This window comes from Serratia sp. OLAL2 (assembly GCF_002752475.1).
Lineage (GTDB): Bacteria > Pseudomonadota > Gammaproteobacteria > Enterobacterales > Enterobacteriaceae > Serratia > Serratia bockelmannii.
The window spans coordinates 169,776-227,446 of record NZ_MSTL01000002.1 but is presented as its reverse complement, the minus strand read 5'-3'; the positions used below and the strand labels follow the sequence as shown (position 1 = coordinate 227,446).

The following is a 57,671-nucleotide window of genomic DNA, read 5'->3' as shown; positions in this document are numbered from 1 at the left end:
GATTCGCTCGCCTTGGCGCGCGCTTTCGGCGCTTCCGCCGCTGCGGCCGCCGGTTTGGCGGCAGGCGGCACGGCGCTGGCGACCGGCGCTGGCGCAGGTTCCGGCACGGCAACCGCTTCCGGTAAGCTCGCTTCCACGGCGGCCGGTTCGCTTTGCGTCGGCGTCGAGAAGCTGATTTGTTCCGGTTCCAACACGAAGCACAGCACGGCGCTGATGTCGTCTTCGCTGGCGGAGGTGAGCAACGTCACGTCCAGACTGTGTTCCGTCTGATGCGGATCTTTAACCTCGCCGAGGTTGCCCAGCTCTTCCAACATCAAGGGGATTTCACTGGCTTTTAGCCCGTTCAGGCTGATGCGCATGCCGCCTTCGATCGCCGCCGGCGCGGCTGCGTGCTGAACAACGGGCTGCTGAACGGCCGGTTGAACCGCGGGCGCCTCCTGCTGCTGTTGCGCTTCCAACGCCAGCTGGCGCAGCGCCTGGCAAATGTATTCAAAGCTTTCGGCGTCAGGCTGTTGCGAGGTTTTATAGGCGTCCAGTTGCTCCTGCATAATGTCTTTGGTTTCCAGAAACAGGTTGATAATCTCGGTGCTCAGGCTCATTTCCTGGCGTCTTGCACCGTCCAGCAGGTTCTCCAGCAGGTGGGTAGTTTCCTGCAGCACCGAAAAGCCAAAGGTCGCCGCACCGCCCTTGATCGAGTGTGCCGCGCGGAAGATGGCGTTCAACGGCTCGATATCGGGGGCCAGCGGATCCAGCTCCAGCAGGTGTTGCTCCATGTCGGCCAGCAACTCGTCCGCCTCATCAAAGAAGGTCTGATAAAAATCGCTAATGTCCATGCTCACGGGGTCACCTCTGGCTGTGAGTCGCGGTTAGTCGGTGCGGGCGCAGCCGCCGATTGTTCCGGCGTTTGGCCGGCCGGGGCTATCGCCGGGGATGTCTGCGATTGGGCGGCAGGGTCCATCGCCGGCGGCGTCGCTTGATCGGTCGGCGTTACCGCCTGGGGTTCCGGCGTTTGGCTGGCCGGCGCAGTCGCCGACGGCGCCAGCTGCTTCAGGCTATCCGGCTGGGCGATATCCATCGCGTTGCTTTCGGCATTTTCGTGTTCGATGCCCTCTTGCGTTTGCTTGTTCAGCACCAGCACGGTGATACGACGGTTGATCGCATCATCGGCGCCGTGCTGTTTAAGGCTCATGGTGGCCGCCATGCCCACCACCCGCAGCACCTTGCCTTCCGCCAGGCCGCCGGCAATCAGCTCGCGTCGGGAGGCGTTGGCGCGATCGGCCGACAGTTCCCAGTTGCTGTAGCCGCGCTCGCCGGTGGCGTAAGGGATATCATCGGTGTGGCCGGACAGGCTGATCTTGTTCGGCAGGTCGTTGAGGATCGGCGCTATCGCCCGCAGAATATCGCGCATATAACTCTCGACCTGCGCGCTGCCGGTTTTGAACATCGGCCGGTTCTGGCTATCGATAATCTGAATGCGCAGCCCCTCATCCATCATGTTGATCAACAGATGTGGACGCAGCGCCTTCAGGCGCGGATCGGACTCAATCAACTCATCCAGCTTTTCGCGCAGCTTGTTCAGGCGCAGCTCTTCGGCGCGCGAGTCCGGCGAGTCGACCTGCTTTCTCACCAGGCCATGCTGTTGCGTCGGATCGTCGCCGCCGCCCGGGATTGGGCTGCTTTCGGAACTGCTCTTGTCGCCGCTGGTCAGGGCAACCTTGAGCGGCGTGCGGAAATATTCGGCGATTTGCGTCAGCTCCTGCGGGCTGGCGATCGCCAGCAGCCACATCACCAGGAAGAACGCCATCATCGCCGTCATAAAGTCGGCATAAGCGATCTTCCAGGAGCCGCCGTGATGGGCGGCATGATGCGACTTGCGCTTTCTGACCAGAACGACCGGATGATTCTGTTTCATGCTTCTTCTTCTTCCGTCGCCTGCTGCGCCGGCGCTTTCACGCGGCGCACGTGTTCTTCCAGCTCAACGAAAGAAGGACGTTCGGTGGTATACAGCGTTTTGCGGCCAAACTCGACCGCGATCTGCGGTGCGTATCCGTTCAGGCTCGACAGCAGCGTGACCTTGATGCACTGCATCATCTTGACGTTTTCGGCGCTCTTCTGGCGCAGCAACGTGGCCAGCGGCGAGATGAAGCCGTAGGCCAACAGAATACCGAGGAAAGTGCCGACCATGGCGTTAGCGATGAGCGCGCCCAGTTCCGCGGCCGGCCGATCGGCCGAAGCCAGGGCGTGTACCACCCCCATCACCGCCGCGACGATACCGAACGCAGGCAAGGAGTCACCCACCATCGCCAAACTGCCGGCGGGCACTTCGCTTTCCTGCTCGTAGGTTTCGATCTCTTCGTCCATCAGCGCTTCGATCTCGAACGCATTCATATTGCCGCTCACCATCAGCCGTAAATAGTCGGTAATGAACTCCACCAGGGTGTTATCGGCAAGGATGCGCGGATAATTAGAGAAAATTTCACTTTCTTGCGGATTATCGATATCGAACTCGAGCGACAGCATGCCTTGCTGACGAGATTTGGCCAGCAGGCGGAACAACAGCGCCATCAGATCCATGTACAGATCTTTGTTGTATTTGGAACGGCGCATCAGCCGCGGCAGCGCGCGCAGCGTGGCTTTGATTGCCTTGCCGTTGTTGCCGACGATGAAAGCGCCGACACCCGCCCCGCCGATAATCAGAAACTCCGCCGGTTGGTATAACGCACCGAGATGACCGCCCACGATCAGGTAGCCGCCAAACACCGCACCCAATACCACGAGATAACCCAAAATAACTAGCACACGCATTCCTTAAATTAACAATGTGGATGGAAGGTGGGGCAAACGCGCCCTGGCGCGACAGACCAGGCTGCGTGTCTGGGGGCGGCATGCCGCCCCTGCGTATCACACGTCGGTATTCATTGCCGAGAGCCGGCAACGTGGCGGCTCAAATGGCGCGTTTGACCTGCTCGTCCAGCAGTTGAGGAATAATATCGGCCAGTTGCGGCGAAAGTTTACGTCTTTTTACGGCGCGGGATGGAGGTTGGCATAAACTGCAGATGAAACCATTCAGCGGCTGATGCGCATGAGTGATAAATGCGCCGCCGCAGCAGCTGCAGGCGGAGAGCTGCAACATGCCGCTATCGACGAAACGCACCAGCGTCCAGGCACGGGTCAGCGCCAGCAGCGGCGCCTCGCCGGCCTGCTGCGGGCACTGTTCCAGGTAGAGGCGATAGGCTTTGATCACCGCCTCCACTCCGCTGCACTGCCCGCTTTTCATCAGAAACAGGTAGGCGTTGTAAAACATCGACGAGTGAATATTTTGTTCCCAGGTCATAAACCAGTCGGTTGAGAACGGTAACATTCCTTTTGGCGGCGGGCTGCCGCGTAACTCCTTGTAAAGTTTAATCAAGCGCCCACGGCTGAGCTGAGTTTCACTCTCCAGCATCTGCAGTCGGGCTCCCAGCGAAATCAGCTCCATAGCGAGCTGAATGTCCTTGGCTTCTTGAACGATACTTTTCTCAACCATCATCAGGCTCTTTTCTTCGTCGGGCTAGCGTCTTTACTCGATAGCTCTTGCAGTAAATGGCTTGATAGCAAAATGCCGGTATGGATTTGTTGCAGATCGTCGACGCGCGACTCTTTGGTCAGGCGTTCGATGGTCTGGCTTTCGTTAAAGCGGAAGTGGCAAACCAGCTGGTTGGTCTCGGCCAGTTTGACCATTTGCGGCAAAGTCAGCTGCGCCAGCGCATCGGCCATGGTTTCATCAATACCCAGGCGGAACATCGCAGACGCTTTTTCATCGTTGATCAAACGCTGTGCTAAAAGTAAATATGACAAATTGATGTCATAAATATGCTTAAGTAATTCAGACGTACCCATATTCCCCATCCCGACAGACTATGTTTAAAAACATACGCTGGGTGATAAATTTTATCGCCCGTGACTTGGGTTGTTTCCCAAAGTTGGCAAATTAATCTCTCAAAAACGACTGCTATAATTTTCTACAATCGCTAAATTCGACCACTGTTCAGTATTTGCTACGAGCGTAAACCTACGTGTATGGATGTACAGCATTCTGCTTCGATAGTGTTTAGTCACCATGAAACTATTTTTACAAATTTAATAAGATTATTCCTAAAGCAGCGCAACTCTACCCCCGAACCATTAGCACACACAATGTAAGTGAGAGGCAATTTTAAATACAATGTGACATAGATCACAAAAATAAAAAATAATTAAGCCAAATACCCCCAAATACGCTCACTTATTGACCGCCATTTTGTACACAAAACAACCATAGGTAAAAAAACGTCTTAAAAACAATGTTTATCCGCCAAAAAATTATCTTTTTTAGATCAATTCGAACAAAAGCATTACCAAACCAAAATAACAGAACAAAAATCTGTATATAGGCAACAAACTCAGTATAAATAACCATTTGAGTTACTAAAAAATATCCAAGCTGAAAAATAACCAGTGTAAACTATAAGGTTATTAGCTATCGGATTTGACTTAAGCCCCCAGCCTGAGGCTGTTTTAATTTTCAACATCAGGTGATTATGGCTTATCAATGATTCGCGGGCGTAGTGAACAAGCTCACAGACGTAACGATATGTTTCCGTATTAGCACGATGCAAGAATACTTTTTTTGCGTTAAATTCCGCCAAAACGATATATCGGCAGCACGCCATAAAACTTTAATGCTTTTTATTTCTTTTTTGTCGTCGTGATAATTTCCCCTCATCCCCAGATGATTATTTACATGGCTTACGATTTCATCCCCTGATGGTCATAAAATAAAACGCAGTTTTGTTTTACTCTTCATATTTCTCCATCGAGAAAAACGGCGTTTTAACGTCAGCGGCGGCGAAAAACACCACCCAATGCCGCGGCCGGGTGAAAAAATCACTGCAGAATGAGGCCTGGCACGGCAGCGCGTGCTTGTGCACAGCAGCGACGACGACGCGTCTGCCGTCAGCCGCCCTGAGACTTTCCCTATTTCTCCATTTATCAGCAGGATGAGATTGCTGACGGCGCACGGGCATATTATGATTTATCAAAGCGCCGCTACGGGCGGCGTGACATCATTACCCAGTGCAATTTATCTACTTGAAATGATTTTTGTCAGGTCGTACATCGCTACCTCGACGGCGTCGCCGTGAGCCGCCGATGTGTTATTCACCCGGCTTTAACTATTAACAGGCTATATTTTAATCATGACCGATACGCTCGAATATCTGCTGACATTCCGTAAATGCTCCTCTTTGGACAGCCTGGAGAAGGTGTACGACAAACTGAACTACTCCATTGAAAATGATACAGAAATGAGCAATATGTACCGCGCTGCCGACCACCGTCGCGCTGAGCTGGTTGCCGGTAAACTGTTCGATCTGGGCAAGGTGCCGAAAACGCTGTGGACGCAGGTGCTTTAATTCAGTGAAATTACGTGCGGCAACGGTTTTATCTTTTATTGCTATATAACCGGTGCAAATTCAGCTTTTATTGCCGCGCGTGATGCGAAACACATTTATTCCACCCACCAGGTTCTACCCTTTATCCGACGCAAGACTTCCACCAAGGCCACCGATGCGGCAGCCTGAAACACGATGGATACAACAAGGAGTAGGATATGGGGTATCAAAACGTTCTGGTCACCGTTGCCGTTGCCCCTGACAGCCACCGTCTGGTGGAAAAGGCCGTCTCCATCGTCCGCCCTTACAGCGGCAGCATCACCTTGCTGAGCACGCTCGCCAACCCGGAAATGTACAATAATTTCGCCGGGCCAATGCTGGGCGATTTACGCACGTTGATGGAGGAGGAAACCCGGCTGTTTATGGAGGAACTGCGTCAACGCGCCGGTTACCCGATCGCCGATACGTTGATCGTGCACGGCGAGCTGGGTGATAGCCTGGAATACGCCAGCCGCCGTCAGCCGTTCGACCTGCTGCTCTGCGGCAACCATCGCGACGGCATGATGAATAAGGTCTCCTGTTCCGCCGCCCGCTTTATCAATATCAGCCATATCGACGTGCTGATCGTTCCGCTCTAAGGCTAAGCACATTCGGTAACGTTGCCTTGCCGCCCCTGGACTAGGCTTAACGAATCTTGTTTGTCGCAACGCAAAGGAGCTTTCGATGTCCCCTTCTCAACAGAACCGCCGCTTCCTGCTGGCTTCGCGTCCTCATGGTGAACCGACGGCGGCCAACTTCCGTCTCGATACCGTCCCCGCACCGCAGCCCGCCGCTGGGCAGTTGGTGCTGCGCACCGTTTATCTGTCGCTGGATCCTTATATGCGCGGGCGCATGAGCGATGCCCCCTCCTACGCGCCGCCGGTGGAGATCGGTCAGGTCATGGTGGGCGGGACGGTATCGCGCGTGGCGGCTTCACAGCATCCCGATTTCAACGTCGGCGATTGGGTGTTGGGTTATGACGGCTGGCAGGATTACGCCCTGTCTGACGGCAGCGGCTTGCGCAACCTAGGCCCGCACCTGCCGCATCCTTCCCGCCTGCTGGGCGTGCTGGGCATGCCGGGATTTACCGCTTACATGGGGTTGCTCGACATCGGCCAACCGCAGGCAGGTGAAACGCTGGTGGTCGCCGCCGCCAGCGGTGCGGTCGGTTCGGTGGTCGGCCAAATCGGGAAGCTGAAAGGCTGCCGCGTCGTCGGCGTCGCCGGCGGTGCGGAAAAATGCCGCTATGTGGTGGAAGAGTTGGGTTTCGACGCCTGTCTCGATCACCGCGCCCCTGACTTTGCCGAACAGCTGGCGGCCGCCTGCCCAAAAGGCATCGACATCTATTACGAAAACGTCGGTGGGGCGGTGTTCGACGCCGTGCTGCCGCTGTTGAACACCAAAGCACGCATTCCGGTGTGCGGCATCATCGCCCATTACAATGCCACCGGATTACCTGCGGGGCCGGACCGCTTGCCCCTGCTGGAAGGGCTGATCCTGCGCAAACGCATCCGCATGCAGGGCTTTATCATCTTCGACGACTACGGCTCACGCTTTGACGAATTCTTGCAACAAATGAGCAGTTGGGTAGAACAGGGGAAAATCAAGTTCCGCGAGGACATCGTTGATGGGCTGGAGCAGGCGCCGCAGGCGTTTATCGGCCTGCTGCAGGGCAAAAACTTCGGCAAACTGGTGATCCGCGTCGCCGACGAATAACCCGTAGCAGGGCGTGGTACACCACGCCCTGCTTTTAATGTACGGCGCCGTCGCCGAATCGCACATCTTCCTCTACCGTCAGCGTCACCTGTACGACCGTGCGCACCGCTTCCACCATCGTCGCCAGCGCCATGCTCGGCTTGCCCGGATGGGACGCCGCCAGTTCATGACTGTACGGAATATGTACGAATCCCCCCCTGACACTCACGTGCTGCGTCTCCAGATAGTGCCGCAGACCGTAAAAAATATGGTTGCAGTTATAGGTACCTGCCGTATAAGAGACCGCCGCCGGGATCCCCTGTCGGCGCAGCTGCTGCACTGCGGCCTTCACCGGCAACGTGCTAAAATACCCTACCGGCCCGCCCGCCACCACCGGTACGTCGATCGGCTGTTTACCGGCATTGTCGGGAATGCGGGCATCGATCAGATTGATGGCCACCCGTTCCAGCGAAATCTCGGCCCGGCCGCCGGCCAGGCCCAGACAAATCACCGCCAGCGGCTGCAGCGCCTCAATCGCCGCGATCAATTGCTGATTGGCCACGCCCAATACGCAGGGCAGCTCGAGCACCGCGATCTCCGCGCCGGCAATATGTTCACCGGCCAGCGCCTGCGCAATTTGCCAGGAAGGATTCACCGCATCGCCATCGAACGGCTCAATGCCGGTGACCAAGACTTTGTTCATCATTTCCCCTGATTGAAGGCTAAATTTGTGTGCTTTCAGCCTAAAGAACACAGTATGATTCTGGAAATGGATTATCTGTATATAGAGTATTCATAAAATGAATTTAGCCAGCGTCGATCTCAACTTGCTGGTGGTGTTTGAGGCGTTGTATCAGACGCGCAACGTCACCGCCGCAGGCCGGCGTCTTAACCGCGCTCAGCCCTCCGTCAGCAATGCATTGGCGCGGCTGCGCATTCTTCTCAACGATCCCCTGTTTGTGCGCAGCGGCGGCGGCATGTCACCCACGCCGCGCGCCCACCAATTGATGCCGCAAATACAGCAGGTGCTTGAACAGATCCATCTGGCGTTGGCCCCCCCTGCCCGTTTCGATCCGGCCACCGCCGGGCAGCGGCGTTTTACGCTGGCGGCCGGCGACTATGCCGATATCTTGCTGCTGCCCACCCTCATCAGCCGGTTGCGTCAGACCGCCCCCGGCATCGATATTCGCGTTTCGCGTCTGGATCGCCACAATATTTATCGGCAACTGGATCGCGGCGAGGTGGATATCGCGCTGGGAGGACATCTTTCCGGTGCGGAAAGCCACTATGTGCGCACGTTGTTTGAAGAGCACCTGGTGTGTATCGCCAGCCGTTCACACCCCCAGCTGGCGGATGGCCGCTGGGATCTGGCACGCTACCTCAGCCTGCCGCATGGGCTGTACGCACCGGCAGACGATGGCTCTGCCAGAGGGCTGGTCGACCGGCGTCTGGCGGAAATCGGCGGTCAGCGGCGAGTCGCCGTGACCTTTTCACATATTGCCGCTCTGCCGGCCGTGGTCGCCGACAGCGATCTGATCGCCACGCTGGCCGCCAGCGCGGCCCGGCATTTTTCCGATCCGCAACGCGTACGCATTCTCCCGCTGCCTGACGAGTTGGCCATCGCGCCTTTCCCCATTGAGCTGATCGCCGGCCGGCAGGCGCAACGCGACCCGGCTTTAATCTGGCTCTGCGAGCTGGTAGGTCAACTCTCCTTCGACTCCTCTCCACGTTAACGACGGCATTCGCTGCATTTTCAACCGTTCAAACGCATGTTCCCAGGCCCGTCGGTGGGCCCTGGGACGCCCACCAAATAGGAATCATCCGAATTAACATTCGCCAAATTTATATATTTGATCATCTTTAACTGGCAAATGGTAAGGATAAAAAACAGTCAGTGACTTTTTTTACGTAAAAAAAGAGTTGTTTTATAAGCACGTTGACTTATGTGTTACACATTTATTCTTTGGTATTACCAATTTCCCAATAATTTGAGATAAAAAATGATCTGCTCGCATCTATATGTTTTAGATAATAAAAAACAAGATCGTGAGCAAGTTAACGAATTGAGCATTGATCCACAAGGCTATTTTGCAAATGCAGAGCTCTATTGTAGACTGCACAAATCGTGCCTTTGTGTAAACTTTGTTAAATCTTTCGTCAGTTCCTGTCTCTATTCGTGACAGATACGCCATCGGGATCGCGCGTCAATTCTCGTGCGGTAGCTATGCCTAAAGCGGGGAATAGTATGGATCGTCTTATCATTGCGCACACGCCCTTGCCCTCCCATCAGCTGTTGTTCAGAAGCCTTTCCGGCGAGGAAAAACTGGCCGGATTGTTCGAGTTCGACGTCGAGTTGCTCAGCCCCGACAATCGGCTCGATCTGAAAGCGCTGCTGGGACAAAAAATCACGCTGGAGCTGCGGGGCAATCCGTTGGCACCGCGTTATCTCAACGGCAATATCACGCGCATGACCCTCTCCGGCCGAGAAGCTGGCGGCAACCGTTACTATATCTACCGCGCCGTGCTGCGCCCCACGCTGTGGTATCTGACGCAAAACCGCGATTTTCGCATCCACCAGGAAAAAACCGTTCCCGACATCCTGACTCAGGTGCTGGGGCAGTATCAGGTGAAAATCGATAACCGCCTGAGTTACGACTACCGCATCTGGGGATACTGCGTGCAGTATCAGGAGAGCGATTTCGATTTCATCAGCCGTCTGATGGAACACGAAGGCATCTATTATTATTTCACGCACCAGCAAGACGGCCATACGCTGGTGCTGGCTGACGCGCCGGCGGCCCATCAGGAACTCGCCGGCTACGCCAGCATTCCCTACCAGCTCGCGGAAGGCGGCCTGGTGGAAAACAAGGACAGCATCAATAGCTGGAGCGTTTCTGACGCCATCACGCCCAGCCTCTATAGCCTGGATGACTACGATTTTCGTAAGCCGCGCGCGCGGTTGCTGGAGGCCCGGCAGAATCCCGCCTCGTTCGCGCAGGACAAAGCCGAGGTGTTCGACTGGCCCGGTCGCTATACCGATCACGCCCACGGCCAGTTTTACGTCAAGGTTCGCCAACAGGAGTTCGAAGCGCAGCACGAGCAGATGAGCGGCGAAGGCAATTCGCAGGGCATTGCGCCCGGCTACCGTTTTCAACTGACCCAGGCGCCGCGTATGGAAGACAACCGCGCCTACCTGGTGGTCAGCGCGCAGTACTTCATGCAGGAAAACAGCTACGCCAGCAACGATAATGATGTTGGCGAGCAGCGAACCGAATTTCAGGTCGTTCCGGCGGACATCAATTGGCGCCCGGCGCGCACCACGCCTTGGCCGAAAACCCACGGCCCGCAAACTGCCGAAGTAGTGGGCCCGGAAGGCGAAAGCATCTGGACCGATAAATATGGCCGGGTGAAACTCAAATTCCGTTGGGATCGCCACGGCAGCGGCAATGAAACCAGTTCCTGTTGGGTGCGCGTCTCGAGCGCCTGGGCCGGCTGGAAATACGGTGGGATCCAGATCCCGCGCGTGGGTGAGGAAGTGGTGGTCGACTTTATCAACGGCGATCCGGATCGCCCTATCATCACCGGCCGCGTTTACAACGAAGACAGCATGCCGCCGTGGGATCTGCCCGGCGACGCCACTAAAATGGGCTTTATGAGCCGCAGTAAAGGCGGCGGCGCCGACAACGCCAGCTTCCTGTTCCTGGAAGACTCGCCCGGCAACGAATCGTTCGACATGCATGCCGAACGCAACATGAACATGACGGTGGAAAACGACAAGAACGTCAATATTGACGGCAGTCGCACCACCACCATCGGGCGCCAGCAGGACGACACCGTCACCGGCGACGCCACGTTCCTGTACAAAGCGAAACGCACGACGACCGTCAATGGGCTGGACACCGCCAACCTGAACGCTCACCAGACGGTGAACATCAAAGGCGGCCGCGACCTGACGATTATCGACGGCGGCGATAAAATCGACATCACCGGCAATCAGTCTTTCAAGCTTGACGGCGCGCAGACGCAAAACATTACGCAAACCCAGCATGTCACGGTGAAAGGCAACCAGACCCTCGACATTACCGAAGGGCAACAGACCAGCACCATCAAGCAGGGGCAGACCGTCAACATCACCGCCGGCGGTCAGCACACCACCATTACTGCCGGCGGGCAAGTCCTGACGATTGAAGCGGGCGGCCAGACCGCTACCGTGACCGGGGATGTCACCGAAACCTATAATAATAACCAGAACACGACGATCACCGGCACGCTGACCATCAAGGCGAAAACCATTGATATCACCAGTGCGGACGGCGTCTCGGTACAAACGCCGAACTGGAAAGATAACTGCCACGGCTGGAAATGGGTGGCGACCGGGGCCAATTTTGCCTTCTACGGCTCCAATCTTTCGTTGACGGCGACCAGCCTTAAACACACGATGCTGGATATCTCGCATAACCCGCTGTCGATCAGCAAAACCAATTTCAAGCTCAGTAATGATCCCATGACGTTCACTCAGCTTGGCGCGCTGGTCACCAACGGCGCCTTACGGCTGAGCACCAAGGCGCTGGCGATCTTCTTGTAAAGGGACTCCCATGTCGAAGGCCAAAAATGTTTTCACCGTTATCGGGTTGATTTTATTGGCTCCCATCCTCAGTCTGGTGGGCTTTTTCAAATTCATCACGGTCGATATCTGGGGTTATTTCAAACATATCGGTTCTTCCCTCAGCGTGATGGAGAACGGTATTTCCGCCTCTGGGCAAATCGTCAGCATTCGCCAGACCAACCTGTGGGACGGAAATCGGCCGGTCTGCGAAGTCGAAGTCAAGTACATCGCCCAAGACGGGAAAAACCATACGGCCGTGGCGAAAGGCCCGATCAGCGTCGTAGATCTGCCTCGTTATCAGCCGGGCCATTTCACCGCGATAAAGTACGACCCGAAGAACCCCAAAAAAGCGGTGATCGAAGAGCTTTCCCGGCTTTAAGCGAAAAGGATCCCTCAATCACGCGATCCGATTTCAACGTTCTGCAAACGGCTTATCGTTCATCAGTTCGCTAAATCACCTTGCATAAGGAAGTGTCACGATGGGCGCGTTCATTGCCTTTTCGACGCAGGACAGCCTCTGGGGACAGATCCTGTTTACCGTCTTTGGCATCCTGGTCGGCTGCGTATTGCTCGCTGCGATCGGCAAAACCTTTTTGTCGGCAAGCCGAGCGGCCGCCTTACCCATGCGGTTGCTGATCTTTGTCGCGCTGATGCTGGCGCTCCTGAAATACAATCAGCAGGTGATGTCTGCAGTGAATGCTCCCGCAGAGCTGATCGGGTTCCTGATTTTGCCCGGTTTTTTGATGCGTTACCTCGGTGCGGCGACACCCGGCAGACTGACGCTGGCGATAGAGCTGCCCTGTTTTGCGGCGCTCGTCGCGCTGCTGGTTCTGAGCACCGCCGGCGTCGGATTTTTTGCGCCCTATCACCTGGAGAGCACCGGCCAATTTACCGCCAAGGCGATCGCCGCGTCATTGTCCGTCGCCGCCGTGCTGCTGGCTCGCGGAATAAACGGGAAGGACAACGCACTGTCCTCTTGATCATCCATTTCGAAGTGGGACTCTCCCCGCATTAGCGATCGGCGCTGAACGCCGCATCGTTTTCTTCATCTGTTGTGACATAGCCTGATATCTATTAAACCGAAAAACGGATTGTTTTTGAGCAAGCAGCCTGGCTGCCAGCTGATATCCACAGGAAGCTTTACACACACAATGAAAGTCGTAAAACCTCTGCGCCTCAGCGCGCTTCATCGCCCCTTCTCTTGGCAAGGGCAAAATCATCTGGGCGTTTCCGTTTTGGCCTTGGCCGACATGGGGGCCTCCCCGCGTCTGCGCCCCGAACCGGAACTGTGGCAGTTGGCCGCCGACGAACTTACGTTAAGTGGCGGCGTGCTCGATCTGGCTATCCCAAAAGCCTGTGCGGAGTTTCTCGCCACTGGCAACGCCTACACCCACCATCAACAAGACAAAACCGCCTGCGCCGTGAAGATCCAGTTTGATTCGCTGGAGAAAACGCTGGTGGTTTTCGGCGATCGCCATTGGATCAACGATCGTCCCTCCACGCCTCTTCCCTTTGCAGAAATGCGTCTGGACTGGCGCCGGGCTTACGGCGGCACCCAGTTCGCCGATAATCCGCACGGCATCGGCGCCACTCCCGAAACATTTCCGCAGGGCCGCATCCATCGCCTACCCAATGTTGAACCGCTGCAGGGACGCCTTGCGTCTCCTCGGCAAAGCGCCCTGCCGGCAAGCTTTGACGCGCTGGATATCACCTGGCCGCGTCGCTTCTCCCGCATCGGTAAAAACTACGACGCCGACTGGTTGAAACACGGCTTTCCCGGCTTCGCCAACGATATCGACTGGCGCCTGTTCAACATGGCAGAAAGCGATCAGCAGTTTCCTCAACGTGATAGCTTGCCGCCGCGGGCTGCCTATCGGATTTGGAATATGCACCCTTCAGAACCGGTGCAGCAAGGGCATTTACCGCCGTGGCGCGCGCGCTGCTTCATCAACCGACTGCGCGGCGGTGAAACGCATTTCGAAGAGATCGCGATGCGCCATACCACCGTCTGGTTCTTCCCGCATCGGGAACAGATGCTGTTGATCTATCAGGGTAGCGCGCGCATCAATGAGGACGATGCCGCCGACGTGATGCAACTTATGCCGGCCCTGGAAACCGAAGGGGAGCCCCGTTCCACCGCGCATTATCGGCAGGTGTTGGCCCAGCGGCTGGATAAAGAACAGGGTGCTTTGCACGCTTTTCGCGAACAAGAATTGCTGCCGGAGGCGTGCATCGGTGCCTGGCTGGATACGGAAACGCCGACGCAGCAAAGCCCAATGGCGGAAAATATCGCCGCCTACGAGCACCAGCAGCGCGAAGAGCATCGCCAGCGCCTGCTGCGTGAAGGCCAGGACATCGATGAACTGTTCCCGCTACCGTCGCAAGAAGCGCCGCCGAAGCTGGACCAACTCGCCGAATTCGTCGAGCGTCTGGAAAGCCAGGCCGAGGTGCAGTATCAGGACATGCTCAAGCTGGCGCACGCCGAGGGTATCGACCCGCTTAACCCCGGAGGGGATCACGTGTCGCCCTCCGGTGCGGAAAGCTACCAGCAGCAGCGCGATCTGCTGTTCCAGGAGGCGCGCCAGCATCCCGACGCGTTCAGCGAGAAGCAGCTGGGGGAAAGCGAGCGCGCGCTGCACCAAATGTATTTAATGTCAGCGCAGGCGCAAAGCCCTGCACTGCGCTTAAGTGGCGATCTGGCGCAAATCATTCGCCAACGCGTCGCCGCCGCCATGCTGCGCGATAAAGATCTCAGCGGCCTTGATCTCACCGGCGCCGATCTGTCCGGCATGGATCTCTGCCAGGCTAACTTACGCGGCGCTTTATTGGAAAACGCCAATCTACGCCAAACCCGACTGGTGGGTTGCGATCTTCGCGAGGCGATGTTGGCGCGCGCCGATCTCAGCGGCGCCGTCTTGCAGCAGGCCGATCTGAGCCACGCCTCTTTGGCCCTGGCGAAATGCGAAGCGACAGATTTCGGCGGCGCGCAGCTGCATGAGACCAATATTCAGCAAACGTTGTTTCAACGCTGCGATTTCACGATGGCGTCATTACGCGATTTGCTGGGATACGAAACCTTGCTCGGACAATGTGATTTCAGCCGCGCCACGCTGGCCAACATTACCCTGATGGAACTGCAGCTGGAGCAGCTGACATTCAGCCACGCCCGGCTCGACAAAGTCAGCTTCGTCAAATGCCGGTTGCTGGCGGTGAACTTCAGTCAGGCGCGGCTGGAAAGTTGCGCCTGGGTTGACACCGAGACGCAAAGCCTCAGCTTCCACGCCGCACGTCTCACAGCCTGCGCCTTTGCAGCGAAGACACTGTTGCCGCAGGCGGATTTCAGCGACGCGACGCTAAACCAGTGCAATTTACGCCAGATGCCGTTGCAGCGGGCCAATTTTAGCCGTGCGCGTCTCAATAATTGCGATCTGTCGGAAACCCGATTGAACGAGGCCGATTTCCGCCAGGCCAACGGCAGTGGCAGCCTGTTCATCCGCAGCGATTTGTCTCGCGCCAGCCTGCGCGATGCCAATTTCATTGCAGCTATCCTGCAAAAATGCGTGCTGTCAGGCGCCGACCTGCAGGGCGCCAATCTGTTCCGGGCTGACCTGTCGCAGTCGCAAGTGGATCAGGCAACCCGGCTAGAGAGAGCCTATACCGCCAGGGTGAAAACATTGCCTCGCCACAACGGGAAGGAAGTATGACCTCAAAACCAGAGCAGATACGCCAGCGCGTAAAACGCGGCGAGCCGATCGCCGGAGAGGACTTGCACGGCCTGTCATTCGCCGGTCTGGATTTGGCCGGCGGCATGTTCAACGAACTGAACCTGAACGGCGTGAACTTCTCTGACTGCGATCTGCGCGACAGCGTTTTCAGCGATTGCCAGCTCGAACACGCACAATTTACGCGGGCGGATCTGAAGCAAACGGCCTTCAATCAGTGCGCCATGTCGGCCAGCCGCTTCAGCGAGAGCCATATCGAACTGACGATGTTCAACGATTGCCGGCTTGAACAGAGCGACTTCAGCCGGCTGTCGCTCAACCAAAGTCACTGGATGTCGTGCCAATTGGCCGGCGCGAATTTTTCCGCCACTCAGCACGATCGCACTACCTTTTACGAAAGCCCGCTCGACGGCGCCATGTTGAATCAGGCGCGCTTATGCCTTGTCACGTTCTTTCGATTAAATCTCTGTAAAACGCAGTTTGAAGGCGTGAACTTCGACCGCGTCACGTTTTTCGAATGTGACCACCGCGGCAAAAGTTACGCCGGGCAGAGCCTGATCGCCTGCCAGTTTACCGATAACCAATTGGACGACGTCGACTTCAGCCAGGCGACGCTGCGCCAGAGCAATTTCAAGGGCGCTTCGCTGCGGCGCGCCAACCTGACCAGCGTACAGGCGCAGCAGTCGCTGTGGCTGGAGGCCAATCTGACTCAGGCGCAGTGTCGCGGCGGGCAGTTCGATCAGGCGATCTTCAGCGAAGCGACGTTGGATGCCGCCAACTTCAGCCAGGCGCGCCTGTATCAATGCGTATTTCAGCACAGCCGATCGGCGCGTTGTGATTTCAGCGACAGCGACCTGACCTACGCCGACTTCTGTTATGCCGACATTGGCGCCGCCGATTTCCGGCGCGCGCGCTTTATGCGCACCCGTATGCATCGCGCCCACCAGCAGCAAACGCGCTGGAGCGATCGCAGCGGGATCCTCGAGAGCGACGAAGAGCTGTACGCCGCCGAAACCTGGAGCGCACAGCGCCAGAGCCGAATCTGAATGCATTGACCACTTCACGAGGGGATCACCATGAGCGTTGCCAACACAACTCGCGCCGTCAACATCGCACCGCCCCAACAGGCCGCTGGCCAGGTCGTCAACCTGTTGCCGGACGGCAGTCTGGTAGTGGAATGTGAAGGTCGTGGCTGGCATTGTCGCCGGGCGGCGAGCTGCCTGCTGACGCCGGCCCTCGGCGATAACGTGCTGGTCGCCGGCTGCGGCCACCAGCTGTGGGCGATCGCCGTCCTCGAGCGGGCAGAGCCGCAAAGCACGGCGCGGCTCTGCGTCGCAGGCGATCTGCAGATTGAAACGCCGAACGGCTCGCTGTCGTTGCACAGCGCGCAGGCGCTGAAACTGAGCGGCGACGCCATGACGCTGCAGGCGAACAGCGGCGACTGCCACGTCGACAAGATGAAATACAGCGGCGAAGAGCTGTCGGCCTTCGTCAGCATCAGCCGTTTGGTCGGTAAACGCTGCGAGTCGCTGTGGCATTCGGTCAGCCAGATCAGCCATTCGCTGTTCCGCAAAGTGCGCCAAACCGAGCACGTGCGCGCCGGGCAGCTGGATTATCAGGCGGAAGATTACGCCCGCATTCATGCCCGCAACACGCTCATTACCTCAAAAGACATCACCAAGCTGGATTCGGAACAAATCCACGTCGGATAACCTGCGGAGGCCTTTTATGTTTGCCAACAGCCAAATGATCGGCGTGGACCTGGCGTTTCCCGACGTCTGTCTGACGCCAAGCCCGGCGCCGGTGCCCGTACCCTACCCGGATATCGCCCTCGCGCCGACCGCCATCCCGAACGCGTTCAACATTCTGTTCGTCGGTACCCCGGCGCACAACATGGCGACGGTAACGCCCCTGACCAACGGCGACAACCCCGGCGTAGCCACCGGTGTCGCTTCCGGGACGGTGATGGGGCCATCCCGCCACCTGACCGGCGCCTTTACCGTGTTGCTCAAAGGCACTCCGGCCACCCGGCTGACCAGCCTCAGCCTGCAGAATTCCACCAACGCGCTCGGCATGCGCATCGTGCCGAGCCAATTAAAAGTGTTGCTGCTTGCGCCCTGATGACGGCGCCTTATTACACAGCCATTCAATCAAGAAAAAGAGGACATTGTGAAAACACGGATTACCCTGACGCTGCTGACCGCCCTGACGCTTGCCGGTTGTTCCACCCCGCCGCCACCGCCGCCGGCGCTCAATAACGACGCCCTCATCAGCAGTGAAGTCAACGGCGTCACCCTGCAGCACCGCGCCGCGGTAAGCGCGCCGAAACAGTTCAAGCCGATCGGTGAGGAGTACCGCAGCCTGTATGCCGCCAGCATCATGAGTAGCCCGAATTATACCGGCACCGCCGTCGGCAGCCTGGACAACGCCGCCGCGTTCTACGCGCTGGGCGAAGTGGAAAACAACTGGCTGGCGATCTCCGCCATCCGCGGGGGCGATCTGATGGGATATATCCAGGCCAACGCCGGCGTGCCGGAAGCGCGCTACAAATCAACGCTGCGCAAAGATCTGCCGCGTCGCGCGCGCGCCGCCAAACAGGACTGCGTCAAAGTCGGCGGCGACAGCAAGGCGTGTAAAAACGCCGGCTCAGCCACCTGGATCCTCCAGTAGTCAGCACGCCTGCGGGCGACGAGATTCCTATGATGACGACCCCTATCGCTTCCCGCTGGTGCGGGATGCTGTTTCTGCTGCTGGGCGCGCTGGCGCTCGGCGGCTGCATGTCTTCCGCCAAAAGCGTGCCGTCGCGTTACAGTCTGGTGTTTGACGCTGACCGCCAGGTCAACGCCGCCGCCGGCGCTCAACCGGCGCCGATCAAAATTCGCGTGCTGCTGCTGCGCTCGGATGCGGAATTCATGGATGCCGACTTCTTCAGTCTGCAAAACGACGCCAAAAGCGTGCTCGGCAACAGCCTGCTGGACAGCGATCAGTTCTTCCTGACGCCGGGCCAGACCGGCAAGACGCTCGGCGGGCAAAGCGCGTTGGACGCACGTTACATCGGCGTGATCGCCGAATATCAAAATCTGGACGGCAAGACCTGGCGCATTTCACTGCCGCTGCCGGAACCTACCGAAACCAATTTCTACAAGGTATGGCAATTCTCGCCGGATGAGCTGGAAGCGCATATCGTCGCGGGCGTGAGTGGCCTGCGCCCCGTAAAAAAGGTCGACTGACCTACCGCTGCGCTGAAGCGAAGTAACTATAGGTGTGATGATGAAAGATGCTCATAAGGTTGTCTGGACTGAGGGGATGTTTTTGCGCCCTCACCATTTCCAGCAGGCGGAAAACTATCTCGAAGGCTATATGCGCAACTGGGGCCAGGCCCACAGCGGCTGTTTCTGGGGGTTCCTCACCCTGGATCTGGACCAAACGCTGCTGCGCCAGGGCAAGATTGCGCTCAACGCCGCCAGCGGCATCATGCCGGACGGCACGCCGTTTCGCTTCTCCGGCGCCCAGCAGGCGCCCGCGCCGCTGACCATCGCTGAAAACAAGACCGGTGAAAACGTGGTGCTGGCTCTGCCGACCTACCGCGCGGGGCGTGAAGACGTGATCTTTCAGGAAAGCCCGGAGGCGCTGGCGCGCTATCTGGCTTATGAGAACGAAGTCGACGATCTCAACGCCGTCTCGGTGGGCAGCGCGGCCTTGCAGTTCGGTCGCCTGCGCCTGCGGCTGATGCTGGAGAGTGAGCTCAACGCCGAATGGACGGCGCTCGGCGTTACCCGCGTGCTGGAAAAGCGCGGCGACAACAGCCTGCGTCTCGATACCACGCAGATCCCGCCGATGCTGAACTGCCAGGGCAACCCGGTACTGAAAACCTTCATCAACGATCTGCAGGGCCTGCTGCAACAGCGCAGCCAGCAGATGAGCCAGCGCCTGCTGCAGCCGGGCCGCGGCGGCAGTTCCGAAATGGTCGATTTCATGCTGCTGCAGCTGATCAACCGCCATCTCGGCCAGGTGAGCCACGCCTACCACCTCGATCATCTGCACCCAGAACGCCTGTTCGCCGATTGGCTGCAGTTCGCCACCGAACTCGCCAGCTTCTCGGCGCAGCGCACCCCGGAAGGCCGCCTGCCGGTGTATGACCACGACAACCTGGCGCTGTGCTTCGGCAAGCTGATGCTGTTGCTGCGTCAAGGGCTGTCGGTGGTGCTGGAAGACAACGCCATTCAGCTGACGCTGGTCGAACGTTCCCACGGGCTGAACGTCGCCACCGTGCAGGACGCCAAAATGATGCGCGATTTCGGCTTCGTGCTGGCGGTGCGCGCCGACGTGGCCGCCGAGGTGTTGCTGACCCATTTCCCGGCACAGATGAAGATCGCCCCGGTCACGCGCATCCGCGATTTGGTGCAGCTGCAGCTACCGGGTATCGGTTTACGCACCATGCCCGCCGCGCCGCGCCAGATCCCCTATCACGCCGGCTACACCTACTTCGAGCTGGAAAAAGGCGGCGACCTGTGGAAACAGATGGAAAAATCCAGCGCCTTCGCCCTGCACCTGGCCGGCGAATTCCCGGGGCTGGACATGGAATTTTGGGCGATTCGCAGCCATACGGACCGGTAACCTATGACTCAGGAAAATAGCATGGCGCCGGCGGCCAATCCGCTGGTGGACGCCGCCAACCCGCTGCTGAACGCCATTTCGCAGATCCGCCAGTCGGCCACGCACGCCAACCCGGCGCAGCTGCGCCAACAGCTCATTGACGAAATGCGCCGCTTCGAGATCCGCGGCCAACGCGCCAACCTGCCTTACGAGGTGATCATCGGCGCGCGTTATTGTCTGTGCACCGCGCTGGATGAAGCGGCGGCGCTGACCCCGTGGGGCAGCAACAGCGTGTGGTCCGGCAGCGGGCTGCTGGTGACTTTCCATAACGAAACCTGGGGCGGCGAGAAGTTTTTCCAGCTGCTGGCCAAGCTGTCGCAAAGCCCGCGCGAGCACATCAACCTGCTGGAACTGATCAATTATTGCCTGCTGTTGGGCTTTGAAGGCCGCTACCGGGTGATGGAAAACGGCCGCTCACAGCTGGAAACCATGAAGCAGCGCCTGCTGCAGCTGATCCGATCGGTGCGTGGTGGCTATGCCCCGCCGCTGTCGCCTCATGCGCTGGACCTGCCGGTACAGCAGAAACTGTGGCGCCCGCTGGTGCCGCTGTGGGCCTGCGTGGCGTTGACCGGCTTCCTGGCTTCGCTGCTGTTCATCGCCCTCAACTGGCGACTGGGCGACAACACCAGCCCGGTGCTGGCGGCGATTTACCAAACCAATCTGCCGCAGGTGGCGATCGGTAACCCGGCGCCGGCCGCGCCGCCGACGCTGAGCCTGAAAAGTTTCCTGCGTAAAGAGATCGCCGAGGGGTTGGTGGTGGTGCGCGACGAAGCGCAGCAAAGCGTGGTGATCCTCAAAGGTGACGGGCTGTTCGACTCCGCGGCCACCACGGTACGCGCCAACTATATCCCGGTCATCGACCGCATCGCCGCCGCCATGAACGGCGTCAGCGGCAAGATCCTGGTCACCGGCTACAGCGACAACGTGCCGATCCGCAGCGCCCGTTTCGCCTCCAACTGGGAGCTGTCGCTGGCGCGCGCCGAAGCGGTCAGCGCCCGCTTGCAAAAACACCTCGCCAACCCGCAGCGGGTCAAGGCCGAGGGCCGCGGCGAGAGCAACCCCGTCGCGCCGAACGATAACAAAGTGAACCGCGCGTTGAACCGCCGGGTAGAAATTACGCTGTTGGTCGCCCCTGAAAATACCCAGGCGGAAATCAACGGCTTGCCGCAAGGAACCGGAAAGTAATGCTCAGTACGTTATTCTCCATCATCACCAGCCGCCTGCTGTGGGGCTTTGTCGGCATCACCGCGCTGGCGTTCATCATCTGGACGATCGGCCCGCTGGTGGCCATCGGCGACTATCGCCCGCTGGAGCCGGAACTCAACCGCCAGATCGCCATCGGCGTGATTTACCTGATCTGGTTCCTGTGCCGCCTGATCCCGCGCCTCTACAGTGCCTGGTTCAACAGCCGCCTGCTGAGCAATCTGCGCGCCGCCGAAGCGGTGCCGGCGGAAGACGGCAAGCCCGAGGTCAAACAAGACGATCAGTTGGCGCAGCGTTTCGACGAAGCGGCGCAGCTGCTGAAAAAGGCGCGCTTCGCACCGGGCCAGGGCGACGGTAAACATCGCTGGATGACCCGCTTCAGCCGTCAATATCTGTACCAGTTGCCGTGGTATGTGATCATCGGCGCACCCGGCGCCGGCAAAACCACCGCGCTGGTCAACTCCGGCCTGCACTTCCCACTGGCGGATCGCTTCGGCAAAGCCGCGCTGCGCGGCGTGGGCGGCACCCGCAACTGCGACTGGTGGTTTACCAACGACGCCGTGCTGCTCGACACCGCCGGCCGCTACACCACCCAGGAAAGCCAGCGCGAAGAAGACGCCGGTGAATGGCAAAGCTTCGTCGCGCTGCTGAAAAAATACCGCACCCGCCAGCCGATCAACGGCGTGATGGTGACCATCAGCGTCGCCGATCTGCTGAGCGACAGCGCCGAAGCACGCGCCGCCCAGGCCAGCGCGTTGCGCAAACGCCTGATTGAACTGCACGAACAGTTGGGCATTCACTTCCCGGTCTATGTGCTGGTGACCAAAACCGACCTGCTCAACGGCTTTATGGCCTACTTCGGCAGTTTCGATAAAGCACAGCGCGACCAGATCTGGGGATTCACCTTCCCTTACGAGCGCTCACGGCAGCCGGACTTCAACCTGAACGCCGCCTTCGAACAACAATACGCCCTGCTGCAACAACGGCTGGATGCGGCGCTGCCGGATACGCTGCTGATGGAGCACGACGCGCGCCAACGCGCCGAAAGCTACCTGTTCCCGCAGGAGTTCGCCGCGCTGCGCCAGTTGCTCGGCCAATATCTGGAACAGGTGTTCGCCACCTCCAGTTTTGAAACCCGCTTTACCCCGCGCGGCATCTATTTCACCAGCGGCACGCAGGAAGGTCTGCCGTTTGACCGGGTGATGGGCGAACTGAACCGCTACCTGCAGCTGCCGACGGCCAACTCAGGGGTGCAGGCCAACGCGGCCTGGGACAGCGTGGGGCAGGAAACGCCGATCCCGGCAGCCAAAGGCCAGAGCTTCTTCCTGAAAGAGACGCTGGAATCGGTGGTCTTCCAGGAGTCCGGGCTGGCGGGCAGCAACCGCTGGTGGGAATACCGCAACCGCGCCCTGCACTGGGCAGGGTACATCGCGCTGGCGGTGATCCTGGCGGTGCTGGCGATGTTGTGGTTCACCAGCTACGGCAACAACAAGGCCTATCTGGCGGAAGTGGCCGCCAAGGTGCCCGGCGTCGAGCGACAGGGGCAAAGCCTGACCCAGTTGGGCAACGGCGACATGTTCTCGCTGCTGCCGTTCCTCAACAGCCTGCTGCATCTGCCGGACAGCCAGAACTTTTCGCTGGACGATCCGCCGTTCACCTACCGCATGGGGCTGTTCCGCGGCGATCAGGTGAGCGACGCCGGCAATGCGTTGTACCAAAAAGCGCTGAAAGAGCTGCTGCTGCCGCAGGTGGCGCAACAGATCGCCACCACGCTGCGCAACGACAACCACGGCGACGCGGACTTCAGCTACGAAGCGCTGAAGGCCTATCAGATGCTGTATCTGCCAAAGCAGTACGACGGTAAATTCCTGCGCGCCTGGGTGATGCTCAACCTGCAACGCAACCTGCCGCAGGGCAGCACGCAGAAACAGCTGCAGCAGATCGAATGGCACCTCAGCCAACTGCTGGATGCGCAGATCCAGGCCTCGCCTTACGCCAAAGACGAACAGCTGGTGGCGCAGGCGCAGGCCGCACTCAATCGGGCGCCGCTGTCGCAGCGCGTCTATGGCCGCCTCAAGCGCCTGCTGCTGAAACAGACCGACATCAAGCCGGTCAGCCTGGTCGATTTGGCCGGCCCGCAGACCGAACTGGCGTTCAGCCGCAAAAGCGGCAAACCGGTCACCGACGGCGTACCGGGCCTGTTCACCTCGCAAGGGTACTGGAAAGCGTTCAACGACAACATCGACCCGGTGACCGACACCTTGCGCAAGGAAGACGTCTGGGTGTTGAACAGCCAGACGCCGGAGCAGAAAAGCGCCGATCTGACCAAGACCATCCGCCAGCTGTACATGCAAGATTTCATCAGCGCCTGGGATGAGCTGCTGGGGGATATCCAACTGGCCAACATCGGCAACCTGACCCAGCGCATCAGCAGCGCGCGCCTGCTGTCCGGCAACCCGTCGCCAATGCGCAATCTGCTGGTCAACGTCAGCAAAAACGTCACCCTGCGCGACGAAAAAAACGACGCCGATTCGCGCTCGCTGCTGGCAAAAACCGAAGATAAGCTGAACCAAAATGCCAACCGCACGCTGGAAGCGCTGTTCACCAACCGACCGGCCAACGCCGACGGGGACGTGTCGGCCCAGCCGGAACAGCTGGTGATGGCGCACTTCGCGCCGCTGCTGGAGCTGGCGCAAAGCCAGGGCGAAGGCAATAAGGCGATCCCTTTCGACAGCGTGCTGAAACAGGTCGATGAACTGTACAGTTACCTGACGGCGGTGCAGGGCGCGGCCAACAGCGGCATGTCGGCGCCGCCGAGCGACATTATCCCGCGTCTGCAGGCCGAATCCGGCCGCTTGCCGGTGCCGTTCAAACAGATGCTGCTGTCGCTGGCGATCGGCGCCAGCAGCGATACCCAGCGCAAAGAGATGGAGAACGTGAAAAAGCGCATCAGCTTCGAGGTCGGTAGCTTCTGCCGCCAGGCGATCGCCGGCCGTTATCCGCTGGTGGCCCGGGCGCGGCAGGAAGTGACGCCGGACGATCTGGCGCGCATGTTCGCGCCGAACAGCGGGCTGATGGACAGCTTCTTCCGCGACAATCTGCAGGGCAAGGTCGATACCACCCGCGCCAACTGGCGTTTCACGCCCGGCGTGGACGGCAAGACGCTGCCCGGCGGCGAAGGCATCCTGCGGTCGTTCCAGCAGGCGCAGCGCATCCGCGACGCCTTTTTCGCCAACGGCACGGCGACGCCCTCCTACCGCGTGACCGTGCGGCCGGTGCGGATGGATAACGACATCCTCAACCTGACGCTGGATATCGACGGGCAGCTGTTCAAATACAGCCACGGCCCACAGGTACCGCTGGTGGTCAGTTGGCCGGGCACCCGCAATACCAACCAGGTGCATCTGCAGCTGGCGCTGGCCAACGGCACCACCGCCAGCCTGGTGACCAGCGGACCATGGGCGCTGAATCGCCTGGTCGACATGGCGCAATCGTCGGGCACCGGCGGCCTCGGCCGCCAGGCGACGTTTAATCTCGACGGCCACCGCGTCACGCTGGAGTTCACGCCCAACAGCATCCGCAATCCGTTCCAACTGCCGGCCTTCTCGTGCCCGTAGCCCCGAAAGGACATGACCATGAGCACTGATTCAAGCGCCCCGACGAGCATCGGCTGGTACGGCAAACTTCCTTCCGCCGGTGACTTCCTGCAACGCCGTTTGCCTGACCCGGTGGTCAACAACTGGGCCCACTGGTTCCATAACGGGCTGGTGAATTTACAGCGCGATGCACAGGGGCCGAACGGCCACCCGTTCAGCAACGCACCGGTGTGGAACTTCGTGATCCCCGCCACGCTCGGCAGCCCGTACGTGCAGATGGGTTGCCTGTTGCCGGCGCGCGATCGCGTCGGGCGGCGCTACCCCATCTGCGCACTGCGCCTGTTCAGCCTGCAAGAATGGCGCCCGCAACAGCTGAACATGGCGGCGAGCTGGTATCAACAGCTCGGCCATACCCTGCTGAACGGCGTGCGCAACGGTTTCTCCGCCGAGCAGATCGACCGCACGTTGCAGGCGATCCCGGTGCTGCCCAGCCCACCGGCGGAAGCGGATTCCGAGATATTGTCGATTATCGGTTTCCAGCATCCGGACGTACCGGGCCTCGGCTGGCAACAGGCCGCCGACTGCTTCGATCCGGCGCAGTACACCAGCTTCTGGTGGACCAATCAGGCCGACGGACATCCGCTCTACACCCACGTGCACAGCGGCAACCTCACCGTGCAGCTGTTTTCACTGCTGTTCGAACCCAACGGCTGGGCGCGCCCCGGCCGCGGCGGCCAGTACCCGCAAATGTTTGATTAACATCGTTCGTTGAAGGAAATTCTATGGCTATCGATACCGATACCCTGCTGGCCCCGGTTGACGCGGACAATCCCTGCGGCGACAACCTGGAATACGACGCCGACTTTCTGGCGATGGAACAAGCCGCCACCGGCAAGGCCGAACAACAGTTCGGCAGCACCATCATTCCGGAAGAAGCGCCGGATTGGGTGCAGGTCGAGCGCCTCGCGACCTCGCTGCTAACGCGCACCAAAGACCTGCGCGTCATGCTGTATCTCACCCGCGCCTGGACCCAGCTGCGCGGGTTGCCGGGCTACGCCGACGGGCTGACGCTGGTCCACCAGTCGATGACCCGTTACTGGAACACCCTGCAGCCGCCGCTGGAGTTCGATGGGGAAGCCGACCCGCTGTTTCGCATCAACGCGCTGGCCGACCTTGGCGACAAAGCGGCGCTGGCCGCCAGCGTACGCGCCGCGCCGCTGCTGAAAAGCGCCGCCGGAGAAATCTCGCTGCGCGATGCCGGTGCCCTGCTCGACGGCAGCAAACAGGAGTGCCCCAACTTTCCCGGCGGCCGTGCGCGGCTGCAGGATGAACTGGCGCAGCAGGATCGCCCCGAAGGCGCCCTGGTGACGCGCATCGCCAACACCCTGAGCGCCATTCGCAGCGAAGTGACCCGCCATCTGGGGGAAAGCGCGCTGCCGGAAATGAGCGCGCTGACCAAGGTGTTTTCTCTGGTGGCGCTCGCCGGCCAGAGCGATGCCCCGGCCGCCGACGAACCAGACGCGACGCCTGAAGCGGCTGCCATGCAGCAACCGGCCGCCGTACAGAGCGCCACCGCTCCACTCAACTGGCGCAGCGCGCAGATCCAGTCGCGCGACGACGCCCAACTGATGCTGGACAAGGTGAAAAACTATTTTCGTCTTCATGAACCGAGCCACCCGGCGCCGCTGATGATCGATCGGGTCCAGCGACTGATTACGCTGGACTTTATGCAAATCGTCCGCGATTTGGCGCCCGATGGGCTTAACCAACTGGAGACCATTCTCGGTCGCCCCGACAACGAGGAGAACAGCTAGCCGCCGACCTTTGTTCTCTTGACGCATCCGATACCGTCTGCCCTGCGCAGACCCGAATCAGAACCTGACTCTCCCAGCCGGACGAGGCGCGTTCCCAATCGCCATTAGATGGAGTAAATCATGTCAAACTCGAAATCCCGCAGCGGGCAGAAATTCATCGCCCGCAACCGCGCGCCGCGCGTACAGATTGAATACGATGTCGAAATTTATGGCGCAGAGCGCAAAATCCAGCTGCCGTTCGTGATGGGCGTGATGGCGGATCTGGTGGGGAAAGCGGTCGATCCGCAAGCCAGCGTGGAAGAGCGCAAATTCATGGAAATCGACGTCGACAACTTCGACGAGCGTATGAAATCGCTGAAGCCGCGCGTCGCTTACCAGGTCGACAACACCCTGACCGGCGAAGGCAAGCTGAACATCGATCTGACCTTCGAAAGCATGGAAGACTTCTCCCCCGCCGCTATCGCCCGCAAGGTCGACGCGCTGGACAATCTGCTGGACGCCCGCACCCAGCTTTCCAACCTGCTGTCCTACATGGACGGCAAGAACGGCGCCGAAGAGCTGATCTCCAAGATCCTGCAAAACCCGGCGCTGCTGCAATCCCTGACCGACGCGCCGAAGCCGGCGGTTAACGACGACAACAACGAGCGTGAGGATTAATCGATGAGCAACTCGCCTCAGCAACAGAATGCGTTGCAAACCACCGAGACTTTTTCCAGCGATGAGTTCAGCGCGCTGCTGAACAAAGAGTTCCGGCCGAAGACCGATCAGGCCAAAGAAGCGGTCGAGAACGCGGTGAAAACCCTGGCGCAGCAGGCGCTGGAAAACACCGTCACCGTTTCTTCCGACGCCTATCGCACCATCCAGGCGCTGATCGCGGAAATCGACGAAAAGCTGTCGCAGCAGATCAACCAGATCATTCACCACGACGACTTCCAGAAGCTGGAAGGCGCCTGGCACGGCCTGCATTATCTGGTCAACAACTCCGAAACCGACGAGATGCTGAAGATCCGCTTCATGAGCATTTCCAAGCAGGAGCTGGGCCGCACGCTGAAGCGCTATAAAGGCGTGGGTTGGGACCAGAGCCCGATCTTCAAGAAAGTCTACGAAGAAGAGTATGGCCAGTTCGGCGGCGAACCGTTCGGCTGCCTGGTGGGCGACTACTACTTCGATCACAGCCCGCAGGACGTGGAGCTGCTGGGCGAAATGGCCAAGATCGGCGCCGCCTCGCACTGCCCGTTCATCGCCGGTACCGCGCCGAGCGTGATGCAGATGGAGTCCTGGCAAGAGCTCTCCAACCCGCGCGATCTGACCAAGATTTTCCAGAACACCGAGTACGCCGCCTGGCGCAGCCTGCGCGAATCGGAAGACGCGCGCTACCTGGGGCTGGTGATGCCGCGCTTCCTGGCGCGCCTGCCGTATGGCATCCGCACCAACCCGGTAGACGAGTTTGACTTCGAAGAAGACACCGACGGCGCGACCCACGGCAATTACACCTGGACCAACGCCGCCTACGCCATGGCCGCCAACATCAACCGTTCGTTCAAAGAGTTCGGCTGGTGCACCGCCATTCGCGGGGTGGAATCCGGCGGTGCGGTGGAAAACCTGCCGTGCCACACCTTCCCGAGCGACGACGGCGGCGTGGACATGAAGTGCCCGACCGAGATCGCCATCAGCGACCGCCGTGAAGCCGAGCTGGCCAAAAACGGCTTTATGCCGCTGGTGCACCGCAAAAACTCCGACTTCGCCGCCTTTATCGGCGCGCAGTCGCTGCAGAAGCCGGCGGAATACTACGACGCCGACGCCTCCGCCAACGCCCAGCTTTCCGCGCGCCTGCCGTACCTGTTCGCCTGCTGCCGCTTCGCGCACTATCTGAAGTGCATCGTGCGCGACAAAATTGGTTCCTTCCGCGAGCGCGACGACATGGAGCGCTGGCTGAACGACTGGATCATGAACTACGTGGACGGCGATCCGGCCAACTCCTCGCAGGAAACCAAGTCGCGCAAACCGCTGGCCGCGGCGGAAGTGCAGGTGGAAGAGATCGAAGACAACCCGGGCTATTACAGCGCCAAGTTCTTCCTGCGCCCGCACTACCAGTTGGAAGGCCTGACCGTCTCCCTGCGCCTGGTGTCGAAGCTGCCTTCGCTGAAACAAAACGACGCGTCCTGATGGGCTGAAGTCAGGCCGCGGTAGTGCGGCCTGGCTGATGTATCAACCTCATCGTCAGCCTATCGCAGAAAACCCAGATCGCACGTGGAATCAAGATAACGCGAAATAATTAAGCATTGAGCCATTAGCACTTAATAGTGGCTCGGTAACCCGTACCGATAGTTTTCGGTATTTAAGAAGGTGCATGGCACAAGGATATAAATTGGTAATGCATTACCACACTTGCAATTCCTGCTGCTATTACCTGAGTTTTTCAACGTAACGTTAATACTACTGTTAACCCTTAATAAAGAGTGAAGAAACTATGGCTATTGATATGTTCCTGAAAGTTGAAGGTGCCAGCGGCGAATCCAAAGATTCGAATCACAAAGGCTGGACCGACATTACTTCTTTCTCCTGGGGCGCTTCTCAACCGGGCAATATGGGCGTTGGCGGCGGCGGTGGCGCCGGCAAAGTGTGCTTCAACGATCTGCACGTTAACGCGCTGGTCGACAAGTCAACCCCGGCGCTGCTGAAGCACTGCTCCAGCGGTAAGCACCTGACCAAGGTTGAGTTGTCTGTCTGCAAGGCGGGCGGTACTCAGGTTGAGTACGTTAAAATCACCCTGGACGACGTGCTGGTCACCGCCGTGCAGTACACCGGCGCAGGCGGCGAAGACACCGTGGGCGTCACCTACTCCTTCCAGGCGGCGAAAGTGAAACAGCAATACTGGGAGCAGAGCGACAAAGGCGGCAAAGGCGCCGAAAGCAGCGCAGGTTGGAACATCAAGGAAAACCGCGAAGCTTAATCTTCCCACACAGATGCCCCGACTTAGGGGCATCTATCAACAGAGGACGTTATAATGAGTCGCCCTTCATTCCAACAAGCGTGGCAACGATTTAGCGAAATCAACGTAGATATTACTGACGTTGGCAAAAAGATAGGTGGAAATGTAGGTCTTAACATTGAGCTTGGCGTCAATGACCCATTGCAAGGATTCACCAATGCCTGCGCAATACGCATGAGTTACACGCTCAATTATTCTGGTTTTAAAGTTGAACGAGGAGCATGGAAGACCGTTTCAGGCAAAGATAAAAATTGGTACATTTATCGCGTCAGAGATATTATTAACTTTTTGAATTATAAGTTCGGCAAACCTGATAAAACGATTAAAAACCCTACCCCTAGTGATTTTTCAAAAGACAAAGGGATATTGGTTTTCACTGTTCCAGGATGGAATGATGCCAGCGGACACGCAACATTATGGAACGGTACAACCTGCTCAGATCATTGTTACTTTCCAAAATCCAGCGAGGCATCTATATGGTTACTAAAATAAAATCCCTGTGTGTTGCAAGCATGATATTTTTGGGATGTATTCAATCGGCTCAAGCCAAAGAAACCTATACCCCCGAAGAGTACCTCAAAAACTACGCGCTTAGCGTTTGCATCGCCGAGGGATATTCAGCAAAAGAAGTCAAAAACGATGCCGCCGCCGCCGCTCGGGGTTACACGGAATTCGGCGATTATTCTCTGGAAGCGCATACCGCCGTCAGGGCGCTGGCAAAAGAATTTCTGGCAAAGCCCTATGACAGTATGTCAGGGGAGCCGATGACGATGGCCAAGTGCATCGATCTTGTACACAGCCAAGAGCTGCAAGCCATCATCAAGAAATACCAAGGAAAAGACGACAACTGATATCAGAGTTGCTCAAACGACGGCTCATATCAAAGGTTATCTCGGATGAGAAGATACACGTACTTTTTAATGTCTCTGCTGCTCGGAAGCCATGTAGTCCTTGCTGAAAACTCGCTCAATGCTTTATCGCAAGAGGCACTATATAAAAATTGGTTAACCAGCCGCTGCATTGGGAAGTCCACTGACTCAGAAAGAACCAAGCAAGACGCCTTCCGTTCCGCTTCCGCCTATTTAGAATTGAGTAAACTGCCGATGGATGCATTTGAACAAGGTGAAAAACTGGCTGAACAGTACGCAAATAAAAATAGCCAAGGCTCAGTTCAAGGGACTTACCATACTTTAGATTGTCTTTCACTGCAGAACGCCAGTGAAGCTGAAACCATTTTTGAACGTTACTCTAAGTAATAGTCAGGATTGTGAATCCAATTTCATAAAGTTATCAACTCAAGAGAATTAAAACTTATTGATTATTAACATGACTCCAGACGTCACGCTATCAACTTACTCATATGGATTCTTACCTTCCTATTTTTCATTGTCACTCATAACTTTAGTGGCATTATATTACTTAAAAAAATTATCGGCTCGCAAACACAATTATCCATTTTTTGTTTTCAACTGTCTCATTGTAGTTGTCATGGGCGTCATACAGCTCTCAATTTTTGCATACGGGAATGATTTTCTTAATCTCTTCTACCCACTAGGCAACTATGACTCTATACACTATGGCAGTTTGATATTCACCTTTATCTACTTAACTCAACTACCAAAAAACACCTATTACAAAAAAGAACAGAATAGAAGTTAGCCATCAGATTAGATGACTAAATCAACATACGCCCAAAGCAGTCTAAAATCCCCATCAGCAGGAATGCCTTATGCGATTTTCCATTGTAAAAAATAAAAGCGGCCAGGTTCCGCCGCAGAGCAGTTGCGATTTTCTGCCGCCGGGCGGCACCATCGGCCGCAGCGTGGACAACAACCTGGTGCTGCCGGACGAAGAGCGCGCCATTTCCCGCCTGCAGGCGATCGTGCACATTTCCGCTGACGGCGAATGCCGCATCACCAATCGCGGCAACGTTACCCGCGTGCTGCTGAACGACATTCCGCTGGAACGTGGCCGCCAGGTTGAACTGCAGGACGGCGACGTGCTCGGCATCGACGATTACCAGATTGAAGTCAGCGCGCTGCAACAGCACGCCGCGCCGCAGGCTCAACCGGTGGCCAAGGCCGTTGCCGCGGCTGCGGCCCCCGCAGCCGCCGCCAAAGAAAAATCCGCCGCGCCGATCCCCAACGAAATCTGGGACAGCCTGGTGGAAGAATTTACGCCGAACGCGCCGGCCGCCGTCATACCGCCGCCGATCACCAATCCGGACAATCATCCGCTGCTGGAGACCCCCGCTCGCGAGCTGAACCCGGCCGATCCGCTGGCGCAGCTGGCGGGCGAGGTCGATCTGCGCCAGCTGCAGCAGCAACAAACCGATCCGGCGGCGCTGTTCAACACCGACACCACCTTTGAGCGCGAACACATTCTGGCCGACACCACCCCCAGCGCGCTGCTGGCGGAGCAGGCTGCGCCGACGCGCCCGGCTCCCCCCGTCCAGAATGCGCAGCAACCGGAGCAAGAGCTGGATCCGCTGGCGCTGTTCGGCGGTTCATCCGCGCCCGCTTCGCCAGAGACGTTAAACAGCAACGATCCGCTGGGGCTGCTGATGGGCGGCGCCGTGCCGCTGGCTCAGCCGGAGGAAACGGTACAGCCGCCGTCCCCGCCGCCAGCACCGGCGCCGATCGCCGCACAACCGGCGGCGCCGCGCCCACAGCCGACGCCGCCGCCCGTGCAGACGCCTGAGCCACAGCCCCAACCTGCGCCGCAGTTCAGCCAGCAGGAACCGCCTGCACAGCCGCCGCGCCCGCGCCAGGGCAACCGCCTGGGCATCGATCCAGTTGCCTACCAGTCCGCTCAGCGGCAGCACGCCGCCGCGCCGAGTGGCGACGCATTGGAAGGGCCGTTGCTGGCGGCGCTGCTGCAAGGCATCGGTCTCGACGATCTGCAACCGCAGCCGCACTTTGACGAACAACAGATCCGCCAGGCCGGTCGCCTGCTGAGCCTGTTCTCGCAAGGCACCGTCGCCCTGCTCTCATCCCGCTCGATCCTCAAGCGCGGCGTGAAGGCCGAGATGACCATGATCCTCGACGAAGCCAACAACCCGTTCAAGCTGCTGCCTTCGGGAAAAACGGTGCTGATGCAGATGTTCGGCAGCCAGATGCCAGGTTTTATGCCGCCGGAACAGGCGGTGCGCGATGCGTTGATCGACCTGCAGGCGCACCAGTTGGGGATGATCGCCGGTATTCGCGCCATCATCGCCGCCATGCTGCAGTCGTTCAACCCGGAGCGCCTCGAAGAGGAAGCGCGCAAGGAAGGCGTGGCGCCGCGCCTGTCGCTGCCCGCCAACCGCAAGGCCGCGCTGTGGGACTACTTCGTGAAGAACTATCAGCAAACCTCCGGCGAGATCGAGGACGATTTCCACACCCTGTTCGGCGAAGCCTTCCTGCACGCCTATGACGTTGAAGTGAATCAATACAAAGACTCACAGACCAAACCGGACGCGTAATGAATATCACCATAGCCTCTACCTCCAACCAGGGCGGCCGCGCCTCCAACCAGGATCAGACCGGCGAGGTGCTCGGCAACCGCGCCGCCTGCTTCGTGGTGTGCGACGGCATCGCCGGTTTTCCGGGCGGCGATATCGCCGCCAAACTGGCACGCGACACCATTTTGCAAAACTTCGACGGCGAAAAGCACCTGAACGCCCAGAGCATTCGTCAGCACATCACCAGCGCCAACGCCGCCATCCACCAGCAGCAGCGGCAGTCGGACGAATACAGCAAGATGGGCACCACGCTGGTCAGTCTGTTTATCGATCGCGATTACCAGCTGGCCTACTGGGCGCACGCCGGCGACAGCCGCCTGTACCTGTTCCGCCGCGGCTACCTGCATACCGTCACCACCGACCACAGCCTGATCCAACAGATGCAGGACGCCGGCTACCAGACCAACGGCATCAACAGCAACCTGCTGTATTTCGCGCTGGGGCTCAACGAAGAGCGCGACGCCACCTACAGCGACGTGCTGCAGCTGGAAGACGGCGACGTTTTCCTGCTGTGCACCGACGGCTTCTGGCACAGCTTCAGCCAGGCCGAACTGGAACAGTCGCTGCATATGGTCAACTCCCCCAGCGAGTGGATCGCCCTGATGCAGCAGGCATGGAAGAAAAACAATAACAGCGATAACTACAGCGCTATCGCCGTCTGGATTGGCTCACCGCAGGAAACCACCCTGCTGCATTCGCTGGCGGATGCGGAGCGGTTTCTGAGCCGCGACTGAGCAGCGCACATTCACAGCAAGGTTCACTATGAAATATTGGATGCCGGGGCTCGTCGCCCTGATGGCGGTGCCGACCGCGCAGGCGATGAACTATCGCCTGGTTTACTCCCCCAGCCAGAAGCTGGAAGTGTTTATCGATGACGTCAAAAACAGCAATCCGGCAAGCTGGTGCGGCAAGAGCATCCCGCTGCGCATCGTCTCGGCGCAAAGCCAGGATCCGGCGGTGCTGAACGACTTCCTGCCGCGCGTCGGCAATCTGTTGGAAAAGCAGTGCCCGAAAGCCGGCCACCTGCCCTGGACGCTGACCGACAAGCGCGGTGAGAAGCTGGCCAGCGGCGAAGCCGCCAAAGCGCGCGGCTGGAAACCGGTGGTCAAACAGGAGGCCGTCGAGCAGCCGGAAACCCCGCCGCAGCCGGCTATCCCTGCTGCAGTGGCCGTGACTTCTCCGCAGGCGGACACCGCGCCGCCTCAGCGTTTCAGCCTGCCGCAGGGCTGCCACTTCCGCACCTTCTGGGGTGACGAAGCCAACGGCGGCGCGCTATTCATTCCCGCTGGTGAGGCGCTGCGCTGCGGCGAGGACGGCTGGCTGCAGGGCAGCGGCGCGGTCACGCTGCAACAGGGCGGCCAAACCCTCTCGCCGACGCTGTGGTTCCTGCAAGGTTACCCGCTGGCGAAGGTGAACGGCGGCGATCGCGCGCTGACCGTCGTCAGCGCCAACGCCCAACGGCTGGTTTTGGGCGGCAACCCGCAGGCGCCGGGCAGCTTCCTGCTGCTGAGCTTCGAACCGAAGCTGCACGCCTGGGCGTTCAACGGTGAAGCGATCGTTGAAATGCCGCGCGTCGATGCCGCCGACGAGAACAAGGTCAAACAGCGCGTACAGCAGGCGCAAACCGCCTGGCAGCCGCTGCTAAGCGCCCCCGCCTCGCTGACCTTCAAGCTGGTGGAAAAGCTGGCCGCAGACCGCGTCGATCCTGCCAGCGGCAGCTACCTGTCGGTTAACGGCGCCACTCACTGATTATAAGGAAAGCCTGTGAAATCATTAGCAAGCATGCTGCAAGGCCAGTCGATCGCCGCGGCCATCACCGCCGTCGAAAACGATATCAAGGCGAAACCGGCGGATGCCGACCTGCGCGCTGCGCTGGTGCAACTGCTGTGCCTGAGCGGCAACTGGACGCGCGCCAACGCGCAGCTGAAATCCTGGCAGGCGCTGAAACCGATCGCTCAACCGACCACGCTGCTGCTGATGCAGTCGGTCAACGCCGAGCTGCAACGCCAGGCGGTGTTTGCCGGCGCGGCCGCGCCGGCTCTGCTGCGGCAGGATCAGCCCTGGCTGCAACTGCTGGTGCAGGCGCTGCATCAGGATGCGCAAGGGGCGGCCGAACAGGCCCAGGCGCTGCGTGACGAAGCGCTGGAGGCCGCACCGGCCGGCGCCGGGCAGTTAACGCTGGCCGAAGGGGACCAAGAGCGGCAGCTGAGTTTCGACTGGCTGACCGACGGTGACGGCCGCCTCGGGCCGGTATGCGAGCTGGCGCTGAACGGCGTTTACTACTGGCTGCCGTTCGCCGATATCGCCGCGATCCAGTTCCAGGCGCCGCAGAGCGCCATCGATCTGGTGTGGAGCCATGCACTGGTGCGTCTGACCGACGGCCGCGAACAGGTATGCCAACTGCCCGCCCGTTACCCGCTGGCCGAAGGCAGCGACGACGCGCTGCTGCTGGGCAAACGCACCGAATGGCAACCGCTGGGCGACGGCACCCACTATGCGGGGCTGGGCCTGAAGACCTGGCTCAGCGAAAGCGACGAATTCCCACTGCACAGCCTGCGGCAGCTGAGCTTCGACGCGAGCGCCTGAACATGAACGATAAACGCCCACCCCACTACGACGGCGGCGATCTGCGCCGCCAGGGCTATCGCAATCGTCAGGACAGCGAGCGCCTGACGTCGCGCGACAAAATGCAGCCGGTGCTGCTCGACATGCTGACCGACGACGAACCGCAGAAAAAACAGGAGGCGCAGGTGCGCAACCTGGTGTCGCACAGCGAGCTGCGCCGCCGGGTATTGCGCGATTTGCAGTGGCTGTTCAACTGCGTCAACAGCGAATCCAATCTGGATCTCGGCGATTTTCCACAGGTGCGGCGCTCCACCCTGAATTACGGCATCGCCTCGCTGGCGGGCAAGCGCATGTCGGACATCGAATGGCTGGACATTCAGCGCGCGCTGACCGATTCCATCCTCCATTTCGAACCGCGCATTCTGCCCGAAGGACTGCAGGTGCGCTGCATCTCGGACACCGGCTCGCTGGAGCTGCACAACGTGCTGTCGATCGAAATCAAGGGCCGCCTGTGGTGCGTGCCCTATCCGCTGGAGTTTCTGTTCCGTACCGACGTGGATCTGGAAAACGGCCACTTCGATCTGAAAGACATAGGGTAAGGCGATGGACAGTAAACTGTTAGATTATTACAACCGCGAGCTGGCCTATCTGCGTGAGATGGGCGCCGAGTTCGCCGAACAGTACCCGAAGGTCGCGGGCCGTCTCGGCATGCGCGGCATCGACGTGGCGGACCCTTATATCGAGCGCCTGATGGAGGGCTTCGCCTTCCTCACCTCGCGCGTGCAGCTGAAAATGGACGCCGAGTTCCCGCGCTTTTCTCAGCGCTTGCTGGAGATCATCTACCCCAATTACCTGTCGCCGACGCCGTCGATGGCGATCGCCGAGCTGCAGCCGGACAGCAGCAAAGGCGACATCAGCAACGGCTTCGTGGTGCCGCGCGGCACCATGATGGACAGCCAGACGCTGAAGAAAAGCGGCATCACCTGCAGCTACACCACCGCCCATGACGTCACGCTGCAGCCGGTGCGCATCGCCGGCGTCGAGCTGGGCGGCATTCCGGCCGATATCCCGCTGGCCTCGCTGGGACTGCAGCACAGCGGCTGCGTCAGCGCGCTGCGCATTCGTCTCGAGTGCTACGAAAGCGTGACGCTCAACAACCTGCAGCTGGATCAATTGATGTTTTACCTGGCCGGGCCGGACATGCAGGCGCAGCAGCTGCTGGAACTGCTGATGCAGCACAGCGTCGGGCTTGTCTGCCAAACGGTGGAGGCGCAACCGCAGCGGCGGGCGCTGGCGCTGGACGGGCTGCGGCAGGAGGGCTTCGCCGCCGAGCAGGCGCTGCTGCCCAACGACCTGCGCAACTTTGAAGGCTACCGGCTGCTGCAGGAGTATTTCGCCTTCCCGGCGCGCTTCCAGTTTTTCAGCGTCAACGGCCTGCGTCCGCTGCTGCAGAGCGTGCGCGAAGGGAAAAAAGCGCTGCGCCAGTTCGAGATCGTGGTGCTGCTGGATCGGCACGACGCCGCGCTGGAACGGGTGGTCGACGTTGCCCATTTGGCGCTGCACTGTACGCCGGTGATCAACCTGTTTCCGAAGATCGCCGAACGCATCGCGATCAACGAAAAAAACCACGAATACCATCTGGTGGTCGACAATATCCGGCCGCTGGATTACGAAGTGTTCTCGGTGCAGCGGCTCGGCGGCAGCGCCAGCGAAAAACGCTACGAGCAAGAGTTTCGGCCGTTTTACAGCACCCTGAGCGCGGACGACGGCAACTATGGCGCCTACTTCTCGCTGCGGCGCGAACAGCGCACGCTCTCGGAGCACGCCCGCCGCTATGGCACCCGCACCGGCTATGCCGGATCGGAAGTGTTCGTATCGCTGGTGGACGAACGGCAATCGCCGTGGCACAGCGATCTGAAATACCTCACCGCCGACGTATTGTGCACCAGCCGCGACCTGCCGTTGATGTTGCTGCAGCAAGATCAGGGCAACTTCGTGATGCCCGACTCGATCCCGATCAAGCAGGTCTCGCTGCGCAAAGGCCCCACCCCGCCGCGCCCGGCGCTGGCCGAAGGGATGATCACCTGGCGGCTGATCAGCCAGCTGCAGCTGAACTACCTCAGCATGATGGACGGCGATCCGGAACAGGGTGCCGCCAGCCTGCGCCAGCTGCTGGGGCTGTACGGCAACCTGAGCGAACCGGCGATCGCCAAACAAATTCAGGGCGTGCGCCACTGTAACCTGCGGCCGGTCTATCGGCGAGTGCCTGAACCCGGCCCCATCGTGTTCGCGCGCGGCATCGCCATCGATCTGACGGTCGATGAGCAGGCGTTCTCGGGCAACAGCCCTTACCTGCTCGGCAGCGTGCTGGAGCGCCTGTTCTCGCGCCTGGTGGCGATGAACACCTTCACCGAGATGACGCTCTCCAGCCAGCAACGCGGCGAAATCGCCCACTGGCAGGCGCGCATGGGCAAAAGGACGCTGATATGAACGCGGAGATGATCGCCACCGAACTGGCGCCGCCGCAGATCAACGCGCTGTATCGCCTGCCGGACGACTTTTGGCCGCGGCTGCGCAGCGCGCCTTACAAGCACGATCTGTTTCAGCTGCTGCGCCGCATCGACGCCCAGGGCGGCCAGCCCTACCTGCTGGGACGCGCGCCGCTGCCGCGCCACGAGATGCTGCGCCTGGGGCAGGAACCTTCGCTGTCGTTCGCACCCTCCACGCTGGCGCAGGTGACGCCGCGCGCCAACAGCCCGCTGCACGACGTTTCGATCTTCAGTTTCGGTCTGTTCGGCCCCAACGGGCCGCTGCCGCTGCACCTGACCGAATACGTGCGCGAACGGGTGTATCACCATCAGGACACCACCCTGCTGGCGTTCACCAATCTGTTCCATCACCGGCTGACGCTGCTGTTTTACCGCGCCTGGGCCGACGCGCAACCGACGGTATCGCTGGATCGCCCGGACAACCGGCGCTTCGACGAGTACCTGTCGAGCCTGATCGGCCTCGGCCAGCCGGCGCAGCAGGAACGCGACAGCATCAACGCCCACGCTAAACATTTTATGGCCGGTCATCTGATTCGCCACAGCCGCGATCCGGAAGGCCTGAGCAAGATTTTGCAGCAGTATTTCAAGGTGCCGGTGCGCATCGTCGAGAACGTGCCGCACTGGCTGCGGGTAGAACCGCGCGAGCAGGCGCGGCTCAAGGCCGGACGCGGCGCGCCACGGCTAGGCGAGTCGGCTTTTCTCGGCATCGCGGTGCGGGATATCCAGCACAAGTTCCGCATCGAGCTGGGGCCGATGCCGCAGCGGGACTATGACCGCTTTCTGCCCGGCGCCGATCTGTGCCGGCAACTGCGCGACTGGGTGCGCCAATACCTGGGCATCGAGTTCGTCTGGGAAGTGCGCCTGATCCTGGCGAAGGAACAGGCGCACGGCATCCAGCTCGGCGGCGCGCAGCGGTTGGGCCTGAGCAGTTGGCTGGCCGACCATCGGCGACAGCGCGATCTCGACGATCTGATCTTCAGCCCTGAACCGCTGGAAAACCCGTTCTGACCCTATTTCGGCCGGCGCCCTGCGGCGCCAGGCCACTCTGAGACCTGAGGAAAACCATGTCTGAAATCAGCCGCTCGGTATTATTTGGCAAACTGGATAGCCTGTTATTCACCTCTCTGGAAAGTGCGACGGCGTTTTGCAAGCTGCGCGGTAACCCCTACGTCGAACTGGCGCACTGGCTGCATCAGCTGATGCAATCGCCGGACGGCGATCTGCAGCAAATCGTTCGCCACTTCGCGCTGGACGAGGCGCAATTGGCGCGCGACATCGTCGAGGCGCTCGATCGCCTGCCGCGCGGCGCCAGCGCCATTTCCGATCTGTCCGAGCACATCGACAGCGCGGTAGAACGCGCCTGGGTCTATGGCTCATTGAAATTCGGCGCGGCGCGCATCCGCGGCGGCCACCTGCTGCTCGGTATCCTGAAAACCTACAGCCTGCGCCATCTGCTGAAGGCCATTTCCCCGCAGTTCGAGCGCATCAACGCCGATCTGTTGATGGATCAGTTCGCCGCCATCACCGCTCACTCGGCGGAAAACGCCCAGGATGCGCCGGCGGAAAGCGGCGCCGAGAACGTATCCGGCGCGCCGCGCAGCGGTGAAAGCGTGCTGGCGCAGTATGCCCAGGATCTGACCGCCAGAGCGCGCAACGGCGAGATCGACCCGGTGGCCGGCCGCGATGAGGAAATCCGGCAAATCATCGATATCCTGATGCGCCGCCGCCAGAACAACCCGCTGCTGACCGGCGAGGCCGGCGTCGGCAAAACCGCGGTGGTGGAAGGCCTGGCGCTGCGCATCGTGGCCGGCGACGTACCGCCACAGCTGCGCGACGTGAAACTGTGCCTGTTGGACATCGGCATGCTGCAGGCCGGCGCCGGCGTCAAAGGCGAGTTTGAAAAACGGCTGCAGGCGGTGATCGACGAAGTGCAGTCCAGCCCGACGCCGATCATCCTGTTTATCGACGAAATTCACACCCTGATCGGCGCCGGCGGCACCCAGGGCACCGGCGACGCCGCCAACCTGCTGAAACCGGCGCTGGCGCGTGGCCAACTGCGCACTGTCGGCGCCACCACCTGGTCGGAATACAAGAAATACATCGAGAAAGACCCAGCGCTCACCCGCCGTTTCCAGGTGGTGCAGGTGCACGAGCCAAGCGAAGACAAGGCGCTGCTGATGCTGCGCAGCACCGTCAGTCCGCTGGAACAACACCACCGCGTGCTGCTGCTGGATGAAGCGGTGGACGCCGCGGTGCGGCTGTCGCATCGCTATATTCCTGCCCGCCAGCTGCCGGACAAAGCGGTGGCGCTGTTGGATACCGCCTGCGCGCGCGTGGCGGTCAGCCAACACGCCGAGCCTGCCCAGGTCGAAGACTGCCGCCACCGCATCGATGCGCTGCAAATAGAGTTGGATATCGCCCGCCGCGAGGCCAAAGTCGGCATTGGCGATCCCCTGCGCCCGCAGGAAATTGAAACCCAGCTGACCGCGCTGCGCCAGGCGCTGGAACAGCTGACCGACCGCTGGCAGCAGGAGCTGGCGCTGATCCAAGAGATCATCACGCTACGCGCCCAGTTGCACCAGCAGGAAGCGGAGCCTACCGGCGAAGAAACAGAGGCGGCCCCTGACGCCGACGCGCTGCGCGCCCAGCTGGGCGAACTTCAGCAGCAGCTGAGCGCGCTGCAGGGCGAAGCGCCGCTGATCTTCGCCGCCGTCGACGCCAACATCGTGGCGGCGGTAGTGGCCGACTGGACCGGCATCCCGCTGGGCCGCATGGTGAAAAACGAGATTGAGGCGGTGCTGCAGCTCTCCGACACCCTGAACCAGCGTGTGATCGGCCAACGCCATGCGCTGGATCTGATCGCCCGCCGGGTGCGCACTTCGCGGGCGCGGCTGGACGATCCGAACAAGCCGGTCGGGGTGTTCCTGCTGGCCGGGCCGTCCGGCGTCGGCAAGACCGAAACCGCGCTGGCGCTGGCGGAAACCCTGTACGGCGGCGAGCAGAACGTCATCACCATCAACATGAGCGAATTCCAGGAGTCGCACACCGTTTCGACGCTCAAAGGCGCGCCCCCCGGCTATGTCGGCTACGGCGAAGGCGGCGTGCTGACCGAGGCGGTGCGCCGCCGCCCTTACAGCGTGGTGCTGTTGGACGAAATCGAGAAGGCGCACCCGGACGTGCATGAGATCTTCTTCCAGGTGTTCGACAAGGGCTGGATGGAGGACGGCGAAGGCCGCCATATCGATTTCCGCAACACCATTATCATCCTGACCTCCAACGTCGGCACCGATCTGATCGCCGGGCTGTGCAGCGATCCGGAGCTGCTGCCGGAGCCGGAGGCGCTGAGCGGCGCGCTGCGCCAGCCGCTGCTGTCGGTGTTCCCGGCCGCCTTGCTCGGCCGCCTGCTGGTGGTGCCGTATTACCCGCTGACCGACGCCACGCTGGGCAACATCGTGCGCCTGCAGCTGGGGCGCATCCAGCGTCGCCTGGCGGAGAATCACGACATCGTCTGCACCTTCGACGACGCGGTCATCGAGCAGATCGTCAGCCGCTGCACCGAGGTGGAGTCCGGTGGCCGCATGGTCGACGCCATCCTGACCAACACCCTGCTGCCGCAGATCAGCCACACCCTGCTGACAGGCAGCGCCAACGACCAGCGCTATCGCCAGCTGCATATCGCGCTGCAGAACCACGAATTCATTTGTCAATTTCAGGCATAACGCCGCGGCCGCCGAGACGGCGGCCCTTTGAACACAGAGAGTCATCACTATGTCGGGAACCGGGATAACCAAACCGAATTCGAACAGCCTGCCGAGCGGCTATCGATTCAATGAATTCGAGATCCAGGAAGCGATCGGCGAAGGCGGCTTCGGCATCGTCTACCGCGCCTACGATCACCAACTGGAACGCACCATCGCCATCAAGGAGTACATGCCAACCTCGCTGGCGAAACGCAACGACGATCTCAGCATCGGGCTGCGCGGTGAACGCTTCAGCAAAACCTTCCAGGCCGGGCTGAACAGCTTTATTCAGGAGGCGCGTCTGCTGGCGCGCTTCTCGCACCCCGGCCTGCTGCACGTGTTGCGCTTCTGGGAAGAGAACGGCACCGCCTACATGGGCACCCAGTTTTACAGCGGCACCACGCTGAAGAACCTGCAGGCGCAGCAACCGGAGAAAATCGACGAGGCGTGGATCCGGCGGCTGCTGCCGCCGCTGTTCAGTGCCATCAACACCATTCACCAGGAAGGCTATCTGCACCGCGACATTTCGCTGGATAACATCCAGATCCAGGAAAGCCAGCTGCCGGTGCTGCTGGACTTCGGATCGGCGCGTAAAGAGATCGGCAACCTGTCAGACGAAACGGAAATCATGCTCAAACCGGGCTTCGCGCCGATCGAGCAGTACACCGAGAACAGCGACGGCGAACAGGGGCCCTGGACCGATATCTACGCGCTGGGCGCCGTGCTGCACACGCTGATCGTCGGTTCGCCGCCGCCGGTCAGCGTGGTGCGCAGCATCGAAGACAGCTACCAGCCGCTGGCCGAGCGCCGCCCCGCCGGCTACTCGCCGGAGCTGCTGCGCACCGTCGATCGCGCGCTGGCGCTGAAGCCGGAAGACCGCCCGCAGACTATCGATGAAATGGCCGAGCTGCTGCATCTGCCAATCGCCGATGAAAACGAAATCATCAGCACCCCTGCGGCTGCGCCGGAGAACCTGCTGGTCGCCGCCAACCCGGCTGCCGCTGCAGCCGCCGCCGGCGCCGTTACCGCGCGCAGCACCCAATTCTCGCGCCCGATGATGGCCGGCGCCGGCGTCGCGGCGCTGCTGGTGATCGGTGCCGTCGCCTGGCTGAGCGGCGGCGAGGACGATACCCAGGCCGTGGCCCAAAACACTGAGGCGTCGCCGGCGCAGAAAACCCTGACGGAGCAGCCGAGCGCGCCGCAAACCGCGCAGCCTGCAGCCGCGGAACCTGAAAAGGTGGCACCGCCACCGCAGCCGGTGGCGTTGGTGTACTTCAAACTGCAACCGGGCGAACAGGTCAGCCTCGACGGCAAGCCGCAGCAGGTGACGCCGGGCGCAAACGGCTTCGCCAGCCTGAACCTGGCGCCAGGCCGCTATCAGCTGGAAATCCGCCACGACGATCGACTCCGCCGCCAGCAGCTCAGCATCGACACCGCCGGCACCTGGCTGGTCAATCCGGCCACCGCCGGTTAATCCCGTTCTGAAACTCCGCCTCGGCGGGGTTTCCCTATTTCATGAGACTGACGCACCACTGCCCATCCTCATTGGCCGCGCGGCAAGGCCGCTGCAACGCCGGAGTATGCAGGGCATGACGTCAATCACAGAGGACGTTCTCATGTTGGACCGCATTATTGCGCACACGCCGCTGGGCCAGGAACAACTGTTGTTCCGCTCACTGGACGGTATCGAAGCGCTTTCCACCCCTTTTGACTTCTCTATTGAATTGCTGAGCACCGACGCGCGGCTCGATCGCAAAGCGCTGCTCGGCCAACCGCTGACGCTGGAGATCCCAACCCAGGGCTTCCTCAGCGCCCCGCGCTACCTGAACGGCAAGATCACCGCCATCGCCGTCAGCAGCGAAGAGATCGGCGGCACGCGCTACGCGGTGTATAACCTGCACGTGCAGCCGGATCTCTGGCCGATGACCAAGGACCGTAACTTCCGCATCTTCCAGGAACAGACGGTGCCGCAGATCGTCAAGACCCTGCTGGCGGAGCACAACGTGCAGCTGGAAGATCAGCTGACCGGCGACTATCGCCTGTGGGGCTACTGCGTGCAGTACAACGAAAGCAGTTTCAACTTCATCAGCCGCCTGATGGAGCTGGAGGGCATCTATTACTATTTCAAACACGAGATGGGCAAACACACGCTGGTGCTCGGGGACGCCCCCCACCACCACCAGCCCTATCCCGGCTATGAGATGATCCCCTACCACCTGACGCCGTCCGGCGGCAGCACCAGCGAGGAAGGCATCAGCCAGTGGACGTTGTCCGATCGCGTCACGCCGGGTATCTACAGCCTGGACGACTACGATTTCCGCAAGCCGAACGCCTGGCTGTTCCAGGCGCGGCAAAACCCGGTCTCGCCGACGCCGGGGCAGATCGACGTTTACGACTGGCCGGGCCGCTACACCGAGCATCAGCAAGGGGAGTTCTACGCCCGCGTGCGCCAGGAGGCCTGGCAGGCCGAACATCAGCAGATCCGCGGTACCGCCACCGCGCTGGGCATTGCTCCCGGCAGCACCTTTACGCTGTATAACGCCCCGCACGCCGACGACAACCGCGAGTACCTGACGCTGCAGGCCAACTACCATCTGAAAGAGAACCGCTATGCCAGCGGCGACGATCAGAGCAGCGAACACCGTATCGACTTCATCGTGCTACCGGCGGACGTGCCCTGGCACCCGCCGCAGCAGGCCACCTGGCCGAAAACCCACGGGCCGCAGACCGCCCGGGTGGTCGGCCCGGCCGGCGAATCGATTTGGACCGACAAATACGGCCGTATCAAGGTGAAGTTCCACTGGGATCGCTTCGGGCCGAAAGACGACGGCAGCTCCTGCTGGGTGCGCGTCTCCAGCGCCTGGGCCGGCCAAGGCTACGGCGGCGTGCAGATCCCGCGCGTCAACGACGAAGTGGTGGTGGACTTTATCAACGGCGATCCGGATCGGCCGATCGTCACCGGGCGCGTCTATAACGAAGCCAGCATGCCGCCTTGGGCGCTGCCGGCCGCCGCCACCCAGATGGGCTTTATGAGCCGCACCAAGGACGGCACCGCCGACAACGCCAACGCCCTGCGTTTCGAAGACAAGGCCGGCGCCGAACAGGTGTGGATCCAGGCGGAGCGCAACATGGACACCCAGGTGAAAAACGATGAAAGCCACACCATCGCTAACGACCACACGCATCTGGTGGGCGGTAACCAGATCAAACGGGTGGTGCTCAATCAGGCAACCGGCGTCAAAGGCGAATCCTCCGCGCTGACCGGCAAAACGCGCAGCGACGCCGTGGTTAACGCCTTTACCCTCGGCTCCGGCGAATCGCTGCGGCTCGAGTGCGGCGAAAGCGTGATCGAGCTGCTGGCGAACGGCCAAATCAACATCACCGGCACCAGCTTCAATATCACGGTGAAAGAGGACGGAGAGATCAATACCGGCGGCCAGCTGGATCTCAACCAGCCTAGCGGCGCCGCGCGCACCGCCGCACCGGGCGGTGGCCATCAGGCGGCAATCCAGAGCGCCGTCGATCAGCTGTTCCCGAAATCCTGATGCCGACGCGGCCCTGCGCCGCGTCCTTTCCCCTGATTACTTGCAAGGACATCCATGGATTACCTTTTCCAGGAAGGCCATTTCACCCTCCCCGCCATCGCCTGGCAGGACTGCACGGTCAATATTCTCAAAAACCCGCAAACCGGCGCCTCGCTGGTCATCACCCGCGGCATAATTCCGCAAGGTGCCACGCTGGAGGACGAATTCGAGAAGCAGTGGCAAGCACTGCTGCCACAGATCAGCGATTTGCAACAGTCGCCGCGCCGGCGCATCAGCGCCGGGCCGCAGGGCCATCTCAAGGCGATTGAAGTCACCAGTCGCTTTATCCGCGCCGGACACCACCATCATCAGCATCAGTTGGCGGTGCAGCCGGACGAGAGCCAGACGTTACTGATCGTCACCTATGCCGCCATGCGCCCCTTCACCCCCGAGGATGACGCTCACTGGCAGCAGGTGAAAGCGTCGCTGGTCTTGACCGAACACAGTGAACAATAGCCATGGCTGAGATCTGGGCAGCAAGAAAGGATGATGAACTGATCCACACCAGCGCGTTGGCGGACATCGCCAGCGCCGTCGCCGAAGTCGCGGTGTATGCGGTGGCGACCGCCGCCGTGTCCGCAGCAGCCGCCGCCGCAGCGCCGGCATTGGCAGGGGTGGCGGTGCTCGGCGCAGCGGCGACGGCGGCCTCCGGCTGCGTCGGCGCCGGGCTGATCGTCGGTTTTGCCACCAGCCTGACCGGCGTCGGAGAACATATCAGCAACGGCTGCGACGCCGTGGCCAACTGGCTCTTCCCGCCTTCCGTCTCCGGCGTCATTCTCACGGGCTCCCCCAACGTCTTCACCAACGCCAAACCGGCGGCACGCGCCGCAGGTCGTTTACTCACGCCCGCAGAGATCAAAGCGTTACCGGCGCCACAGCCGCCGCAAAGCTTCTGGGATTATGGCGCCGAGCTGCTGGCCGCCGGCGGTAATATCCTCTCGCAGCTATGGCAGCCCGGCGTCGCCGGCCCCAGCCAGCCCAGCCAACCGCTGGAAGAAGATAAAATCAGCTGCGACAAACACCCGCTTCCGCAATACCTGGCGGAAGGCTCCAGTAAAGTATTTATCAACGGCCAACCGGCCGTACGCAGCAATGACCGTTCAACCTGCGAGGCGAAAGTCTCGACCGACGTCTCCAAAAATGTGCAGATCGGCGGCGGCACGGTGGTGGTACGCGACATCAAGAGCGGCAAGCTGCCGGGTATCGGTTTGGCGCTGACCGTGCTGCCGCTGCTGCTCGGTAATCCGGCCAAGCTGGTTAAGAACCTGCCTTGCATGATCGGCGGCGGTCTGGCGGCGGCGGGCGTTAACGCCCTCGGCGAAGCGATCCACGCCGCCTTTAACCCGGTGCATGCCGCCACCGGCGCCAAGGTATTGAACGACGAAGAAGATCTGGACCTGTTGCTGCCGGCGCGCTTTCCGCTGATCTGGCAGCGCAATTACAACAGCCGCAATGGCTATCAGGGACTGTTTGGCCACGGCTGGCGCACGCCTTTTGAAATTTGGGTCGATCTTAACGACCGGGACGGCGTCATTGAGTGTTGCCTGCATGATGAAACCGGTCGTGAGCTACGCTTCCCGCTGCCTGAGGTGAACCAGCCGAGCTTCAGCGCCGGTGAAGGGCTGATGTTCCGCCGCGGTGAAGAGGGACAGCTGCTGATCGCCGACACCGACGGCAGCGTCTGGCGGCTGTTCGTGCCGCTGCCGCAGACCCCTTCCCGCCTGAGGCTGGTGTCGTTGAGCGATGAGTACGATAATGCGCTGCTGCTGAACTACGACGAACGACAGCGCCTGAGCCACATCGTCGACAGCGCCGGCACCATGACATTGCGGCTGGAATACGGCGATCCGCGCTTCGACGATCGCGTCACCGCCTTGCGGCATAACGACGAACCACGCGTGCGCTACCGTTATGACGGCGGCGGCGATCTGCATCAGGTGATCGACGCCGGCGGCTTGGTCACGCGTGAATTTCACTATAACGCCCAACATCTATTGACCCGCCACCAACAGGCCGGTGGGCCCAGCTTCGCGTATCGCTGGGCGATGTTCGACGACTGGCGCGTGGTGGAACACCGCGACAGCGCCGGCGGCGGCTGTACAATCGACTACGATTTGGCCGCCGGGTTAACGACGGTCACCGAGTATGACGGCTTGCGGCACCAGCACCGCTGGAACGCCCAACGGCTGATCGTCGAATATACCGACGAGCGTGGTGAGGTCTGGCATTACCAATGGAATGACGAAGACATGCTGATCGCCACGCGCGATCCGCTCGGCCACGGCTGGCATTTCCGCTACGATGAAGCCGGTAATCTGGTCGAGGAAGAGGATCCGCTCGGCCATATCCGCCTCACCGGTTGGCTACCGCAGCGCGCACTGCCGATCAGCGTCAAGGAGCCCAACGGCGCCACACAGCATTTCTACTACGACGAGCGCCATGCCTTGATTGCCGAGATCGATGCGCTCGGCCATACCCAGCGCTACCTGCGCGATGGCTATGGCCAGGTGGTGCAAGCCGTCGACGCCAACGGCGGCATCAGCCATTTCGCTTATGATGAGCACGGGCAATTATTGCGCGCCCGCGATTGCTCCGGCAAACAAACCCTCTACAAATATACGGCTCAAGGCTGGCTCAGCGAGGTGACCGACGCCGCCGGCGAACGCGTCCATTACCGCTACGATGCCGCCGGCCGCCTGACACAGCTGCAGCGCGCCGAGGGCTGGCAAGAGACGCTGAGCTGGAACGCGCAGGGCCAGCTGGATCGCTATCAGGGGGCCGATGGGCGCCTGACGCATTATCGCTATGACGCAGCCGGCCGCCTGCTGGCCACGCGCAATCCGCTCGATGGCGAGGTGGTGCGCCACTACGACGCCCGCGGCAGATTAACGGCGCTGCGCAACGAGAATGCCGAAAGTTACCTGTTCCATTGGACGGCCTGCAATCTGTTGCAGGAAGAAATCGGGTTGGACGGCGTCAGCACCCGCTATCGTTACGACGAATGCCGCCGGGTCGTCGAGCGCCGCTTCGCCGCCAATACCTCCGCCGCCTTCTCGCACTATTTCAACCATGACGGCGCCGGCCAACTGGTGAGCAAACAGACGCCCGATGGAGAAACCCGCTACCGCTACAGTCCGCTCGGCCAACTGCTGCATGCCGCCAGTGACCGCGGCAACGCATGGCATGACGAGCCGACAACGGCTCAGAGCGAGGTCAGTTTTGACTATGACTTGCTGGGGCGGGTAACCCGTGAACAAGGTGCCAACGGTACGCTGCGCTATGATTACGATCCGATGGGTAACCGCACGCAAACCACCTTGCCCGACGGACGCGCGCTGCGCGCGCTGTACTACGGCAGCGGCCACCTGCTGCAGCTGGCGCTGGACGATATCACCCTCAGCGAGTTCGAGCGTGACAATCTGCACCGCGAGCTGAGCCGTACGCAGGGTCGCCTGACCAGCCGAGTGCATTATGATCGGCTGGGGCGCAAAGACCGGTGGGAGATCTTCAATGACAACCGCCAGCGCCCGGCGCCGGCCAGCAGCTCGCGCCAGTGGTCCTACGACTATCAAAACAACCTGACGCGCGAAGAACACAACGCCAACCCGTTCTCCTACCAGCGTTATCAGTACGATGCCACCGGTCGATTGCTGAGCCGGGACGGCACGCTGCCGGATACCGAGCGCTACCGGTACGATCCGGCATCCAACCTGCTGGATGAGGGGCAATTCCGCCAGCGGCACAACCGCGTACTGCATTATCAGGGAATTGATTACCGATACGATGTCTTTGGCCGCACGGTGGAAAAACGCAAAGGCCACTACCGTTGGCAATATCTCTACGACGCCGATCATCGCCTCTGCGAGGTGGTGCGCTACAGCCAACATCGCAGCGAAGCCCAGCAGCATGTGCAGTTCCACTATGATCCGCTCGGGCGGCGCACGCAAAAGCGGGTGTGGCAGCAAAGTCAGGATCTGCGCCAACCGGCCGGCAAATGCCAAACCACCACGTTTTTGTGGGAAGGTTTCCGGCTGCTGCAGGAAACTCGCGACGGCATGCCCCTCACCTATGTCTATGCCGATCAGGGCAGCTATGAACCTTTGGCGCGCATCGACGGCCACACGCCGGCCCAAGTATTTTACTTCCACACGGCGCCGAACGGCGAACCGGAAAGCCTGACCGACAGCGACGGAACGCTGCGCTGGCAGAGTCACAGCAGCGCCTGGGGCCGCATAAAGTATGAGGAAAATCAGCAAGATCTGGATTATTCCCAAAACCTGCGCCTGCAGGGGCAATACCTGGATCGGGAAACGGGATTGCACTACAATTTGTTCCGCTATTACGATCCGGATATCGGCAGATTTACCCAGCACGATCCGATAGGTTTGGCCGGCGGGATCAACCTGTACCAATACGCGCCGAATCCGCTGGGTTGGGTGGATCCTTGGGGATGGAAGCCACGATGCGCAGCAACCAAAGCCAACGATCATAATCAGGCAGCTTTTGGTCGACAATGGCAAGGTCGAGGTATCTACAAAGGACGAGACTCTTGGTCAAATATCATGTTGAAAGAAGGTGACATTGTTTATGGCGGCGCTCCAGGGCAATCTGGTTTTTACTTCAACAAGGCGACGCTAGATGCTGCAGGTGGCAGTAGAGCCAAGCTATGGGAAAGTTTGCAGGTGCTTCCACATGAAAAATTTGGTTATAGATCTAAAATACAAGCATATAGAGTAAAAAGAGAAACGATTGCAGGAACAGGTAAAGCGATATCTCAAGACCCAACGAGATTCGGCGAAGGCGGAGGAACTCAATTTTTCCTTTCTAACTATAAAACTGTTCTTGAGCCAATTGATAAGCCTTTTGAAATTGGATTGTAAAATGCAACTAGATACTTATGACGGAACACTAGAACTCGCGGGAATAACGCTAGGTACAGCGACAACCCGAGAAATGCTAATAAAAGGCTCCAGATTGTGGGAGGGTTGGCCAGAAAAGTCAGATGGTAGGACTACATCATACAGAACAATAATCAGTACAAAAAAAGAAAAAGCCGGCGATATATATATAATTGCCGACTTCTCCGGGGCCTTCATTACAGATGCAGTGCTTTGCAGTTGGCGTTTTGCGCCTGAAAAACTCATGATGGGAATACAAAAAAAAGTAGAAGGTGCTATTACCAAAAATCTTCGAACATGGTTTTATGAAAAAACTCATATACAACTTCCAGTTAGTGGTTCATGGGGGCATATTGACGCTGCTTATGACCCACATAATTTAACGGGAACAATAGTGTGCAACTATCGCAGTGCATTTCATACTGAGGATGAATGGCGAAAATATTGCAAAAGGAATAACATAATTTATTAAAAAAGAGGAAACTCATCCACATTATTATATAAAAATTCACACACTCATTCCATAATGCAGAGTGTGTGTGATTTTTCACCCCCCCTCGAATATCGCAAATAACTACATCTTCACTTCGCACACTAACAATCAATAAAGGCATGAATCATTTATTCACTAGATCTATTTAAATATTATGAACAAAGAGAAAATTGTCATTACCCCATCAAACAGGCAACTATTTGATGGTAACGAAGAGCAGTTTCGTTTATTTAAAAAAGAAGTATCCATCCCTAACTCTAACGAAAAAGTACTTTATGATAACAGCTCTGCGATACCCATATGGGATATAGATGAAAACATCAGGAAGGCGATCGCAGAAAAAATAAGCGGGATAAAAGTCATAGAGTACCCATATGACCCAATACCTTCATATAAAAATGAAAATCTGGATATCTACATTCAGAATGTAGAGTCGAAAATGCACAAAAACAGAATAACAATAATCACGGCGACGGGTGAGTCACAACCAGCAAGATATAAGATAAAGTTGCTGGGTTTCATTTTTCACTAGCGCTCTCTTAGAGGCGACCCCACTGAAATCTTTATAACACTCTGAGGTAACAGATGATGAATATTTCCTGGGATATCGCCAACTTTAATATATCAATGAAAAGCCAGTACAGTGATATCTATGAGTTAGAAAATGATATCAGTAATTTCTTTGGAAGCAGTAATTTTAGTGAAATGGACTCCCTTGACTGGTTTTTAATCAACAAGAAAACAAACGAGCTTTCTTTTTTGTTGTTGAGCGTTCCTTCTTTTTTTAAAGCATCAAGCGAGCGTCATGCCCTTGATGTTGACTCATTACGAGAAATAAAATTATCAGAATGTATCGATAGCTTCGTATCTCACGTCACTATTCAAGACGAAGCAGTTTTCCAATCCAAAGAGAACATTTTAATTGTCGCATCGGATACATCGGCCATCGTTTATAAGACACCAATCAAAGAGGGTCTTTATTTCTTGTCGGGCTGTGATTTTTCGCATCATGGGTTTTTATTGCTCAGTGCGACCCATCATATCCCAGGGGAAACACCACCATCAGATGAGACAATTTCCGATTCGTTATTCTTAAGAATGCTAGATTTGTGCAACCAAGATTTTTATGATGCCATGGACGAGCAAGATGAAAGATGTTTATCCATAACAAACCAGTTAGAGAAGGATTGTTTGGCATATCAAAAGATAGACGTTCGCTTACTGCAAACAATAGATTTTATAAAAAACCTTAAATATACATTCTATGATATAGACATGGAATAATTATCTTATGACTGTTCCTCTTTTAAATGAATCTTTAAATATCCCATCAAAAGGCTCCCAAAGAGCCTTTTGATATGCTATCGCGCCGTTAGCCCCCTCACCACTTCTTCACCGTCTGGTAAATCTCGAGGTCGAAATAGCCGTCGGCCTCGCAGTCGTTGAGATAGTGTTCATAGCTCACCCCCTCAACCGGCTGGTAGCCGCTGGCCGGCAGCAGCTTCTGATAGAACTCGCCCCACACCCGCTCGAAATCGCCATCGCTGATGCGCACGTGGTAGACCGCATACTGCCCGGCGGGCAGCGTCTGCACGGTCACGCCCTCGCTGCCCGCCGGCAGCGCGAAATCGTCCGCCACGCTTATCACTACGTCGGCACGCAGCTTTTCCGGCGCCACTTCCGCCGGATCGTCCCAATACAGCACCAGCCATTTGCCAAACGGCACGCCGTGGCGTTTCCGCCATGCCAGCAGTTGCTGCGAGCCCTGCGGGATGGTCTGCGGATACGGCCCCACGACTCTCACTCCCACCACCTTCTCCGCCGCTTTATCGATAATCCTCACGCTCATCGCCCTTATCCTCCCACGTTATTTCAGGCACCGATTTCGGTGCGCACGTCCAGCAGCTCGGGGAAAAAGGTCAGATCCAACGCCTTTTTCAGGAAGCTGACGCCGCTGGAACCGCCGGTACCTGACTTAAAGCCAATGATCCGCTCCACCGTTTTCATATGGCGGAAACGCCACAGATGGAAACTCTCCTCGATATCCACCAGCTTCTCCGCCATTTCATAGGCTTCCCAGTAGGTCTGCGGGTTGTCGTAGATCACTTTGAACGCCGGCAGCAGATCCGGGTTGCGCTGGTAGGGCTGCGTCCAGTCACGCTCGAGGCACTCCTGCGGGATCGGCAGGCCGTGGCGTGCCAGGTACAGCAAGTATTCGTCGTACAGGCTCGGCGCTTCGAGGATCGCCTTCAGCGCGGCGTGCTTTTCCGCATCGCTGCTAAACACCGCCAGCATGGCGGCGTTCTTGTTGCCGAGCAGGAACTCGATCGACCGGTATTGGTGCGACTGGAAGCCCGACGAGCTGCCCAGCACGTCGCGAAACTCGACGTACTCCGACGGCGTTAGCGTTTCCAGCACCGCCCACTGTTCGAACAGCAGCCGCTGGATCTGTTTGACGCGCGCGAGGATTTTGAAACAGTGGCTGAGTTTGTCCTGTTGCACCAGCCGCACCGCCGCCTGCAGCTCGTGCAGCATCAGCTTCATCCACAGTTCGGAGGTTTGGTGCTGTATCACGAACAGCATTTCGTCATGATGTGGCGGGTTGGAGAGTGGGTGCTGGCAGTCCAGCAGCGAGTCCAGGCACAGGTAATCGCCATAGCTCATGCGTTTGGAAAAATCGGTGACAATCGCGCTTTCTAATTCCCGTTTGTTCATCTGTTCTCTCCGTTGCGCCCAGCGCCCCATCGGCCTGGAACGTGCCGCAAAGAGAAAACAATAGTACAGAACCCGCCGCCCCGAAGGGCGATAAACGAGAGGTGCTTCGCAGATCTCACTCATCTGCGTTAACACATTGCCCCTCTCCCCCTGTGTTGTTTAGTAAACAACACGGCTGCCGCCTGACGATTCTCACAAATGCGCAATCCCATGCGCGCAGCGCCCCGGTTCCAGCTTGCCTGCGGCCGGCTTCCCTTATAGATTGCAGGCTAACGGCAGGCAGCAAGGTATCGGCAAATGGCAAATATTCGTGATGTGGCGCGGTTGGCCGGCGTGTCCATCAGCAGCGTGTCGAACCTGCTGAACAATCGCAGCCACCAGATGAGCGCGCAGACCCGTGAGCGCATCGAACGGGCGATGGAAACCCTGGGATACCGGCCGGCCCGAGCGGCGGTGCCCGCGCCGCAGGCGAAGATCATCGGCCTGCTGCTGCCGTCGATCGTCAACCCGAGCTTTTCGGCGCTGGCGCATGCGGTCGACGGCGCGGCGCGGGTTCACCGTTACCGCGTTTTGCTCGGCAACGCCTACCGCCAGGAACAGGAAGAAGCCGCGTTTATCGACGATATGTTCCTGCACGGCGTGCGCGGCATCATCGTAGCGGCGAGCGACATTCGCCAGACTCATTTTGTTCGGGCCGCCGAGCGAGGCATGAAGATTGTCAGCTACGACAGCCCGTTCGCCGAGCCGATGGCCACCGATACCCGACTGTTCGACAGCGTGTCGATGGACAATATCGCCGCCGGGCGCCTGGCCGCGCAGCACCTGCTCGAGCGCGGCTGCCGACACATCGTGTTCGCCACCGAAGCGACGCTGACCGTCGGGCGCAGCCACAAGATCGACGGTTTTCTGAGCGCGCTGGGGCACAGCCTGAGCGAACGCCAACGGGTGATCGAAGGCAAAGCCAACAGCACCTACGGCGACACGGAAATGTTCGAATTGGGGCTGACGCTGGCGCCGCGCGTTCTCGCGTTGGCGCCGCGCCCGGACGGCATCGTGGCGATTAACGATGCGCTGGGCATCGGGCTGATGGTGGGCCTGCGCGCCGCCGGCATCCAGGTGCCCGCAGACATCTCGGTGATCGGCATCGATAATATCGCGCTGGCCGGCCTGGCCGAACCGGGGTTGACGTCGATTGGCCCACCGCTGGCGGAGATGGCGCAGCTGATGGTCGAACGCCTGATCGGCCGTATCAACAATGATTTGCAACCGCCCGGCGAGTTTCTCTTCCCGCCGTCGGTCATCAGCCGGCGCTCGGTCAAAGCCGCCGGTTAATACGGTAAAAAACGACTTTCCCAGACGATGCGCAGCCGGCATCGTCCGGATCGTCACAGCTAAAAGCAGAAAAAATAGAATCGTCGCAATAAATAAACGGCGCGACGCTTTTATGCACGCAACGTCGTTATTCAGCACGCCGCTCATGACTTTGAGCCGGGCCGCTATTATTCCGATTAACCACATGGGAAAAACCATGATGAAAAAAACAATGCCAACGGATATTGAACGCAGCGCTATCAGGAAGTTGACGCTGCATATCGTCCCCCTCATGATCTTATTGTATTTCCTGGCCTTTCTCGACCGCAACAATATGGCCTACGCCGCCAAAGCGTTGGAAGATAATCTGGGATTGACCGCCTCGGCTTTCGGCTTCGCCTCCGGGATTTTCTTTATCGGCTATTTCTTGTTTGAAATACCCAGCAACGCCGGCACCATTAAATTTGGCCCGCGCATCTGGTTCGCCAGAATATTAATTTCCTGGGGCATCTTCGCGACCCTGCTCGGTTTTGTGCGCACGCCGCTGGAGCTGTATATTTGCCGTTTTATGCTGGGCGTGTGCGAAGCCGGTTTCTTTCCCTCGGTGGTGTATTACTTCACGGTTTTCTTTCCGGAGAAATACCGCACCAAAATTCTCGGCATGTTTATCATCGTCCAGCCGCTGTCCAACGCGGTCGGCTCGCCGATTTCCGGCTTTATTCTCAATATTCAGCATGACTGGTTCGGGTTCGCCCCCTGGCAGCTGCTGTTTATCCTCGAAGGGCTACCGCCGATCGTCATCGGCCTGCTGATCCCGTTCCTGATCAAGAACTCCCCCAAAGACGTCGGCTATCTGAACGTGGAGGAAAAAGCCTGGCTGATGAGCAACGCCGGCCGCTCCAAATCCGGCTCTAAAATCACGCTGGCTGACTTCCTGAAGGGGATTAAAAACAAGAAATACCTGCTCTACGCGCTGCTCAACTTCGGCATGGTGTGCGGCATTTATGGCTTCGGCACCTGGCTGCCGTCGATCATCAGCGCCCTCTCCGGCGGCGATATCTTCCGCGTCAGCCTACTGGCGCTCATTCCCTACGGCCTGGCCGCGCTGCTGGTCTATCCGTGGAGCCTGTGGGCCAGCAAAACCAAAAAGCTCGGCGTATTTGCCGGCCTCAGCATGGTGGTTGCCGCCATCGGCCTGATGGGGGCGGTGACGTTTTTTAAATACGACCCGCTCGTCGCGCTGTCGTTCCTGTGCATCGCCGCCATCGGTATCTACACCGCCGTGCCGCCGTTTTTATCCATGCCCGCCAATATCTCCACCGGCGCGGCTGCGGCCGCCGGGCTGGCGGTGGTCAGCTGCATCGGCAATATCGGCGGTTTTGTCGCCCCCTATGCGGTGGGCGTGCTGAACGATCTGACCGGCAGCAGCGCGCCGGGGCTGTTTTTCCTGGCCTCGTGCCTGCTGGCCACCGGGCTGATCTGCATTTTCTACTGCGCCAAACAGCGTGAAGGCGTCATCAATTCTTAACGAACCAATAAGGAGTCAATCATGGGCGATCTTGCGGGCAAAAAGGTCTTTATCACCGGAGCGGAACAGGGCATTGGCCGCGCCACTGCGGAGCGGCTGATCAAGGCCGGTTGCGACATCTATTTTCACTATCACAGCGACGAAAGCGGCCCCAAGGCGCTGGTGGCGCTGGCCCATTCTCTGGGGCAAAAAGCCGCTTACGGCTACGCCGATCTCATCGATACCGACGAAACGCTGCGCTGCGTCGCGGCCGGCGCCGAGTTTCTCGGCGGCATCGATATTCTGGTCAATAACGTCGGCGGCATCGTCGGGCGCAAATGGCTGGGCGAGATCGACCGCGCCTTCTGGCAAACCGTGATCGACGTGAACATGACCACCATGCTGAACGTGACGCAGAGCGCGCTACCGTTCCTGAAGGCGGCGGCAAACGGCGCCAGCATCGTCAACCTGGCCTCGCAGGCCGGCCGCGCCGGCGGCCACTCCGGCTCGCTGGTCTATTCCGCCACCAAGGGCGCGGTGCTCACCTGGACGCGCTCGCTGGCGGCGGAGCTGGGCGAGCACGGCATCCGGGTAAACGCGGTGGCGCCCGGCCTGATCCTCGGCACCCGCTTCCATAATCGCCACACCACCCAAGAATCGGCGGAGGAAACCGTTCGCGCCATCCCGCTGGGCCGCGCAGGCACGCCGGACGACGTGGCGCGCGCCATCGCCTTTCTGGCAGCGGAATACGACGGCTTCATCTCCGGCGCCACTCTTGATATCAACGGCGGCATCTACCGCATGTAATTCAGCTGCGGGCGGCACGGCTGCCGCCCCCTATTCAGGTATCGCCTTATGATTAAATCCGCCATCACCCACCCGCCGCTGCTCGCCGCGCTGGCGCAATGCGGGCATAAAACCCAGGTGCTGATCGCCGACGGCAACTACGCCTGCATGACCCACGCGCCGAAAGACGCCACCGTGGTCTATCTGAACCTGGCGCCCGGCACGCTCGCCGCTCCGCCAATCCTGGAAAAACTGCTGGCCTGCATCAACGTGGAAAGCGCGGCGCT

The 57,671-nt window shown here is 59.4% G+C and carries 51 protein-coding genes (2 of these 51 cut by a window edge); 43 read left to right on the top strand and 8 right to left on the bottom strand.

The genetic code is table 11. From position 1 onward, the window contains the following. The 5 genes from cheA to flhD form a co-directional block, all read right to left on the bottom strand. On the bottom strand, positions 1 to 839 hold the 5' portion of the coding sequence (gene cheA / locus BVU99_RS03095) for a chemotaxis protein CheA (RefSeq protein ID WP_099817135.1). Its footprint begins 1,183 nt before the window's first position; only the first 839 of its 2,022 coding nucleotides appear in the window; it begins with the start codon at positions 837 to 839; its stop codon lies off the left edge, out of view. Beyond that, entirely contained in the window at positions 836 to 1,912 is a 1,077-nt protein-coding gene (gene motB, locus BVU99_RS03090; protein ID WP_043138656.1) for a flagellar motor protein MotB, read from the bottom strand. Before motB ends, cheA begins: the two co-directional genes overlap by 4 nt. Further along, entirely contained in the window at positions 1,909 to 2,799 is an 891-nt protein-coding gene (gene motA / locus BVU99_RS03085; RefSeq protein ID WP_015378266.1) for a flagellar motor stator protein MotA, read from the bottom strand. Before motA ends, motB begins: the two co-directional genes overlap by 4 nt. A gap of 145 nt (positions 2,800 to 2,944) precedes the next feature. Next, a complete protein-coding gene (flhC, locus tag BVU99_RS03080; RefSeq protein WP_016927281.1) occupies positions 2,945 to 3,529 on the bottom strand; it encodes a flagellar transcriptional regulator FlhC in 585 nt (194 codons plus the stop codon). Next, complete coding sequence (gene flhD, locus BVU99_RS03075) at positions 3,529 to 3,879, bottom strand: flagellar transcriptional regulator FlhD (RefSeq protein WP_004934891.1); 351 nt, start codon at positions 3,877 to 3,879, stop codon at positions 3,529 to 3,531. Before flhD ends, flhC begins: the two co-directional genes overlap by 1 nt. Positions 3,880 to 5,216: 1,337 nt before the next feature. Between flhD and ydgT the strand changes: the two genes are divergently transcribed. From ydgT to BVU99_RS03060, 3 genes are all read left to right on the top strand, one after another. Beyond that, complete coding sequence (ydgT, locus tag BVU99_RS03070; protein ID WP_025303274.1) at positions 5,217 to 5,432, top strand: transcription modulator YdgT; 216 nt, start codon at positions 5,217 to 5,219, stop codon at positions 5,430 to 5,432. A 197-nt stretch (positions 5,433 to 5,629) separates the two neighbouring features. Further along, positions 5,630 to 6,049, top strand: a complete 420-nt coding sequence (gene uspC, locus BVU99_RS03065; RefSeq protein WP_025303275.1) for a universal stress protein UspC — start codon at positions 5,630 to 5,632, stop codon at positions 6,047 to 6,049. An 85-nt stretch (positions 6,050 to 6,134) separates the two neighbouring features. Then, complete coding sequence (locus tag BVU99_RS03060; RefSeq protein ID WP_025303276.1) at positions 6,135 to 7,166, top strand: NADP-dependent oxidoreductase; 1,032 nt, start codon at positions 6,135 to 6,137, stop codon at positions 7,164 to 7,166. 34 nt (positions 7,167 to 7,200) lie between these two features. On the opposite strand, the gene pcp is transcribed toward BVU99_RS03060, so the two are convergent. Next, positions 7,201 to 7,848 (bottom strand): pyroglutamyl-peptidase I, encoded by a 648-nt coding sequence (gene pcp / locus BVU99_RS03055; RefSeq protein WP_025303277.1) that lies wholly within the window; start codon positions 7,846 to 7,848, stop codon positions 7,201 to 7,203. Between the two features lie 97 nt (positions 7,849 to 7,945). Here pcp and BVU99_RS03050 point away from each other — a divergent pair, with 97 nt between their 5' ends. The 36 genes from BVU99_RS03050 (at position 7,946) to BVU99_RS02880 (ending at position 52,349) form a co-directional block, all read left to right on the top strand. Then, a complete protein-coding gene (locus BVU99_RS03050) occupies positions 7,946 to 8,878 on the top strand; it encodes a LysR family transcriptional regulator (protein WP_025303278.1) in 933 nt (310 codons plus the stop codon). A gap of 512 nt (positions 8,879 to 9,390) precedes the next feature. After that, positions 9,391 to 11,730, top strand: a complete 2,340-nt coding sequence (tssI, locus tag BVU99_RS03045; protein ID WP_025303279.1) for a type VI secretion system tip protein TssI/VgrG — start codon at positions 9,391 to 9,393, stop codon at positions 11,728 to 11,730. Positions 11,731 to 11,740: 10 nt separating this feature from the next. Continuing rightward, on the top strand, positions 11,741 to 12,130 hold the full coding sequence (locus BVU99_RS03040; protein ID WP_025303280.1) for a DUF3592 domain-containing protein: 390 nt from the start codon (positions 11,741 to 11,743) through the stop codon (positions 12,128 to 12,130). A gap of 100 nt (positions 12,131 to 12,230) precedes the next feature. Then, on the top strand, positions 12,231 to 12,731 hold the full coding sequence (locus BVU99_RS03035; RefSeq protein ID WP_025303281.1) for a hypothetical protein: 501 nt from the start codon (positions 12,231 to 12,233) through the stop codon (positions 12,729 to 12,731). A gap of 171 nt (positions 12,732 to 12,902) precedes the next feature. After that, positions 12,903 to 15,455 (top strand): DUF2169 domain-containing protein, encoded by a 2,553-nt coding sequence (locus tag BVU99_RS03030; protein WP_043138672.1) that lies wholly within the window; start codon positions 12,903 to 12,905, stop codon positions 15,453 to 15,455. Continuing rightward, on the top strand, positions 15,452 to 16,519 hold the full coding sequence (locus tag BVU99_RS03025; protein WP_043138675.1) for a pentapeptide repeat-containing protein: 1,068 nt from the start codon (positions 15,452 to 15,454) through the stop codon (positions 16,517 to 16,519). Before BVU99_RS03030 ends, BVU99_RS03025 begins: the two co-directional genes overlap by 4 nt. A 30-nt stretch (positions 16,520 to 16,549) precedes the next feature. Then, positions 16,550 to 17,185 (top strand): DUF3540 domain-containing protein, encoded by a 636-nt coding sequence (locus tag BVU99_RS03020; protein WP_025303284.1) that lies wholly within the window; start codon positions 16,550 to 16,552, stop codon positions 17,183 to 17,185. Between the two features lie 16 nt (positions 17,186 to 17,201). Next, entirely contained in the window at positions 17,202 to 17,594 is a 393-nt protein-coding gene (locus BVU99_RS03015; RefSeq protein WP_004934933.1) for a DUF4150 domain-containing protein, read from the top strand. Between the two features lie 48 nt (positions 17,595 to 17,642). Continuing rightward, positions 17,643 to 18,143, top strand: a complete 501-nt coding sequence (gene tagV, locus BVU99_RS03010) for a type VI secretion system accessory protein TagV (protein ID WP_025303285.1) — start codon at positions 17,643 to 17,645, stop codon at positions 18,141 to 18,143. Positions 18,144 to 18,172: 29 nt separating this feature from the next. Further along, entirely contained in the window at positions 18,173 to 18,703 is a 531-nt protein-coding gene (gene tssJ, locus BVU99_RS03005; RefSeq protein ID WP_099817134.1) for a type VI secretion system lipoprotein TssJ, read from the top strand. A 40-nt stretch (positions 18,704 to 18,743) separates the two neighbouring features. After that, the gene (gene tssK, locus BVU99_RS03000; protein ID WP_025303287.1) at positions 18,744 to 20,090 is read left to right on the top strand and encodes a type VI secretion system baseplate subunit TssK; all 1,347 of its coding nucleotides are present in this window, start codon (positions 18,744 to 18,746) and stop codon (positions 20,088 to 20,090) included. 21 nt (positions 20,091 to 20,111) lie between these two features. Next, the gene (locus tag BVU99_RS02995) at positions 20,112 to 21,314 is read left to right on the top strand and encodes a DotU family type VI secretion system protein (RefSeq protein WP_049272050.1); all 1,203 of its coding nucleotides are present in this window, start codon (positions 20,112 to 20,114) and stop codon (positions 21,312 to 21,314) included. Beyond that, entirely contained in the window at positions 21,314 to 24,949 is a 3,636-nt protein-coding gene (gene tssM, locus BVU99_RS02990) for a type VI secretion system membrane subunit TssM (RefSeq protein WP_099817133.1), read from the top strand. The genes BVU99_RS02995 and tssM overlap by 1 nt, the downstream gene beginning before the upstream one ends. Positions 24,950 to 24,967: 18 nt before the next feature. Further along, entirely contained in the window at positions 24,968 to 25,687 is a 720-nt protein-coding gene (tagF, locus tag BVU99_RS02985) for a type VI secretion system-associated protein TagF (RefSeq protein ID WP_099817132.1), read from the top strand. A 23-nt stretch (positions 25,688 to 25,710) separates the two neighbouring features. Beyond that, a complete protein-coding gene (tssA, locus tag BVU99_RS02980) occupies positions 25,711 to 26,742 on the top strand; it encodes a type VI secretion system protein TssA (RefSeq protein ID WP_049206021.1) in 1,032 nt (343 codons plus the stop codon). Between the two features lie 120 nt (positions 26,743 to 26,862). Continuing rightward, a complete protein-coding gene (tssB, locus tag BVU99_RS02975) occupies positions 26,863 to 27,399 on the top strand; it encodes a type VI secretion system contractile sheath small subunit (RefSeq protein WP_016927260.1) in 537 nt (178 codons plus the stop codon). A 3-nt stretch (positions 27,400 to 27,402) separates the two neighbouring features. Continuing rightward, entirely contained in the window at positions 27,403 to 28,908 is a 1,506-nt protein-coding gene (gene tssC / locus BVU99_RS02970) for a type VI secretion system contractile sheath large subunit (RefSeq protein ID WP_016927259.1), read from the top strand. A 304-nt stretch (positions 28,909 to 29,212) separates the two neighbouring features. Beyond that, positions 29,213 to 29,695 carry a type VI secretion system tube protein Hcp gene (locus tag BVU99_RS02965; RefSeq protein ID WP_004961372.1) on the top strand — a complete coding sequence of 161 codons (483 nt, stop codon included), beginning with the start codon at positions 29,213 to 29,215 and terminating at the stop codon, positions 29,693 to 29,695. A gap of 54 nt (positions 29,696 to 29,749) precedes the next feature. After that, positions 29,750 to 30,226 carry a type VI secretion system amidase effector protein Tae4 gene (locus BVU99_RS02960; protein WP_072271555.1) on the top strand — a complete coding sequence of 159 codons (477 nt, stop codon included), beginning with the start codon at positions 29,750 to 29,752 and terminating at the stop codon, positions 30,224 to 30,226. Positions 30,227 to 30,246: 20 nt separating this feature from the next. Continuing rightward, positions 30,247 to 30,585 carry a T6SS amidase immunity protein Tai4 family protein gene (locus tag BVU99_RS02955; RefSeq protein WP_227255705.1) on the top strand — a complete coding sequence of 113 codons (339 nt, stop codon included), beginning with the start codon at positions 30,247 to 30,249 and terminating at the stop codon, positions 30,583 to 30,585. A gap of 69 nt (positions 30,586 to 30,654) precedes the next feature. Then, entirely contained in the window at positions 30,655 to 30,990 is a 336-nt protein-coding gene (locus tag BVU99_RS02950) for a T6SS amidase immunity protein Tai4 family protein (protein WP_227255704.1), read from the top strand. A 473-nt stretch (positions 30,991 to 31,463) separates the two neighbouring features. After that, complete coding sequence (gene tagH, locus BVU99_RS02945) at positions 31,464 to 33,197, top strand: type VI secretion system-associated FHA domain protein TagH (protein WP_099817131.1); 1,734 nt, start codon at positions 31,464 to 31,466, stop codon at positions 33,195 to 33,197. Further along, positions 33,197 to 33,970: a protein phosphatase 2C domain-containing protein gene (locus BVU99_RS02940; protein WP_025303297.1), complete on the top strand. Its 774-nt coding sequence runs from the start codon at positions 33,197 to 33,199 to the stop codon at positions 33,968 to 33,970. The genes tagH and BVU99_RS02940 overlap by 1 nt, the downstream gene beginning before the upstream one ends. 28 nt (positions 33,971 to 33,998) lie before the next feature. Further along, entirely contained in the window at positions 33,999 to 34,985 is a 987-nt protein-coding gene (locus BVU99_RS02935) for a type VI secretion system-associated protein (protein ID WP_099817130.1), read from the top strand. Positions 34,986 to 35,000: 15 nt separating this feature from the next. Beyond that, on the top strand, positions 35,001 to 35,822 hold the full coding sequence (locus BVU99_RS02930) for a type VI secretion system accessory protein TagJ (protein ID WP_025303299.1): 822 nt from the start codon (positions 35,001 to 35,003) through the stop codon (positions 35,820 to 35,822). 2 nt (positions 35,823 to 35,824) lie between these two features. Beyond that, a complete protein-coding gene (locus tag BVU99_RS02925; RefSeq protein WP_043138711.1) occupies positions 35,825 to 36,400 on the top strand; it encodes a GPW/gp25 family protein in 576 nt (191 codons plus the stop codon). Positions 36,401 to 36,404: 4 nt separating this feature from the next. Beyond that, positions 36,405 to 38,291 (top strand): type VI secretion system baseplate subunit TssF, encoded by a 1,887-nt coding sequence (gene tssF, locus BVU99_RS02920; RefSeq protein ID WP_049206012.1) that lies wholly within the window; start codon positions 36,405 to 36,407, stop codon positions 38,289 to 38,291. Further along, positions 38,288 to 39,358 carry a type VI secretion system baseplate subunit TssG gene (gene tssG, locus BVU99_RS02915; RefSeq protein ID WP_049206010.1) on the top strand — a complete coding sequence of 357 codons (1,071 nt, stop codon included), beginning with the start codon at positions 38,288 to 38,290 and terminating at the stop codon, positions 39,356 to 39,358. The genes tssF and tssG overlap by 4 nt, the downstream gene beginning before the upstream one ends. Before the next feature lie 56 nt (positions 39,359 to 39,414). Then, the gene (tssH, locus tag BVU99_RS02910) at positions 39,415 to 42,069 is read left to right on the top strand and encodes a type VI secretion system ATPase TssH (RefSeq protein ID WP_043138717.1); all 2,655 of its coding nucleotides are present in this window, start codon (positions 39,415 to 39,417) and stop codon (positions 42,067 to 42,069) included. Positions 42,070 to 42,118: 49 nt separating this feature from the next. Next, a complete protein-coding gene (locus BVU99_RS02905; protein WP_043138720.1) occupies positions 42,119 to 43,564 on the top strand; it encodes a serine/threonine-protein kinase in 1,446 nt (481 codons plus the stop codon). Between the two features lie 142 nt (positions 43,565 to 43,706). Next, on the top strand, positions 43,707 to 45,635 hold the full coding sequence (tssI, locus tag BVU99_RS02900; protein WP_099817129.1) for a type VI secretion system tip protein TssI/VgrG: 1,929 nt from the start codon (positions 43,707 to 43,709) through the stop codon (positions 45,633 to 45,635). Between the two features lie 54 nt (positions 45,636 to 45,689). Continuing rightward, the gene (locus BVU99_RS02895; protein ID WP_025303306.1) at positions 45,690 to 46,130 is read left to right on the top strand and encodes a DcrB-related protein; all 441 of its coding nucleotides are present in this window, start codon (positions 45,690 to 45,692) and stop codon (positions 46,128 to 46,130) included. A 2-nt stretch (positions 46,131 to 46,132) separates the two neighbouring features. Continuing rightward, complete coding sequence (locus BVU99_RS02890) at positions 46,133 to 50,554, top strand: RHS repeat-associated core domain-containing protein (RefSeq protein ID WP_099817128.1); 4,422 nt, start codon at positions 46,133 to 46,135, stop codon at positions 50,552 to 50,554. 1 nt (position 50,555) lies between these two features. Then, on the top strand, positions 50,556 to 51,044 hold the full coding sequence (locus tag BVU99_RS24925) for a hypothetical protein (protein ID WP_071826121.1): 489 nt from the start codon (positions 50,556 to 50,558) through the stop codon (positions 51,042 to 51,044). Between the two features lie 175 nt (positions 51,045 to 51,219). Beyond that, positions 51,220 to 51,597, top strand: a complete 378-nt coding sequence (locus tag BVU99_RS02885) for a hypothetical protein (RefSeq protein ID WP_049295879.1) — start codon at positions 51,220 to 51,222, stop codon at positions 51,595 to 51,597. Between the two features lie 53 nt (positions 51,598 to 51,650). Next, positions 51,651 to 52,349, top strand: coding sequence for a hypothetical protein (locus tag BVU99_RS02880; RefSeq protein WP_049295880.1), 699 nt, complete (start codon positions 51,651 to 51,653; stop codon positions 52,347 to 52,349). A gap of 97 nt (positions 52,350 to 52,446) precedes the next feature. On the opposite strand, the gene sbmC is transcribed toward BVU99_RS02880, so the two are convergent. Next, entirely contained in the window at positions 52,447 to 52,914 is a 468-nt protein-coding gene (gene sbmC / locus BVU99_RS02875) for a DNA gyrase inhibitor SbmC (protein WP_049204947.1), read from the bottom strand. A 23-nt stretch (positions 52,915 to 52,937) separates the two neighbouring features. Further along, entirely contained in the window at positions 52,938 to 53,780 is an 843-nt protein-coding gene (gene kynA / locus BVU99_RS02870) for a tryptophan 2,3-dioxygenase (RefSeq protein WP_025303311.1), read from the bottom strand. 297 nt (positions 53,781 to 54,077) lie between these two features. Between kynA and BVU99_RS02865 the strand changes: the two genes are divergently transcribed. The 4 genes from BVU99_RS02865 to BVU99_RS02845 all read left to right on the top strand — a co-directional run. Next, positions 54,078 to 55,112 carry a LacI family DNA-binding transcriptional regulator gene (locus tag BVU99_RS02865; protein ID WP_099817127.1) on the top strand — a complete coding sequence of 345 codons (1,035 nt, stop codon included), beginning with the start codon at positions 54,078 to 54,080 and terminating at the stop codon, positions 55,110 to 55,112. Positions 55,113 to 55,383: 271 nt separating this feature from the next. Then, entirely contained in the window at positions 55,384 to 56,619 is a 1,236-nt protein-coding gene (locus tag BVU99_RS02855) for an MFS transporter (protein ID WP_016927236.1), read from the top strand. A 21-nt stretch (positions 56,620 to 56,640) separates the two neighbouring features. Then, positions 56,641 to 57,405, top strand: coding sequence for an SDR family NAD(P)-dependent oxidoreductase (locus BVU99_RS02850; protein ID WP_043138736.1), 765 nt, complete (start codon positions 56,641 to 56,643; stop codon positions 57,403 to 57,405). 48 nt (positions 57,406 to 57,453) lie between these two features. Then, a protein-coding gene (locus BVU99_RS02845; RefSeq protein ID WP_049209075.1) for an RbsD/FucU domain-containing protein crosses the window boundary here: on the top strand, positions 57,454 to 57,671 show its 5' portion. Its footprint extends 199 nt past the window's final position; the window shows 218 of its 417 coding nt (coding positions 1–218); it begins with the start codon at positions 57,454 to 57,456; the stop codon falls past the right edge of the window.

Bases quoted from the DNA above. Each gene is read 5' to 3' on its own strand.
- motB (WP_043138656.1), bottom strand. From the start codon at position 1,912: ATGAAACAGAATCATCCGGTCGTTCTGGTCAGAAAGCGCAAGTCGCAT.
- flhC (WP_016927281.1), bottom strand. From the start codon at position 3,529: ATGATGGTTGAGAAAAGTATCGTTCAAGAAGCCAAGGACATTCAGCTC.
- flhD (WP_004934891.1), bottom strand. From the start codon at position 3,879: ATGGGTACGTCTGAATTACTTAAGCATATTTATGACATCAATTTGTCA.
- ydgT (WP_025303274.1), top strand. From the start codon at position 5,217: ATGACCGATACGCTCGAATATCTGCTGACATTCCGTAAATGCTCCTCT.
- uspC (WP_025303275.1), top strand. From the start codon at position 5,630: ATGGGGTATCAAAACGTTCTGGTCACCGTTGCCGTTGCCCCTGACAGC.
- BVU99_RS03060 (WP_025303276.1), top strand. From the start codon at position 6,135: ATGTCCCCTTCTCAACAGAACCGCCGCTTCCTGCTGGCTTCGCGTCCT.
- pcp (WP_025303277.1), bottom strand. From the start codon at position 7,848: ATGAACAAAGTCTTGGTCACCGGCATTGAGCCGTTCGATGGCGATGCG.
- BVU99_RS03050 (WP_025303278.1), top strand. From the start codon at position 7,946: ATGAATTTAGCCAGCGTCGATCTCAACTTGCTGGTGGTGTTTGAGGCG.
- tssI (WP_025303279.1), top strand. From the start codon at position 9,391: ATGGATCGTCTTATCATTGCGCACACGCCCTTGCCCTCCCATCAGCTG.
- BVU99_RS03040 (WP_025303280.1), top strand. From the start codon at position 11,741: ATGTCGAAGGCCAAAAATGTTTTCACCGTTATCGGGTTGATTTTATTG.
- BVU99_RS03035 (WP_025303281.1), top strand. From the start codon at position 12,231: ATGGGCGCGTTCATTGCCTTTTCGACGCAGGACAGCCTCTGGGGACAG.
- BVU99_RS03030 (WP_043138672.1), top strand. From the start codon at position 12,903: ATGAAAGTCGTAAAACCTCTGCGCCTCAGCGCGCTTCATCGCCCCTTC.
- BVU99_RS03025 (WP_043138675.1), top strand. From the start codon at position 15,452: ATGACCTCAAAACCAGAGCAGATACGCCAGCGCGTAAAACGCGGCGAG.
- BVU99_RS03020 (WP_025303284.1), top strand. From the start codon at position 16,550: ATGAGCGTTGCCAACACAACTCGCGCCGTCAACATCGCACCGCCCCAA.
- BVU99_RS03015 (WP_004934933.1), top strand. From the start codon at position 17,202: ATGTTTGCCAACAGCCAAATGATCGGCGTGGACCTGGCGTTTCCCGAC.
- tssJ (WP_099817134.1), top strand. From the start codon at position 18,173: ATGATGACGACCCCTATCGCTTCCCGCTGGTGCGGGATGCTGTTTCTG.
- tssK (WP_025303287.1), top strand. From the start codon at position 18,744: ATGAAAGATGCTCATAAGGTTGTCTGGACTGAGGGGATGTTTTTGCGC.
- BVU99_RS02995 (WP_049272050.1), top strand. From the start codon at position 20,112: ATGGCGCCGGCGGCCAATCCGCTGGTGGACGCCGCCAACCCGCTGCTG.
- tssM (WP_099817133.1), top strand. From the start codon at position 21,314: ATGCTCAGTACGTTATTCTCCATCATCACCAGCCGCCTGCTGTGGGGC.
- tagF (WP_099817132.1), top strand. From the start codon at position 24,968: ATGAGCACTGATTCAAGCGCCCCGACGAGCATCGGCTGGTACGGCAAA.
- tssA (WP_049206021.1), top strand. From the start codon at position 25,711: ATGGCTATCGATACCGATACCCTGCTGGCCCCGGTTGACGCGGACAAT.
- tssB (WP_016927260.1), top strand. From the start codon at position 26,863: ATGTCAAACTCGAAATCCCGCAGCGGGCAGAAATTCATCGCCCGCAAC.
- tssC (WP_016927259.1), top strand. From the start codon at position 27,403: ATGAGCAACTCGCCTCAGCAACAGAATGCGTTGCAAACCACCGAGACT.
- BVU99_RS02965 (WP_004961372.1), top strand. From the start codon at position 29,213: ATGGCTATTGATATGTTCCTGAAAGTTGAAGGTGCCAGCGGCGAATCC.
- BVU99_RS02960 (WP_072271555.1), top strand. From the start codon at position 29,750: ATGAGTCGCCCTTCATTCCAACAAGCGTGGCAACGATTTAGCGAAATC.
- BVU99_RS02955 (WP_227255705.1), top strand. From the start codon at position 30,247: ATGATATTTTTGGGATGTATTCAATCGGCTCAAGCCAAAGAAACCTAT.
- BVU99_RS02950 (WP_227255704.1), top strand. From the start codon at position 30,655: ATGTCTCTGCTGCTCGGAAGCCATGTAGTCCTTGCTGAAAACTCGCTC.
- tagH (WP_099817131.1), top strand. From the start codon at position 31,464: ATGCGATTTTCCATTGTAAAAAATAAAAGCGGCCAGGTTCCGCCGCAG.
- BVU99_RS02940 (WP_025303297.1), top strand. From the start codon at position 33,197: ATGAATATCACCATAGCCTCTACCTCCAACCAGGGCGGCCGCGCCTCC.
- BVU99_RS02935 (WP_099817130.1), top strand. From the start codon at position 33,999: ATGAAATATTGGATGCCGGGGCTCGTCGCCCTGATGGCGGTGCCGACC.
- BVU99_RS02925 (WP_043138711.1), top strand. From the start codon at position 35,825: ATGAACGATAAACGCCCACCCCACTACGACGGCGGCGATCTGCGCCGC.
- tssF (WP_049206012.1), top strand. From the start codon at position 36,405: ATGGACAGTAAACTGTTAGATTATTACAACCGCGAGCTGGCCTATCTG.
- tssG (WP_049206010.1), top strand. From the start codon at position 38,288: ATGAACGCGGAGATGATCGCCACCGAACTGGCGCCGCCGCAGATCAAC.
- tssH (WP_043138717.1), top strand. From the start codon at position 39,415: ATGTCTGAAATCAGCCGCTCGGTATTATTTGGCAAACTGGATAGCCTG.
- BVU99_RS02905 (WP_043138720.1), top strand. From the start codon at position 42,119: ATGTCGGGAACCGGGATAACCAAACCGAATTCGAACAGCCTGCCGAGC.
- tssI (WP_099817129.1), top strand. From the start codon at position 43,707: ATGTTGGACCGCATTATTGCGCACACGCCGCTGGGCCAGGAACAACTG.
- BVU99_RS02895 (WP_025303306.1), top strand. From the start codon at position 45,690: ATGGATTACCTTTTCCAGGAAGGCCATTTCACCCTCCCCGCCATCGCC.
- BVU99_RS02890 (WP_099817128.1), top strand. From the start codon at position 46,133: ATGGCTGAGATCTGGGCAGCAAGAAAGGATGATGAACTGATCCACACC.
- BVU99_RS24925 (WP_071826121.1), top strand. From the start codon at position 50,556: ATGCAACTAGATACTTATGACGGAACACTAGAACTCGCGGGAATAACG.
- BVU99_RS02885 (WP_049295879.1), top strand. From the start codon at position 51,220: ATGAACAAAGAGAAAATTGTCATTACCCCATCAAACAGGCAACTATTT.
- BVU99_RS02880 (WP_049295880.1), top strand. From the start codon at position 51,651: ATGATGAATATTTCCTGGGATATCGCCAACTTTAATATATCAATGAAA.
- sbmC (WP_049204947.1), bottom strand. From the start codon at position 52,914: ATGAGCGTGAGGATTATCGATAAAGCGGCGGAGAAGGTGGTGGGAGTG.
- kynA (WP_025303311.1), bottom strand. From the start codon at position 53,780: ATGAACAAACGGGAATTAGAAAGCGCGATTGTCACCGATTTTTCCAAA.
- BVU99_RS02865 (WP_099817127.1), top strand. From the start codon at position 54,078: ATGGCAAATATTCGTGATGTGGCGCGGTTGGCCGGCGTGTCCATCAGC.
- BVU99_RS02855 (WP_016927236.1), top strand. From the start codon at position 55,384: ATGATCTTATTGTATTTCCTGGCCTTTCTCGACCGCAACAATATGGCC.
- BVU99_RS02850 (WP_043138736.1), top strand. From the start codon at position 56,641: ATGGGCGATCTTGCGGGCAAAAAGGTCTTTATCACCGGAGCGGAACAG.